This is a genomic window from Pseudomonas sp. NyZ480 (assembly GCF_029537255.1).
Taxonomy (GTDB): domain Bacteria; phylum Pseudomonadota; class Gammaproteobacteria; order Pseudomonadales; family Pseudomonadaceae; genus Aquipseudomonas; species Aquipseudomonas taiwanensis.
Window position 1 is genome coordinate 4,903,973 of record NZ_CP120626.1, and the last position, 57,671, is coordinate 4,961,643.

The 57,671-nt window shown below is 59.9% G+C and carries 48 protein-coding genes, 6 tRNA genes and 3 rRNA genes (2 of these 57 running past the window's edge); 12 read left to right on the plus strand and 45 right to left on the minus strand.

Going from position 1 to position 57,671, the window contains the following annotated elements; all coding sequences use genetic code 11:
- The 26 genes from fusA to tyrS all read right to left on the minus strand — a co-directional run.
- Positions 1–959, minus strand: the 5' end (the start) of a protein-coding gene (fusA, locus tag P3R38_RS22555; protein WP_023382633.1) for an elongation factor G. The gene continues 1,186 nt to the left of window position 1, outside the view; only the first 959 of its 2,145 coding nucleotides appear in the window; the start codon lies at positions 957–959; the stop codon falls past the left edge of the window.
- 30 nt (positions 960–989) lie between these two features.
- Positions 990–1,460: a 30S ribosomal protein S7 gene (gene rpsG / locus P3R38_RS22560; RefSeq protein ID WP_003246741.1), complete on the minus strand. Its 471-nt coding sequence runs from the start codon at positions 1,458–1,460 to the stop codon at positions 990–992.
- 106 nt (positions 1,461–1,566) lie between these two features.
- Positions 1,567–1,938, minus strand: coding sequence for a 30S ribosomal protein S12 (rpsL, locus tag P3R38_RS22565; protein ID WP_003186084.1), 372 nt, complete (start codon positions 1,936–1,938; stop codon positions 1,567–1,569).
- A 211-nt stretch (positions 1,939–2,149) separates the two neighbouring features.
- A complete protein-coding gene (rpoC, locus tag P3R38_RS22570) occupies positions 2,150–6,349 on the minus strand; it encodes a DNA-directed RNA polymerase subunit beta' (protein WP_023382634.1) in 4,200 nt (1,399 codons plus the stop codon).
- Positions 6,350–6,412: 63 nt separating this feature from the next.
- On the minus strand, positions 6,413–10,486 hold the full coding sequence (rpoB, locus tag P3R38_RS22575; protein WP_023382635.1) for a DNA-directed RNA polymerase subunit beta: 4,074 nt from the start codon (positions 10,484–10,486) through the stop codon (positions 6,413–6,415).
- Complete coding sequence (locus P3R38_RS22580; RefSeq protein WP_023382636.1) at positions 10,486–10,656, minus strand: hypothetical protein; 171 nt, start codon at positions 10,654–10,656, stop codon at positions 10,486–10,488. Before P3R38_RS22580 ends, rpoB begins: the two co-directional genes overlap by 1 nt.
- A gap of 49 nt (positions 10,657–10,705) precedes the next feature.
- A complete protein-coding gene (rplL, locus tag P3R38_RS22585) occupies positions 10,706–11,074 on the minus strand; it encodes a 50S ribosomal protein L7/L12 (protein WP_011531883.1) in 369 nt (122 codons plus the stop codon).
- A 78-nt stretch (positions 11,075–11,152) separates the two neighbouring features.
- Positions 11,153–11,653, minus strand: a complete 501-nt coding sequence (gene rplJ, locus P3R38_RS22590) for a 50S ribosomal protein L10 (RefSeq protein ID WP_003257082.1) — start codon at positions 11,651–11,653, stop codon at positions 11,153–11,155.
- A gap of 199 nt (positions 11,654–11,852) precedes the next feature.
- Positions 11,853–12,548: a 50S ribosomal protein L1 gene (gene rplA, locus P3R38_RS22595; RefSeq protein WP_023382637.1), complete on the minus strand. Its 696-nt coding sequence runs from the start codon at positions 12,546–12,548 to the stop codon at positions 11,853–11,855.
- Positions 12,548–12,979, minus strand: coding sequence for a 50S ribosomal protein L11 (gene rplK / locus P3R38_RS22600; protein WP_023382638.1), 432 nt, complete (start codon positions 12,977–12,979; stop codon positions 12,548–12,550). The genes rplA and rplK overlap by 1 nt, the downstream gene beginning before the upstream one ends.
- Before the next feature lie 119 nt (positions 12,980–13,098).
- Positions 13,099–13,632 (minus strand): transcription termination/antitermination protein NusG, encoded by a 534-nt coding sequence (gene nusG / locus P3R38_RS22605; RefSeq protein WP_088851707.1) that lies wholly within the window; start codon positions 13,630–13,632, stop codon positions 13,099–13,101.
- Between the two features lie 9 nt (positions 13,633–13,641).
- Complete coding sequence (secE, locus tag P3R38_RS22610) at positions 13,642–14,010, minus strand: preprotein translocase subunit SecE (protein ID WP_008089117.1); 369 nt, start codon at positions 14,008–14,010, stop codon at positions 13,642–13,644.
- Between the two features lie 44 nt (positions 14,011–14,054).
- A tRNA-Trp gene (locus P3R38_RS22615) sits at positions 14,055–14,130 on the minus strand.
- A gap of 54 nt (positions 14,131–14,184) precedes the next feature.
- On the minus strand, positions 14,185–15,378 hold the full coding sequence (tuf, locus tag P3R38_RS22620; protein WP_023382632.1) for an elongation factor Tu: 1,194 nt from the start codon (positions 15,376–15,378) through the stop codon (positions 14,185–14,187).
- A gap of 80 nt (positions 15,379–15,458) precedes the next feature.
- Positions 15,459–15,534 (minus strand) — tRNA-Thr (locus P3R38_RS22625).
- 28 nt (positions 15,535–15,562) lie between these two features.
- Positions 15,563–15,636: transfer RNA gene (locus tag P3R38_RS22630), tRNA-Gly, on the minus strand.
- Positions 15,637–15,660: 24 nt separating this feature from the next.
- A tRNA-Tyr gene (locus P3R38_RS22635) sits at positions 15,661–15,744 on the minus strand.
- 152 nt (positions 15,745–15,896) lie between these two features.
- Positions 15,897–16,322, minus strand: a complete 426-nt coding sequence (locus P3R38_RS22640) for a hypothetical protein (protein WP_277686626.1) — start codon at positions 16,320–16,322, stop codon at positions 15,897–15,899.
- Positions 16,323–16,329: 7 nt separating this feature from the next.
- Positions 16,330–17,079 carry a pantothenate kinase gene (locus tag P3R38_RS22645; protein ID WP_023382640.1) on the minus strand — a complete coding sequence of 250 codons (750 nt, stop codon included), beginning with the start codon at positions 17,077–17,079 and terminating at the stop codon, positions 16,330–16,332.
- On the minus strand, positions 17,069–18,028 hold the full coding sequence (birA, locus tag P3R38_RS22650) for a bifunctional biotin--[acetyl-CoA-carboxylase] ligase/biotin operon repressor BirA (protein WP_023382641.1): 960 nt from the start codon (positions 18,026–18,028) through the stop codon (positions 17,069–17,071). The genes P3R38_RS22645 and birA overlap by 11 nt, the downstream gene beginning before the upstream one ends.
- Positions 18,029–18,247: 219 nt before the next feature.
- Positions 18,248–18,363 (minus strand): 5S ribosomal RNA (rrf, locus tag P3R38_RS22655).
- A 130-nt stretch (positions 18,364–18,493) separates the two neighbouring features.
- A 23S ribosomal RNA gene (locus P3R38_RS22660) occupies positions 18,494–21,385 on the minus strand.
- A 233-nt stretch (positions 21,386–21,618) separates the two neighbouring features.
- Positions 21,619–21,694: transfer RNA gene (locus P3R38_RS22665), tRNA-Ala, on the minus strand.
- 6 nt (positions 21,695–21,700) lie between these two features.
- Positions 21,701–21,777, minus strand: a tRNA-Ile gene (locus tag P3R38_RS22670).
- A gap of 77 nt (positions 21,778–21,854) precedes the next feature.
- Positions 21,855–23,391 (minus strand): 16S ribosomal RNA (locus P3R38_RS22675).
- The 16S, 23S and 5S rRNA genes sit together here with 2 tRNA genes alongside, the layout of an rRNA operon.
- A 614-nt stretch (positions 23,392–24,005) precedes the next feature.
- A complete protein-coding gene (tyrS, locus tag P3R38_RS22680) occupies positions 24,006–25,205 on the minus strand; it encodes a tyrosine--tRNA ligase (RefSeq protein WP_023382642.1) in 1,200 nt (399 codons plus the stop codon).
- Between the two features lie 215 nt (positions 25,206–25,420).
- Between tyrS and P3R38_RS22685 the strand changes: the two genes are divergently transcribed.
- Positions 25,421–26,842 carry a peptidoglycan DD-metalloendopeptidase family protein gene (locus P3R38_RS22685; protein ID WP_023382643.1) on the plus strand — a complete coding sequence of 474 codons (1,422 nt, stop codon included), beginning with the start codon at positions 25,421–25,423 and terminating at the stop codon, positions 26,840–26,842.
- Between the two features lie 4 nt (positions 26,843–26,846).
- A complete protein-coding gene (locus P3R38_RS22690; RefSeq protein ID WP_104881179.1) occupies positions 26,847–27,938 on the plus strand; it encodes an anhydro-N-acetylmuramic acid kinase in 1,092 nt (363 codons plus the stop codon).
- Positions 27,939–27,995: 57 nt separating this feature from the next.
- Here P3R38_RS22690 and erpA read toward each other — a convergent pair whose 3' ends face one another.
- On the minus strand, positions 27,996–28,346 hold the full coding sequence (gene erpA, locus P3R38_RS22695) for an iron-sulfur cluster insertion protein ErpA (protein WP_023382645.1): 351 nt from the start codon (positions 28,344–28,346) through the stop codon (positions 27,996–27,998).
- A 145-nt stretch (positions 28,347–28,491) separates the two neighbouring features.
- Entirely contained in the window at positions 28,492–29,526 is a 1,035-nt protein-coding gene (gene argC / locus P3R38_RS22700) for an N-acetyl-gamma-glutamyl-phosphate reductase (RefSeq protein WP_023382646.1), read from the minus strand.
- Between the two features lie 142 nt (positions 29,527–29,668).
- Between argC and hemJ the strand changes: the two genes are divergently transcribed.
- From hemJ to P3R38_RS22730, 6 genes are all read left to right on the plus strand, one after another.
- A complete protein-coding gene (gene hemJ, locus P3R38_RS22705; RefSeq protein ID WP_023382647.1) occupies positions 29,669–30,094 on the plus strand; it encodes a protoporphyrinogen oxidase HemJ in 426 nt (141 codons plus the stop codon).
- A 27-nt stretch (positions 30,095–30,121) separates the two neighbouring features.
- Positions 30,122–31,078 (plus strand): nitronate monooxygenase family protein, encoded by a 957-nt coding sequence (locus P3R38_RS22710; RefSeq protein WP_023382648.1) that lies wholly within the window; start codon positions 30,122–30,124, stop codon positions 31,076–31,078.
- A 67-nt stretch (positions 31,079–31,145) separates the two neighbouring features.
- Positions 31,146–31,928, plus strand: a complete 783-nt coding sequence (locus tag P3R38_RS22715; protein WP_027907295.1) for an SDR family oxidoreductase — start codon at positions 31,146–31,148, stop codon at positions 31,926–31,928.
- Between the two features lie 64 nt (positions 31,929–31,992).
- Positions 31,993–32,331 (plus strand): histidine triad nucleotide-binding protein, encoded by a 339-nt coding sequence (locus P3R38_RS22720; RefSeq protein WP_104881176.1) that lies wholly within the window; start codon positions 31,993–31,995, stop codon positions 32,329–32,331.
- Positions 32,332–32,396: 65 nt separating this feature from the next.
- Complete coding sequence (gene coq7 / locus P3R38_RS22725) at positions 32,397–33,044, plus strand: 2-polyprenyl-3-methyl-6-methoxy-1,4-benzoquinone monooxygenase (protein ID WP_104881175.1); 648 nt, start codon at positions 32,397–32,399, stop codon at positions 33,042–33,044.
- Positions 33,045–33,054: 10 nt separating this feature from the next.
- A complete protein-coding gene (locus tag P3R38_RS22730; RefSeq protein ID WP_277686627.1) occupies positions 33,055–34,095 on the plus strand; it encodes a DUF2157 domain-containing protein in 1,041 nt (346 codons plus the stop codon).
- A gap of 80 nt (positions 34,096–34,175) precedes the next feature.
- Here the strand turns inward: P3R38_RS22730 and P3R38_RS22735 are convergent, their stop codons facing one another.
- Complete coding sequence (locus tag P3R38_RS22735) at positions 34,176–34,598, minus strand: OsmC family protein (protein ID WP_004376171.1); 423 nt, start codon at positions 34,596–34,598, stop codon at positions 34,176–34,178.
- A gap of 189 nt (positions 34,599–34,787) precedes the next feature.
- Between P3R38_RS22735 and crp the strand changes: the two genes are divergently transcribed.
- Positions 34,788–35,432, plus strand: coding sequence for a cAMP-activated global transcriptional regulator CRP (crp, locus tag P3R38_RS22740; protein ID WP_023382653.1), 645 nt, complete (start codon positions 34,788–34,790; stop codon positions 35,430–35,432).
- Here crp and P3R38_RS22745 read toward each other — a convergent pair.
- The 4 genes from P3R38_RS22745 to P3R38_RS22760 all read right to left on the minus strand — a co-directional run bounded on the left by P3R38_RS22745 (position 35,429) and on the right by P3R38_RS22760 (position 38,684).
- Positions 35,429–36,133 carry a lipoate--protein ligase family protein gene (locus P3R38_RS22745; protein ID WP_027907297.1) on the minus strand — a complete coding sequence of 235 codons (705 nt, stop codon included), beginning with the start codon at positions 36,131–36,133 and terminating at the stop codon, positions 35,429–35,431. The two genes, crp and P3R38_RS22745, sit on opposite strands and share 4 nt — an antisense overlap.
- A 68-nt stretch (positions 36,134–36,201) precedes the next feature.
- Positions 36,202–37,035 carry an indole-3-glycerol phosphate synthase TrpC gene (gene trpC, locus P3R38_RS22750; protein WP_023382655.1) on the minus strand — a complete coding sequence of 278 codons (834 nt, stop codon included), beginning with the start codon at positions 37,033–37,035 and terminating at the stop codon, positions 36,202–36,204.
- Positions 37,032–38,081 (minus strand): anthranilate phosphoribosyltransferase, encoded by a 1,050-nt coding sequence (trpD, locus tag P3R38_RS22755; protein ID WP_023382656.1) that lies wholly within the window; start codon positions 38,079–38,081, stop codon positions 37,032–37,034. The genes trpC and trpD overlap by 4 nt, the downstream gene beginning before the upstream one ends.
- 9 nt (positions 38,082–38,090) lie before the next feature.
- Positions 38,091–38,684, minus strand: coding sequence for an aminodeoxychorismate/anthranilate synthase component II (locus tag P3R38_RS22760; RefSeq protein ID WP_027907298.1), 594 nt, complete (start codon positions 38,682–38,684; stop codon positions 38,091–38,093).
- A gap of 381 nt (positions 38,685–39,065) precedes the next feature.
- Here P3R38_RS22760 and estP point away from each other — a divergent pair, with 381 nt between their 5' ends.
- Positions 39,066–40,955 carry an esterase EstP gene (gene estP, locus P3R38_RS22765; protein WP_277686628.1) on the plus strand — a complete coding sequence of 630 codons (1,890 nt, stop codon included), beginning with the start codon at positions 39,066–39,068 and terminating at the stop codon, positions 40,953–40,955.
- Between the two features lie 99 nt (positions 40,956–41,054).
- On the opposite strand, the gene trpE is transcribed toward estP, so the two are convergent.
- From trpE to P3R38_RS22810, 9 genes are all read right to left on the minus strand, one after another.
- Entirely contained in the window at positions 41,055–42,536 is a 1,482-nt protein-coding gene (gene trpE, locus P3R38_RS22770; RefSeq protein ID WP_023382659.1) for an anthranilate synthase component I, read from the minus strand.
- Between the two features lie 70 nt (positions 42,537–42,606).
- On the minus strand, positions 42,607–43,425 hold the full coding sequence (locus P3R38_RS22775; protein WP_104883191.1) for a phosphoglycolate phosphatase: 819 nt from the start codon (positions 43,423–43,425) through the stop codon (positions 42,607–42,609).
- Entirely contained in the window at positions 43,422–44,096 is a 675-nt protein-coding gene (gene rpe, locus P3R38_RS22780) for a ribulose-phosphate 3-epimerase (RefSeq protein WP_023382661.1), read from the minus strand. Before rpe ends, P3R38_RS22775 begins: the two co-directional genes overlap by 4 nt.
- Positions 44,097–44,228: 132 nt before the next feature.
- Positions 44,229–45,056, minus strand: coding sequence for an ABC transporter permease (locus tag P3R38_RS22785; RefSeq protein WP_023382662.1), 828 nt, complete (start codon positions 45,054–45,056; stop codon positions 44,229–44,231).
- An 11-nt stretch (positions 45,057–45,067) separates the two neighbouring features.
- On the minus strand, positions 45,068–46,315 hold the full coding sequence (locus tag P3R38_RS22790) for an ABC transporter permease (RefSeq protein ID WP_023382663.1): 1,248 nt from the start codon (positions 46,313–46,315) through the stop codon (positions 45,068–45,070).
- Positions 46,316–46,453: 138 nt separating this feature from the next.
- Positions 46,454–47,488, minus strand: a complete 1,035-nt coding sequence (locus tag P3R38_RS22795) for an ABC transporter substrate-binding protein (protein WP_023382664.1) — start codon at positions 47,486–47,488, stop codon at positions 46,454–46,456.
- 40 nt (positions 47,489–47,528) lie between these two features.
- Entirely contained in the window at positions 47,529–48,653 is a 1,125-nt protein-coding gene (locus P3R38_RS22800; RefSeq protein WP_023382665.1) for an ABC transporter ATP-binding protein, read from the minus strand.
- 306 nt (positions 48,654–48,959) lie between these two features.
- A complete protein-coding gene (locus P3R38_RS22805) occupies positions 48,960–49,592 on the minus strand; it encodes a response regulator transcription factor (RefSeq protein WP_177325270.1) in 633 nt (210 codons plus the stop codon).
- Between the two features lie 7 nt (positions 49,593–49,599).
- Positions 49,600–51,987, minus strand: coding sequence for a sensor histidine kinase (locus P3R38_RS22810; RefSeq protein ID WP_202675671.1), 2,388 nt, complete (start codon positions 51,985–51,987; stop codon positions 49,600–49,602).
- A 95-nt stretch (positions 51,988–52,082) separates the two neighbouring features.
- Between P3R38_RS22810 and P3R38_RS22815 the strand changes: the two genes are divergently transcribed.
- The gene (locus tag P3R38_RS22815) at positions 52,083–53,081 is read left to right on the plus strand and encodes an alpha/beta hydrolase family protein (protein ID WP_023382668.1); all 999 of its coding nucleotides are present in this window, start codon (positions 52,083–52,085) and stop codon (positions 53,079–53,081) included.
- A 63-nt stretch (positions 53,082–53,144) separates the two neighbouring features.
- Here P3R38_RS22815 and P3R38_RS22820 read toward each other — a convergent pair whose 3' ends face one another.
- The 3 genes from P3R38_RS22820 to P3R38_RS22830 are packed head-to-tail and all read right to left on the minus strand — an operon-like array spanning position 53,145 to position 55,586.
- On the minus strand, positions 53,145–53,909 hold the full coding sequence (locus tag P3R38_RS22820; RefSeq protein ID WP_023382669.1) for a TerB family tellurite resistance protein: 765 nt from the start codon (positions 53,907–53,909) through the stop codon (positions 53,145–53,147).
- Position 53,910: 1 nt separating this feature from the next.
- Positions 53,911–54,582 carry an N-acetylmuramate alpha-1-phosphate uridylyltransferase MurU gene (murU, locus tag P3R38_RS22825; RefSeq protein WP_027907301.1) on the minus strand — a complete coding sequence of 224 codons (672 nt, stop codon included), beginning with the start codon at positions 54,580–54,582 and terminating at the stop codon, positions 53,911–53,913.
- Complete coding sequence (locus P3R38_RS22830) at positions 54,579–55,586, minus strand: phosphotransferase (RefSeq protein ID WP_023382671.1); 1,008 nt, start codon at positions 55,584–55,586, stop codon at positions 54,579–54,581. The genes murU and P3R38_RS22830 overlap by 4 nt, the downstream gene beginning before the upstream one ends.
- 130 nt (positions 55,587–55,716) lie before the next feature.
- On the opposite strand from P3R38_RS22830, the gene P3R38_RS22835 reads away from it, so the two are divergent.
- Positions 55,717–57,671 carry the 5' portion of an LPS-assembly protein LptD gene (locus P3R38_RS22835; RefSeq protein WP_277686629.1) on the plus strand. The gene runs 850 nt beyond the window's last position, so 1,955 of the gene's 2,805 nt are visible here — the first part of the coding sequence; it begins with the start codon at positions 55,717–55,719; the stop codon falls past the right edge of the window.

A 57,671-nucleotide genomic window follows, 5' to 3' on the forward strand; every position in this document is an offset into this window, starting at 1 on the left:
TCAGCGTGACGCTCGTCATGACGAACAGCCGGGTCGTCTTTGGCCAGGTCGGCGTCGTCCGGGTTGATACCCTGGATAGCAGGGATCTCGGTCGGAGCCGGCAGGAAGTCGATAACGGCGTCGAGAACCAGGGGAACACCCTTGTTCTTGAACGAAGAACCGCAGACCGCAGGCACGATCTCGCTCGCCAGAGTACGGGCGCGCAGACCAGCCTTGATCTCTTCGACGGACAGGTCACCTTCTTCGAGGTACTTGTTCATCAGCTCTTCGTTGGCTTCAGCAGCGGACTCGACCATGTTGGCGCGCCACTCTTCAGCCAGCTCCAGCATATCGGCAGGAATCTCTTCCTCGCGATAGGTGGTGCCCTTGTCGTCTTCGTTCCAGTAGATGGCTTTCATCTTGATCAGGTCAACCTGACCCTGGAAGTTGTCTTCAGCACCGATAGCCAGCTGGATTGGAACCGGGGTGTGACCCAGGCGGTTCTTGATCTGGCCGACAACGCGCAGGAAGTTGGCACCAGCACGGTCCATCTTGTTCACGTAGACAACACGTGGAACGCCGTACTTGTTGGCCTGACGCCATACGGTTTCGGACTGCGGCTCAACGCCGGAGGTACCGCAGAACACGACGACCGCGCCGTCGAGTACGCGCAGCGAACGCTCTACTTCAATGGTGAAGTCTACGTGGCCGGGGGTATCGATGACGTTTACGCGGTAGTTGTCGTACTGACCACGGGAGCCTTTCCAGAAAGTGGTAACAGCAGCGGAGGTAATGGTGATACCGCGCTCCTGCTCCTGAACCATCCAGTCGGTGGTCGCGGCGCCATCATGCACCTCGCCCATCTTGTGGCTCAGGCCTGTGTAGAACAGGATCCGCTCGGTAGTGGTAGTCTTGCCCGCGTCAACGTGCGCGCAGATACCGATGTTACGGTAGCGGTTAATTGCTGTAGTACGAGCCATAAAGCCCTCGCAAAAAGATTGATGCTTGAATTAGAAGCGGTAGTGCGAGAACGCCTTGTTGGCTTCAGCCATACGGTGCACGTCTTCACGCTTCTTGACTGCAGCACCCTTGCCTTCAGCAGCATCCAGCAGCTCGCCAGCCAGGCGCAGAGCCATCGACTTCTCGCCGCGCTTGCGGGCGTAGTCTACGAGCCAGCGCATTGCCAGAGCGTTACGACGGGACGGACGAACTTCAACCGGAACCTGGTAAGTGGCACCGCCGACACGGCGGGACTTTACTTCGACCAGCGGAGCGATGGCGTCGAGAGCTTTCTCGAAGATTTCCAGGGGATCGCTGTTCTTGCGTGCTTTGACGGTATCCAGAGCACCGTAAACGATGCGCTCGGCTACGGCCTTCTTGCCGCTTTCCATCACGTGGTTCATGAACTTGGCGAGGATCTGGGATCCGTACTTCGGATCGTCCAGGATCTCACGTTTTGCTGCTACACGACGTCTTGGCATGATAAGCCCTCAAACGGTCTTCAGGTTAGCCCGGGACGTGGGTCTTCGACCCCTGCCCGACCTTACTCTTATCGACTCAAAAAATTGGATGTCTGCAAACGGCCGATTACTTCGGACGCTTGGTACCGTACTTCGAACGACCCTGGTTACGGCCTTTGACGCCCGAAGTATCCAGAGAGCCGCGAACGGTGTGGTAACGAACACCTGGCAAGTCTTTTACACGGCCGCCACGGATCAGGACGACGCTGTGCTCTTGCAGGTTGTGGCCTTCACCACCGATGTACGAGGAAACCTCGAAACCGTTGGTCAGACGCACACGGCATACTTTACGCAGTGCCGAGTTAGGTTTTTTCGGCGTGGTGGTGTACACGCGGGTGCACACGCCACGACGTTGCGGGCAGTTCTGCAGCGCAGGAACGTCGGATTTCTCGACGATACGCTTACGCGGCTGACGTACCAGCTGGTTGATAGTTGCCATCTACTAGCTCCACTGATTGTCTTGCGACGCTATTGTCTTGCAAGAAAAGCCAAAAATTGGCGAGACGGAGCCTCACCAAATTTAAGGGTACAAAAGTCTAAAGAGGATCTTGCACCCAGTCAAGACGAGGCCCCGGCCCTCCCCGCCCGGTCATCGGTAACAAATCCTGTCACCGATGACCTTCAGGAACTGCCGGGGCCCTGCCCTGTACTTAGTTACCGCTGGAGTTCAGCGCTTCGGTCAGTGCGGCTTCCACCTCACTGGCGCTTACACGCAGCGGCTTGTCGGCATCACGGCGACGCTTACGCTCGCTGTGGTACGCCAGACCGGTACCAGCCGGGATCAGACGACCCACGACCACGTTCTCTTTCAGGCCGCGCAGGTAATCGCGCTTGCCGGTTACCGCCGCTTCGGTCAGTACGCGGGTAGTTTCCTGGAAGGAAGCCGCGGAGATGAACGACTCGGTCGACAGCGACGCCTTGGTGATACCCAGCAGCACGCGGGTGAACTTCGAGATGAACTTGTCCTCGCTGGCGAGACGCTCGTTCTCGACCAGTACCTGGGTCAGTTCCATCTGGTCGCCCTTGATGAAGCTGGAATCGCCCGACTCGGAGATCTCGACCTTGCGCAGCATCTGACGCAGGATGGTCTCGATGTGCTTGTCGTTGATCTTCACGCCCTGCAGACGGTAAACGTCCTGAATCTCGTTGACGATGTACTTCGCCAGCGCGCTCACACCCAGCAGACGCAGGATGTCGTGCGGATCGCTCGGACCGTCGGAGATAACTTCGCCGCGGTTTACCTGTTCGCCTTCGAAGACGTTCAGGTGGCGCCACTTCGGAATCAGCTCTTCGTACGGCTCGCTACCGTCGGTCGGGGTAATGACCAGACGACGCTTGCCCTTGGTCTCTTTACCGAAGGCGATGGTGCCGCTGACTTCTGCCAGAATCGAGGCTTCTTTCGGACGGCGCGCTTCGAACAGGTCGGCAACGCGCGGCAGACCACCGGTGATGTCACGGGTCTTGGACGTTTCTTGCGGGATACGCGCGATAACGTCACCAACACCGATCTGGGCGCCGTCAGCCACACCAACCAAGGCGTTGGCCGGCAGGAAGTACTGAGCAGGTACGTCGGTACCTGGCAGGTACAGATCCTTGCCAGAGGCGTCGACCATCTTGATGGCCGGACGGATTTCCTTGCCTGCGGCAGGGCGATCCTTGACGTCCATGACTTCGATGTTGGTCAGGCCGGTCAATTCGTCAGTCTGACGCTTGATGGTGATGCCTTCCTCCATGCCTACGAAGGTCACGGTACCTTTCAGCTCGGTGACGATCGGGTGGGTGTGCGGGTCCCACTTGGCGACGATGGCGCCAGCTTCGACCTTGTCACCTTCCTTGACCGAAATCACAGCACCGTAAGGCAGCTTGTAGCGCTCACGCTCACGACCGAACTCGTCGGCAATGGCCAGCTCGCCGGAACGCGATACCGCGACCAGGTTGCCATCGGCACGCTCAACCTGCTTCAGGTTGTGCAGACGCACCATACCGCCGTTCTTCACCTGTACGCTGTCGGCAGCCGAAGTACGGCTTGCAGCACCACCGATGTGGAACGTACGCATGGTCAGCTGGGTACCCGGCTCACCGATCGACTGAGCGGCGATAACGCCGACAGCTTCACCGATGTTGACCAGGTGACCACGCGCCAGGTCGCGACCGTAGCACTTGGCACAGATGCCGTAGCGGGTTTCACAGTTGATCGGCGAACGAACGACGACTTCGTCGATGCTGTTCAGCTCGATGAACTCGACCCACTTCTCGTCGACCAGGGTACCGGCCGGAACGATGACGTCCTCGGTGCCTGGCTTGAACACGTCACGGGCAATCACACGACCCAATACGCGCTCGCCCAGCGGCTCTACAACGTCGCCGCCTTCGATGTGCGGAGTCATCAGCAGGCCCTGGTCGGTGCCGCAGTCGATCTCGGTCACAACCAGATCCTGGGCAACGTCTACCAGACGACGAGTCAGGTAACCGGAGTTCGCGGTCTTCAGTGCAGTATCCGCCAGACCCTTACGAGCACCGTGGGTCGAGATGAAGTACTGCAGAACGCTCAGACCTTCACGGAAGTTCGCGGTGATCGGCGTCTCGATGATGGAGCCGTCCGGTTTGGCCATCAGACCACGCATACCGGCCAGCTGACGGATCTGGGCGGCCGAACCACGCGCACCGGAGTCTGCCATCATGTACATCGAGTTGAAGGACTCTTGCTCGACTTCCTTGCCCTCGCGGTCGATGACCTTCTCTTTCGAGAGGTTGGCCATCATCGCCTTGGACACTTCGTCGTTCGCCTTCGACCACAAGTCGATGACCTTGTTGTACTTCTCGCCCTGGGTTACCAGGCCGGACGCGTACTGGCTCTCGATCTCCTTCACTTCGTCGGTAGCGGTACCGATGATGCGGGCTTTCTCGTCCGGGATAACGAAGTCGTTAACACCGATGGAAACGCCGGAGATGGTCGAGTAGGCGAAACCGGTGTACATCAGTTGGTCAGCGAAGATCACGGTCTCTTTCAGACCAACCACGCGATAGCACTGGTTGATCAGCTTGGAGATCGCCTTTTTCTTCATCGGCTGGTTGACCACGTCGTACGGCAGACCTGCCGGTACAACCTGGAACAGCAGCGCACGGCCGACAGTGGTGTCGACGATGCGGGTGTTCTTGACCACCGAGCCATCACGCTCTTTCACGGTTTCGTTGATACGAACCTTGATTTTCGCGTGCAGGGCAGCTTCGCCGGCGCGGAATACGCGGTCGACTTCCTGCAGGTCAGCGAACACGCGACCTTCGCCCTTGGCGTTGATGGCTTCACGGGTCATGTAGTACAGACCCAGTACAACGTCCTGCGACGGAACGATGATCGGCTCACCGTTGGCTGGCGACAGGATGTTGTTGGTCGACATCATCAGTGCGCGCGCTTCGAGCTGGGCTTCCAGGGTCAGCGGCACGTGAACGGCCATCTGGTCACCGTCGAAGTCGGCGTTGTACGCGGCGCAGACCAGCGGGTGCAGCTGGATAGCCTTACCTTCGATCAGAACCGGTTCGAAGGCCTGGATACCCAGACGGTGCAGGGTCGGTGCGCGGTTGAGCAGGACGGGGTGTTCGCGAATCACTTCGGCGAGAACGTCCCACACCTCTGGCAGTTCGCGCTCGACCATCTTCTTGGCAGCCTTGATGGTGGTCGCCAGACCACGCATTTCCAGCTTGCCGAAAATGAACGGTTTGAACAGCTCCAGAGCCATCTTCTTCGGCAGACCGCACTGGTGCAGACGCAGGGTCGGACCTACGGTAATTACCGAACGGCCAGAGTAGTCCACACGCTTACCGAGCAGGTTCTGACGGAAGCGACCTTGCTTACCTTTGATCATGTCGGCCAGCGACTTCAGCGGACGCTTGTTCGAGCCAGTGATGGCGCGACCGCGACGGCCGTTGTCCAGCAGGGCGTCGACCGCTTCCTGCAGCATGCGCTTCTCGTTGCGCACGATGATGTCCGGCGCCGACAGATCGAGCAGGCGCTTCAGACGGTTGTTACGGTTGATCACCCGACGATACAGGTCGTTCAGGTCGGAGGTCGCGAAGCGGCCGCCATCCAGCGGAACCAGCGGGCGCAGGTCCGGCGGCAGCACTGGCAGGACGGTCAAGACCATCCACTCAGGCAGGTTGCCCGAACCCTGGAAAGCTTCCATCAGCTTCAGGCGCTTGGACAGCTTCTTGATCTTGGTTTCCGAGTTGGTCTGCGGAATCTCTTCGCGCAGGCGGCCGATCTCGTGCTCCAGGTCGATAGCGTGCAGCAGTTCGCGGACAGCCTCGGCACCCATGCGGGCATCGAAGTCATCGCCGAACTCTTCCAGCGCTTCGAAATACTGCTCGTCGTTCAGCAGCTGGCCTTTTTCAAGGGTGGTCATGCCTGGGTCGATAACGACATAGCTCTCGAAGTAGAGAACACGCTCGATATCACGCAGGGTCATGTCCATCAGCAGGCCGATCCGGGACGGCAGCGACTTCAGGAACCAGATGTGGGCAACCGGCGAAGCCAGTTCGATGTGGGCCATGCGCTCACGACGAACCTTGGCCAGGGCGACTTCAACGCCGCACTTCTCGCAGATGACACCGCGGTGCTTCAGGCGCTTGTACTTACCGCACAGGCACTCGTAGTCCTTGACTGGGCCAAAGATCTTGGCGCAGAACAGGCCGTCACGCTCAGGCTTGAACGTACGGTAGTTGATGGTTTCCGGCTTCTTAACTTCACCGAACGACCACGAACGGATCATTTCAGGCGACGCCAGACCGATGCGGATGGCGTCGAACTCTTCGACTTGACCCTGGTTTTTCAGCAAATTCAGTAGGTCTTTCAAGGCCTTTCCTCCTGGCGGAGCAGGGAGCGGGCATTAGCTGCCCACTCCCCTTCGCGTCACGTGTTATTCGGTTTCCAGATCGATATCGATACCGAGCGAACGGATCTCTTTGATCAACACGTTGAAGGACTCGGGCATGCCCGGCTCCATACGGTGATCGCCATCCACGATGTTCTTGTACATCTTGGTACGGCCGTTCACGTCGTCCGACTTCACTGTGAGCATTTCTTGCAGGGTGTATGCCGCGCCGTATGCTTCCAGCGCCCACACTTCCATCTCCCCGAAACGCTGACCACCGAACTGCGCCTTACCACCCAGCGGCTGCTGGGTAACCAGGCTGTACGAACCAGTGGAACGCGCGTGCATCTTGTCGTCCACCAAGTGGTTCAGCTTGAGCATGTACATGTAACCAACGGTCACTGGACGCTCGAACTTGTTGCCGGTACGGCCATCGAACAGCACCATCTGGCCGCTCTCTGGCAGGTCGGCCAGTTTCAGCATGGCCTTGATCTCATGCTCCTTGGCACCGTCGAAGACTGGAGTGGCCATGGGCACGCCCTTCTTCAGGTTGTTCGCCAGGGTAAGGATCTCTTCGTCAGAGAACTCGTCCAGGTTTTCCTGACGACCGCCAATCTCGTTGTAGATCTCGGTCAGGAAGGTACGCAGTTCAGCGGCCTTGCGCTGTTCTTCGATCATGCGGTCGATCTTCTCGCCCAGACCTTTGGCCGCGAGGCCCAGGTGGGTTTCAAGGATCTGACCGACGTTCATACGCGAAGGTACGCCCAGCGGGTTCAGTACGACGTCGACCGGAGTACCGTTGGCGTCGTGCGGCATGTCTTCGACCGGCATGATCACCGAGACAACACCCTTGTTACCGTGACGACCGGCCATCTTGTCACCCGGCTGGATGCGACGGCGGATTGCCAGGTAGACCTTGACGATCTTCAGAACGCCCGGAGCCAGGTCATCGCCCTGCTGCAGCTTGCGCTTCTTGTCTTCGAACTTGTCGTCCAGCAGACGACGGCGATCGACGATGTACTGCTGAGCTTTTTCCAGCTGCTCGTTCAGTGCATCTTCAGCCATGCGCAGCTTGAACCACTGCCCATGCTCCAGACCGTCCAGCACTTCGTCAGTGATCACGGTGCCTTTCTTCAGGCCCGCGCCACCGTCGACCACCTGGCCGTTCAGGGCAGCACGCAGACGCTCGAAGGTTGCGCCTTCGACGATGCGGAACTCTTCGTTGAGGTCCTTGCGGATCTCGTCCAGTTGCATCTTCTCGATGGCCAGGGCACGGCTGTCGCGCTCTACGCCATCACGGGTGAAGACCTGAACGTCGATGACGGTACCCTTGGTGCCGGTCGGCACGCGCAGGGAGGTGTCTTTGACGTCGCTGGCTTTCTCACCGAAGATCGCGCGCAGCAGCTTCTCTTCCGGAGTCAGCTGGGTCTCGCCTTTCGGAGTGACCTTGCCGACCAGGATGTCACCAGCGCCGACTTCGGCACCGACGTAGACAATACCGGCTTCGTCCAGTTTGTTCAGGGCGGCTTCACCGACGTTCGGGATGTCCGCGGTGATTTCCTCTGGGCCAAGCTTGGTGTCACGCGCCACACAGGTCAGTTCCTGGATGTGGATGGTGGTGAAACGGTCTTCCTGAACAACACGCTCGGACAGGCAGATGGAGTCTTCGAAGTTGAAGCCGTTCCACGCCATGAACGCGATGCGCATGTTCTGACCCAGTGCCAGTTCACCCATGTCGGTGGACGGGCCGTCGGCCATGATGTCACCACGCGCAACCACATCACCCTTGCTGACCAGCGGACGCTGGTTGATGCAGGTGTTCTGGTTGGAACGGGTGTATTTGGTCAGGTTGTAGATATCCACACCTGCTTCGCCGGTTTCGACTTCGTCGTCGGCTACGCGAACGACGATACGGCTGGCGTCGACCGAGTCGATCACACCACCACGGCGAGCTACCACGCAGACACCGGAGTCACGGGCGACGTTGCGCTCCATGCCGGTACCTACCAGCGGCTTGTCGGCACGCAGGGTCGGTACAGCCTGACGCTGCATGTTCGAACCCATCAGTGCACGGTTGGCGTCGTCGTGCTCGAGGAACGGAATCAGCGAGGCAGCGACGGAAACAACCTGCTTCGGCGAAACGTCCATCAGGGTGACGTCTTCCGGCGCCTTGACGGTGAATTCGTTCAGGTGACGGACCGCTACAAGCTCGTCGATCAGCTGCTTCTTCTCGTTCATTGCGGCCGAAGCCTGTGCAATGACGTGATCCGCTTCTTCGATCGCCGACAGGAACACGATGTCATCGCTGACCACGCCTTCCTTCACCACGCGGTACGGGCTTTCCAGGAAACCGTACTGGTTGGTGCGGGCATAGGCTGCCAGGGAGTTGATCAGACCGATGTTCGGACCTTCAGGAGTCTCGATCGGGCACACACGGCCGTAGTGGGTCGGGTGTACGTCACGGACTTCGAAGCCAGCGCGCTCACGGGTCAGACCGCCTGGGCCGAGTGCAGAGACACGACGCTTGTGGGTGATCTCGGAGAGCGGGTTGTTCTGGTCCATGAACTGCGACAGCTGGCTGGAACCGAAGAACTCTTTCACCGCCGCCGCTACCGGCTTGGCGTTGATCAGGTCTTGCGGCATCAGGCCTTCGCTTTCAGCCATCGACAGACGTTCCTTGACCGCGCGCTCCACGCGCACCAGGCCAACACGGAACTGGTTCTCGGCCATCTCGCCGACGCAGCGAACGCGACGGTTACCCAGGTGGTCGATGTCGTCGACGATGCCTTTGCCGTTACGGATGTCGACCAGGGTCTTGAGGACCTCGACGATGTCTTCCTTGCTCAGCACGCCCGAACCTTCGATCTCGGTGCGACCGATACGACGGTTGAACTTCATGCGGCCTACGGCGGACAGGTCGTAACGCTCGGCGCTGAAGAACAGGTTGTTGAACAGGGTCTCGGCAGCATCCTTGGTTGGCGGCTCGCCTGGGCGCATCATGCGGTAGATCTCCACCAGAGCTTCCAGCTGGTTGCTGGTGGTGTCGATCTTCAGGGTGTCGGAGATGAACGGACCGCAGTCGATGTCGTTGGTATACAGCGTTTCGATGCGGACGACCTGAGCCTTGGCGATCTTGATCATCAGCTCGGTGGTCAGCTCGGTGTTGCACTCGGCGAGGATTTCACCGGTTGCCGGGTGCACGATGGCCTTGGCGGTAGTACGGCCCAGGACATATTCCAGCGGTACGTCCAGCTGGTTGACCCCAGCCTTCTCGAGCTGGTTGATGTGGCGCGCAGTGATACGACGGCCCTGCTCGACGATGACCTTGCCGCTACCGTCGTGGATATCCATCACCGCGACTTCACCACGCAGACGCTGCGGTACCAGTTCCAGGCTCAGCTTCTCGCCGGATACGTGGAATACGTTGGTGGTGTAGAAGGTGTTCAGAACCTCTTCGGTGCTGTAACCCAGGGCGCGCAGCAGTACCGAGGCCGGCAGTTTGCGGCGACGGTCGATACGGACGAACACGCAGTCTTTCGGGTCGAACTCGAAGTCCAGCCACGAACCACGGTAAGGGATGATGCGAGCGGAGTACAGCAGCTTGCCGGAGCTGTGCGTCTTGCCACGGTCGTGGTCGAAGAACACACCAGGCGAACGGTGCAGCTGGGAAACGATCACACGCTCGGTACCGTTGATAACGAAGGTACCGTTCTCAGTCATCAGGGGGATTTCACCCATGTAGACTTCTTGCTCTTTGATGTCCTTGATCGCTTTGTTCGACGATTCCTTGTCGAAGATGATCAGGCGCACCTTGACCCGCAGTGGGACCGCGAAGGTCACGCCACGCAGGACACATTCCTTCACATCGAAGGCTGGTTCGCCCAGGCGATAGCCTACGTACTCCAGGGCAGCATTGCCGGAGTAGCTGATGATCGGGAATACCGATTTGAAGGCCGCGTGCAGGCCGACGTCGCGGAACTGATCCTTGGATGCTCCCGCTTGCAGGAATTCGCGATACGAATCCAGCTGGATGGCCAGGAGGTAAGGCACATCCATGACGTCCGGCAACTTGCTAAAGTCCTTGCGGATACGTTTTTTCTCAGTGTATGAGTAAGCCATCAGCGTTCCCCAGCTTGGTCACCTGCTTGTTTGGCTTCTCCCGGCGGGAGCAGCCAGAAAATCGTGCAAACCTCTTGGTTTGCGCCACCCACATGGGTGTCTTGCAGCCAGTTATCGGGGCCGACCTGATCGGCCACCAATAACGGAAAAAGGCCGGTGGCATAAGCCACCAGCCATCAGCCTTCGCTCAACGCTCCGGCTGGAGTCGCAAGGTCGAGATTACTTCAGCTCGACTTTAGCGCCAGCTTCTTCCAGCTTCTTCTTCGCGTCTTCAGCGGCTTCTTTCGAAACGCCTTCAGCGATAACCTGAGGAGCGCCGTCGACTTTCTCTTTGGCTTCTTTCAGGCCCAGACCGGTCAGTTCACGAACGGCCTTGATCACGTTTACTTTCTTGTCGCCAGCTTCGGTCAGAACGACGTTGAACTCGGTCTGCTCTTCAGCAGCAGCGGCAGCAACAGCTGGGCCAGCGGCAACAGCGGCAGCAGCGGTAACGCCGAAGGTTTCTTCCATCGCTTTGATCAGTTCAACAATTTCCAGAACAGTTTTCTGGCCGATCGCTTCGATGATTTGTTCGTTAGTCAGAGACATGACTTAAATCCTGTATTGGGGTGACAGCCTACGCAGCCATCAAATTAAACGTATGATTTTGAAAGAGTTGCGCGTGCCTTAGGCAGCAGCAGCTTCTTTCTGGTCGCGCAGAGCTGCCAGGGTACGAGCCAGCTTGCTGGTTGCACCTTGGATTACGCTCATCAGCTGTGCGATAGCCTCGTCGCGAGTTGGCAGGGTTGCCAGCACGTCGATCTGGTTAGCGGCAAGGAACTTGCCGTCAAACGCAGCTGCCTTGATCTCGAACTTGTCCTGACCCTTGGCGAACTCTTTGAACAGACGAGCAGCAGCGCCCGGGTGTTCGTTGGAGAAAGCAATCAGGGTCGGGCCTTTGAACGCGTCGTTGAGGATCGAGAATTCGGTGCCTTCAACAGCGCGCTTGAGCAGGGTGTTACGTACGACACGTACGTAAACGCCAGCTTCGCGGGCCTCTTTACGGAGTCCGGTCATTGCGCCTACAGTCACACCACGGGCATCAGCCACGACAGCGGACAGAGCGACTTTGGCAGCCTCGTTGACTTCAGCGACGATGGCCTTCTTGTCTTCGAGTTTAATTGCCACGGGTTTACTCCTGGTTTTTACCGTTTCATCTGGCCGAAGCCGGATGTCGTTTTGGTGTCTGATTCGGTAACGAATCGGGAGCACCATCTGCGTAGGCTTGTGGTTTAAGGCTTGCGCCGCCTACGGTCTTGGATAGCCCCCGCCAGGCAGGGACCCCAATTTTTTGCTGGTGGCGCGACGAATCGCGCCACCATCGGTCTTACGCGTTCAGCGAGCTCTGGTCGATGACCAGGCCTGGGCCCATGGTGGTGCTCAGGGTAACGCGCTTGACGTAGATACCTTTCGAAGAAGCAGGCTTGATACGCTTCAGATCAGCGATCAGTGCCTCAACGTTTTCCTTCAGCTTGCCAGCTTCGAAGCCGACCTTGCCAACGGAGGTGTGGATGATACCGTTTTTGTCGGTACGGTAGCGAACCTGACCAGCTTTGGCGTTTTTGACAGCCGAAGCGACGTCTGGCGTCACGGTACCAACTTTCGGGTTAGGCATCAGGCCGCGCGGACCCAGAACCTGACCCAGCTGACCTACAACGCGCATTGCATCAGGCGATGCGATGACGACGTCATAGTTCAGGTCGCCGCCTTTCATTTCGGCAGCCAGATCGTCCATACCTACGCGGTCAGCGCCAGCAGCCAGAGCGGCTTCAGCAGCAGGACCCTGGGTGAAGACGGCAACACGTACGGTCTTGCCAGTGCCGTGTGGCAGCACGGTAGCGCTACGAACGACCTGGTCGGATTTACGCGGGTCAACGCCGAGGTTGACGGCAACGTCGAAGGACTCGCTGAACTTCACGGTGGACAGTTCGGCCAGCAGCACTGCTGCTTCTTCGAAGTTGTAAACTTTGCCAGCTTCGACTTTCGAAGCAATGGCCTTTTGGCGCTTGGTCAGCTTAGCCATTACACACCCTCCACGTTCAGACCCATGCTGCGGGCAGAGCCAGCGATGGTGCGTACAGCTGCGTCCAGGTCAGCAGCGGTCAGATCAGCCTGCTTGGTCTTGGCGATCTCTTCCAGCTGAGCACGGTTGACGGTACCAACCTTGACAGTGTTCGGACGAGCCGAACCGCTGGTCAGGCCAGCAGCCTTCTTCAGCAGAACCGAAGCAGGGGTGCTCTTGGTTTCGAAAGTGAAGCTACGGTCACTGTAAACAGTGATGATCACTGGAGTCGGCAGACCTGGCTCTTGACCCTGAGTACGGGCGTTGAAGGCCTTGCAGAATTCCATGATGTTCACACCGTGTTGACCCAGTGCTGGACCAACGGGTGGGCTTGGGTTGGCCTGGCCGGCCTTAACTTGCAGCTTGATGTAAGCCTGAATCTTCTTAGCCATGAGCTACTCCAATATCGGGTACGAACGCCAGATGGCTCCCCGGATGACTTGCGTTTTATCCCAGTGACGACAAAACCCCGCAGCACACAGGGCTGCGGGGTATGGGATGCGTTGTCCGCCTAGACCTTTTCGACCTGGCTGAACTCGAGCTCCACCGGAGTAGAGCGACCGAAAATGAGCACCGCCACCTGGAGGCGACTCTTTTCGTAGTTAACCTCTTCGACGCTACCATTGAAGTCAGCAAACGGACCATCAATGACTCGAACCACTTCACCCGGCTCGAAGAGCGTCTTCGGCTTCGGCTTATCACTACCGTCAGCCACGCGACGCAGGATAGCTTCAGCTTCTTTATCAGTGATCGGCGCAGGCTTATCTGCGGTACCACCGATAAAGCCCATCACACGAGGGGTGTCCTTGACCAAGTGCCAAGTCCCTTCGTTCATCTCCATCTGGACCAGAACGTAGCCAGGGAAGAATTTGCGCTCACTTTTGCGCTTCTGGCCGTTGCGCATCTCAACGACTTCTTCGGTCGGGACCAGGATCTCGCCGAATTCGCCTTCCATGCCAGCCAGCTTGACGCGCTCGATCAGCGACCGCATCACATGCTTCTCGTAACCCGAGTAAGCATGCACAACATACCAACGCTTAGCCACGGGACACCTTTAGCCAACGATCAAGGAGACCGCCCAGCCGAGCAGGGAATCAAGACCCCACAGCAGCAGTGCCATAACCAACACGACAGCCACGACAATCAGAGTGGTCTGGGTGGTTTCCTGGCGGGTCGGCCACACGACTTTACGAATCTCGGTACGAGCTTCCTTCGCCAGCGCAAAGAACGACTTACCCTTCGCAGTCTGCAGAGCAACGAAGCCTGCGACAGCAGCCAGGGCGAGAAGTGCAAGGACGCGATACAGGATTGGAGAGGCGGAGTAATACTGATTACCCACAACGCCAACGACTACCAAAGCCACTACAGCCAGCCACTTGAACAGATCAAAACGCGATTCTTGGGCTTCAGTCTTGGGCGTCATCGGGGAGGATCCTGTGAGAAGAAAGCCAATCACACCGAGGTGAATGGCAGGTCAGGAGGGAATCGAACCCCCAACCTACGGTTTTGGAGACCGTCGCTCTGCCAATTGAGCTACTGACCTATAACGCTGTATCAGGCCGGCCATTATACCGGCCCGATCAAGTAAATCAACTACTTATTCAATAATTTTTGCTACGACGCCGGCGCCGACGGTACGACCGCCTTCACGGATAGCGAAGCGCAGACCGTCTTCCATTGCGATGGTCTTGATCAGGGTGACAGTCATCTGAATGTTGTCACCTGGCATTACCATTTCAACGCCTTCCGGCAGTTCGCAGTTACCGGTCACGTCAGTGGTACGGAAGTAGAACTGAGGACGGTAGCCTTTGAAGAACGGAGTGTGACGACCGCCTTCTTCCTTCGACAGAACGTAGACTTCTGCGGTGAACTTGGTGTGCGGCTTGACCGAACCTGGCTTGACCAGAACCTGGCCACGCTCAACGTCGTCACGCTTGGTACCACGCAGCAGAACGCCGCAGTTCTCGCCAGCACGACCTTCGTCCAGCAGCTTGCGGAACATCTCGACACCGGTGCAGGTGGTGGTCGAAGTTTCACGCAGACCAACGATTTCCAGCGGGTCTTGAACGCGAACGATACCACGCTCGATACGACCGGTAACAACGGTACCACGACCCGAGATCGAGAATACGTCTTCGATCGGCATCAGGAACGGCTGGTCAACGGCACGAACTGGCTCAGGAATGTAGGCATCCAGAGTTTCTACCAGCTTCTTGACAGCGGTAGTGCCCATTTCGTTGTCGTCTTTGCCTTCCAGCGCCATACGAGCCGAACCGATGATGATCGGAGTGTCGTCGCCTGGGAAGTCGTAGGTGGACAGCAGGTCGCGAACTTCCATCTCGACCAGTTCCAGCAGCTCAGCGTCGTCTACCAGGTCAGCCTTGTTCAGGAAGACCACGATGTACGGAACGCCAACCTGACGGGACAGCAGGATGTGCTCACGGGTTTGTGGCATCGGACCATCGGCGGCCGAGCAAACCAGGATCGCGCCGTCCATCTGGGCAGCACCGGTGATCATGTTCTTCACGTAGTCAGCGTGACCTGGGCAGTCAACGTGAGCGTAGTGACGAATGTTCGAGTTGTACTCGACGTGAGCGGTGTTGATGGTGATACCGCGCGCTTTTTCTTCCGGAGCCGAGTCGATCTTGTCGAACTCAACGACTGCCGAACCGAAAACTTCGGAGCAGACGCGAGTCAGAGCTGCGGTCAGAGTGGTTTTACCATGGTCAACGTGGCCGATAGTGCCAACGTTCACGTGTGGTAGGGAACGATCAAACTTTTCCTTAGCCATCGATACAATCCTCCGCAGAAGAAAATAGTCACACCGCTGATAAAACAAAGGCAGATATTTTCATATCTGCCTTGTTTATATGGAGCTCTTGAGCGGACTTGAACCGCTGACCTCACCCTTACCAAGGGTGTGCTCTACCAACTGAGCTACAAGAGCGAAACACTTTGTGCAAAACCAGCAAACTTGGAGCGGGTAGCGGGAATCGAACCCGCATCATCAGCTTGGAAGGCTGAGGTTCTACCACTAAACTATACCCGCGGAGCTTGCAGCTCTCGCTAAAACTGGTGGAGGGAGAAGGATTCGAACCTTCGAAGCTCTCGCAACGGATTTACAGTCCGTCCCCTTTGACCGCTCGGGAATCCCTCCAGATGTGGCCGGCATTCTATTTGTCTGCCGTCCTAGTGTCAAGCGTTTTTTCAAATTTTTTCAATCAAATCCGAAACTTAGCTGCTTTGACACTGCTTCCAGTTCCGCCACCTTGGTGGTGTTCCCTGTGAAGCGGGCGCCATTCTATCAAGCTATTCGCCAGTTGCAATACCCTGGCAGAAAATAATTTTATGTTTTAAGTCTTTGAAATCGTTGGAAAGTGTCGAGAGGACCACAGGGTCCAGCAAACGCTCGCTTTGCGGACTGACCTTGAGCCAACGACCCTCCGCGCCAGCCAGCTGCCCAGACACCGGCACGGTGCTGATATCAAGACTCAACAGACGCTGGCGCAGCTCATCAAGCTCCTCTTGAGTCGCCAGGCCTCCCACCACAAGACACTCATCTCGCCGCTTGGCCGGTGCATTGATCCCCGCCTCCCGCAGTAGACGGATCTCTTGCTGATTTCCCTTGTACAGCGACAGGGGGGCGACTTCCTTGACCTTCAGCGGGGCTTCCTGCTGGTGCCATACGTAATAGACGACGTTAAGCACCACCAACAACAGAAACAACCAACGCATAGGCACCTCAATCCAATGGGCAGGCCATGGCCAGACCGACGAACACCAGGTCAGGCACGACTCGCGCCTGAGGCACGGCATCTCTTACCAGCGGGGCATCCCCGCCTGTGAGAAATACCGCGAAATCATCCCCCCACAAACTACGCGCCTGCTCGAGCTGGGTGCGCGCAAAACCCTGGAGCATGAGCACGCAACCGCGCTCGACCGCTTCAACGGTGGAGCGCCCTGGCGCCAGACTGGTCAGCGCCCGCTCTGCCGATGCATCGTCGTATCGAATGCGACGGGTATGGGTGCGCAGTTGACTGCGCATCAGTGGCATACCGGGGCAGATGTAGCCGCCAAGATGCTCACCATCAGCAGCGACGAAGTCGGCTTTCGCTGCGGTACCAAGGTCGATGACCAAGCAGGCCCCCTTGGCCAGGTGAAAAGCACCCAGTGCAGCCAGCCAGCGATCCATGCCCAAGCGCTGGTAATCTTCGTAGCCATTACGCACACCGGACATTTCCTGCGCTGGCTGGGCGACCTGCACTTCAACCGAAAACGCCTGGGCAAGAAGGACGCAAAGCGCTTCAGTTTCGTCCTCACTGCGCACACTGACCATGCGACAGCCAGACAAATGAGCAGATGCCAACGCCGCCACTTGCTCAACCAGGGCCTGGTCGGAGTCGACGATGCCACCCCCTACGATAGTGGCGTCAGTCGTGTGTATGACCCGCCACTTTATGAAACTGTTTCCGCAATCGAGCTCAAGAATCATCACGCAACCTCAAACTGAGCTCTCCGCCACTGAAGCTCTTTTCCACACCATCGACTTCAAGGCGCAAACCGCCCTGCCCGTCCACGCCTAACACCACGCCATCGATCCGGGTGGTGCCAGCAATCAACGATACATTATGCCCTTGCCATAGATGTGCCTGCTCCCACTCTTCCTGGAATGCTGCAAAACCGTATCGACGGTGGCGCGACAACTCATGCTGTAGTTGCTGGGTAAGGGCCGACACCAGGCGATTTCGGTCAATACTTGCACCAAGCTCCCGCCGCATCGAGGTCCAGGCCTGGTCAACCTGTTCGTTGACCTGCATGTTCACATTGATACCAACTCCAAGCACTACGTGGCAGACATCAGCGGGATCGCCGACCAACTCAAGCAGGATGCCAGTAATCTTCTGCCCCCTGACCAGCACGTCATTAGGCCATTTCAGCCCCACCTCTTTCACGCCGAATGCCTGCAGTGTCCGCATGACCGCCAAGCCGACGACCAGACTCAACCCTTCAAGTTGCCGCATCCCACCATCGATACGCAGCACCAGGCTGTAGTAAAGGTTTTCGGCAAACGGACTTACCCACTGGCGCCCACGCCGCCCTCGGCCAGCACTTTGGCGCTCAGCGAGCACCACGAAGGGGGCAACCTGGCCCTGTGTGGCGAGCCTCAAGCCTTCGGCATTGGTGGAGTCGATGGTGTCATGGATGAATACCGGCCATTGTTCCCCCTGGGAAAACTCGGCGATCGCTTGCTCCTCGAGCAGCGCCAAGGGCGCGGCGAGTTGATAGCCGCGTCCACGAACCTTGTGGATAGTGAGGTTCAGTTCACTTTCGAGGTGCTGTAGCTGTTTCCAGACGGCACTACGACTCACCCCGAGGGCTGCACCCAAGGCTTCTCCGGAATGGAACCGGCCATCCTTGAGGAGATTCAACAACTTCAGCATGCCAGTCTCGACTTGGAATAAGGCTGGCATGATAGCTATGGGTAATGGGCTTGCATAGGAAAAGGGCCCCGATATAGCGGCCATACGCTAATGAATGGGGCATGAAGGGGGCTGCGCGGCTGATACGCTAAGACGAACTGCGGCCCATGGCACGGCTAGCCTGCGCCAGAAAGACAAAACCCCTACCTGCTCGCGCAGATAGGGGTTTTGCGAAATGAATCTTGACGATGACCTACTCTCACATGGGGAAACCCCACACTACCATCGGCGATGCATCGTTTCACTGCTGAGTTCGGGATGGGATCAGGTGGTTCCAATGCTCTATGGTCGTCAAGAAATTCTGTTGCCAGAATGTCGTTTAAACACTCTTGGCCAATTCGGATATGTGAATTTGTGGTTTTGCGAACTTTCGGTCGTTTCGTCTTCACCACCGCAATCTGCGTCAGCAAATTGCTTGGGTGTTATATGGTCAAGCCTCACGGGCAATTAGTATTGGTTAGCTCAACGCCTCACAGCGCTTACACACCCAACCTATCAACGTCGTAGTCTTCGACGGCCCTTTAGGGAACTCAAGGTTCCAGTGAGATCTCATCTTGAGGCAAGTTTCCCGCTTAGATGCTTTCAGCGGTTATCTCTTCCGAACATAGCTACCCGGCAATGCCACTGGCGTGACAACCGGAACACCAGAGGTTCGTCCACTCCGGTCCTCTCGTACTAGGAGCAGCCCCTCTCAAATCTCAAACGTCCACGGCAGATAGGGACCGAACTGTCTCACGACGTTCTAAACCCAGCTCGCGTACCACTTTAAATGGCGAACAGCCATACCCTTGGGACCGGCTTCAGCCCCAGGATGTGATGAGCCGACATCGAGGTGCCAAACACCGCCGTCGATATGAACTCTTGGGCGGTATCAGCCTGTTATCCCCGGAGTACCTTTTATCCGTTGAGCGATGGCCCTTCCATACAGAACCACCGGATCACTAAGACCTACTTTCGTACCTGCTCGACGTGTTTGTCTCGCAGTCAAGCGCGCTTTTGCCTTTATACTCTGCGACCGATTTCCGACCGGTCTGAGCGCACCTTCGTACTCCTCCGTTACTCTTTGGGAGGAGACCGCCCCAGTCAAACTACCCACCATACACTGTCCTCGATCCGGATAACGGACCTGAGTTAGAACCTCAAAGTTGCCAGGGTGGTATTTCAAGAATGGCTCCATGAGAACTGGCGTCCCCACTTCAAAGCCTCCCACCTATCCTACACAAGCAAATTCAAAGTCCAGTGCAAAGCTATAGTAAAGGTTCACGGGGTCTTTCCGTCTAGCCGCGGATACACTGCATCTTCACAGCGATTTCAATTTCACTGAGTCTCGGGTGGAGACAGCGCCGCCATCGTTACGCCATTCGTGCAGGTCGGAACTTACCCGACAAGGAATTTCGCTACCTTAGGACCGTTATAGTTACGGCCGCCGTTTACCGGGGCTTCGATCAAGAGCTTCGCTTGCGCTAACCCCATCAATTAACCTTCCGGCACCGGGCAGGCGTCACACCCTATACGTCCACTTTCGTGTTTGCAGAGTGCTGTGTTTTTAATAAACAGTCGCAGCGGCCTGGTATCTTCGACCGACATGGGCTTACGGAGCAAGTCCTTCACCCTCGTCGGCGCACCTTCTCCCGAAGTTACGGTGCCATTTTGCCTAGTTCCTTCACCCGAGTTCTCTCAAGCGCCTTGGTATTCTCTACCCGACCACCTGTGTCGGTTTGGGGTACGGTTCCCAGTTATCTGAAGCTTAGGAGCTTTTCTTGGAAGCATGGCATCAACCACTTCGTCGCCTAAAGGCAACTCGTCATCAGCTCTCGGCCTTAAGATCCCGGATTTGCCTAAGATCTCAGCCTACCACCTTAAACTTGGACAACCAACGCCAAGCTGGCCTAGCCTTCTCCGTCCCTCCATCGCAATAACTGGAAGTACAGGAATATTAACCTGTTTTCCATCGACTACGCTTTTCAGCCTCGCCTTAGGGACCGACTAACCCTGCGTCGATTAACGTTGCGCAGGAAACCTTGGTCTTTCGGCGTGGGAGTTTTTCACTCCCATTGTCGTTACTCATGTCAGCATTCGCACTTCTGATACCTCCAGCAAGCTTCTCAACTCACCTTCACAGGCTTACAGAACGCTCCTCTACCGCGTCATCAAAGATGACACCCGTAGCTTCGGTGCATGGTTTGAGCCCCGTTACATCTTCCGCGCAGGCCGACTCGACTAGTGAGCTATTACGCTTTCTTTAAAGGATGGCTGCTTCTAAGCCAACCTCCTAGCTGTCTAAGCCTTCCCACATCGTTTCCCACTTAACCATGACTTTGGGACCTTAGCTGACGGTCTGGGTTGTTTCCCTTTTCACGACGGACGTTAGCACCCGCCGTGTGTCTCCCATGCTCGGCACTTCCAGGTATTCGGAGTTTGCATCGGTTTGGTAAGTCGGGATGACCCCCTAGCCGAAACAGTGCTCTACCCCCTGGAGTGATACATGAGGCGCTACCTAAATAGCTTTCGAGGAGAACCAGCTATCTCCGAGCTTGATTAGCCTTTCACTCCGATCCACAGGTCATCCGCTAACTTTTCAACGGTAGTCGGTTCGGTCCTCCAGTCAGTGTTACCTAACCTTCAACCTGCCCATGGATAGATCGCCCGGTTTCGGGTCTATACCCAGCGACTAAACGCCCTATTAAGACTCGCTTTCGCTACGCCTCCCCTATTCGGTTAAGCTTGCCACTGAATATAAGTCGCTGACCCATTATACAAAAGGTACGCAGTCACCTAACAAAGTAGGCTCCCACTGCTTGTACGCATACGGTTTCAGGTTCTATTTCACTCCCCTCTCCGGGGTTCTTTTCGCCTTTCCCTCACGGTACTGGTTCACTATCGGTCAGTCAGTAGTATTTAGCCTTGGAGGATGGTCCCCCCATGTTCAGACAAAGTTTCTCGTGCTCCGTCCTACTCGATTTCATTGATAAGAGATTTTCGTGTACGGGGCTATCACCCACTATGGCCGCACTTTCCAGAGCGTTCCACTAATCTCAAATCAACTTAAGGGCTGGTCCCCGTTCGCTCGCCACTACTAAGGGAATCTCGGTTGATTTCTTTTCCTCAGGGTACTTAGATGTTTCAGTTCCCCTGGTTCGCCTCTTGTACCTATGTATTCAGTACAAGATAACCAGCTTATGCTGGCTGGGTTCCCCCATTCAGAGATCTCTGGATCACAGTCTGTTTGCCGACTCCCCAAAGCTTATCGCAGGCTACCACGTCTTTCATCGCCTCTGACTGCCAAGGCATCCACCGTATGCGCTTCTTCACTTGACCATATAACCCCAAGCAATCTGGTTATACTGTGAAGACGACATTCGCCGAAAATTCGCATGTTGCTCAATTAAGAGCAGAACTCACAAATTTTACCTTAGCCTGACATCACACCAGTGAAAGTGCGTGTCAGTCTATCTATCACATATCCGAATTTTTAAAGAACGATCTGACAAAAGTCAGAAATCAACATTCGATCTGAATGTTCATTTCTAAGTTCTGATCAAGTAAGCGAGTGGTGGAGCCAAGCGGGATCGAACCGCTGACCTCCTGCGTGCAAGGCAGGCGCTCTCCCAGCTGAGCTATGGCCCCGCATATTGGTAGGTCTGGGCAGATTTGAACTGCCGACCTCACCCTTATCAGGGGTGCGCTCTAACCAACTGAGCTACAGACCTATATAGGGTCTTGATCGTCTTCGACAATGAATCAAGCAATTCGTGTGGGAGCTCATCAGTAGGCTGATGTCGTCGATTAAGGAGGTGATCCAGCCGCAGGTTCCCCTACGGCTACCTTGTTACGACTTCACCCCAGTCATGAATCACACCGTGGTAACCGTCCTCCCGAAGGTTAGACTAGCTACTTCTGGTGCAACCCACTCCCATGGTGTGACGGGCGGTGTGTACAAGGCCCGGGAACGTATTCACCGCGACATTCTGATTCGCGATTACTAGCGATTCCGACTTCACGCAGTCGAGTTGCAGACTGCGATCCGGACTACGATCGGTTTTGTGAGATTAGCTCCACCTCGCGGCTTGGCAACCCTCTGTACCGACCATTGTAGCACGTGTGTAGCCCAGGCCGTAAGGGCCATGATGACTTGACGTCATCCCCACCTTCCTCCGGTTTGTCACCGGCAGTCTCCTTAGAGTGCCCACCATAACGTGCTGGTAACTAAGGACAAGGGTTGCGCTCGTTACGGGACTTAACCCAACATCTCACGACACGAGCTGACGACAGCCATGCAGCACCTGTGTCAGAGTTCCCGAAGGCACCAATCCATCTCTGGAAAGTTCTCTGCATGTCAAGGCCTGGTAAGGTTCTTCGCGTTGCTTCGAATTAAACCACATGCTCCACCGCTTGTGCGGGCCCCCGTCAATTCATTTGAGTTTTAACCTTGCGGCCGTACTCCCCAGGCGGTCAACTTAATGCGTTAGCTGCGCCACTAAAATCTCAAGGATTCCAACGGCTAGTTGACATCGTTTACGGCGTGGACTACCAGGGTATCTAATCCTGTTTGCTCCCCACGCTTTCGCACCTCAGTGTCAGTATCAGTCCAGGTGGTCGCCTTCGCCACTGGTGTTCCTTCCTATATCTACGCATTTCACCGCTACACAGGAAATTCCACCACCCTCTACCGTACTCTAGCTCGCCAGTTTTGGATGCAGTTCCCAGGTTGAGCCCGGGGCTTTCACATCCAACTTAACGAACCACCTACGCGCGCTTTACGCCCAGTAATTCCGATTAACGCTTGCACCCTCTGTATTACCGCGGCTGCTGGCACAGAGTTAGCCGGTGCTTATTCTGTCGGTAACGTCAAAACAGCAAGGTATTAGCTTACTGCCCTTCCTCCCAACTTAAAGTGCTTTACAATCCGAAGACCTTCTTCACACACGCGGCATGGCTGGATCAGGCTTTCGCCCATTGTCCAATATTCCCCACTGCTGCCTCCCGTAGGAGTCTGGACCGTGTCTCAGTTCCAGTGTGACTGATCATCCTCTCAGACCAGTTACGGATCGTCGCCTTGGTGAGCCATTACCTCACCAACTAGCTAATCCGACCTAGGCTCATCTGATAGCGCAAGGCCCGAGGGTCCCCTGCTTTCTCCCGTAGGACGTATGCGGTATTAGCGTTCCTTTCGAAACGTTGTCCCCCACTACCAGGCAGATTCCTAGGCATTACTCACCCGTCCGCCGCTGAATCAAGGAGCAAGCTCCCGTCATCCGCTCGACTTGCATGTGTTAGGCCTGCCGCCAGCGTTCAATCTGAGCCATGATCAAACTCTTCAGTTCAATACTGCTTGGGTTTTTAAGAAACCCTAAACTTGGCTCAGCAATCTCAAATGACTATGTGATTTCTCGCATGGTCACTTGTGATGCTGATAATCTTTGTGACTATCAGTCCGTACTCACAAGCACCCACACGAATTGCTTGATTCGATTTGTTAAAGAGCGTTTGGCTAAGAGCGTTTCGCCTCAACCGAGGCGCGCATTCTACGCTTTCCTCATTTGCTGTCAAGCGTTTATTTTGAAGTTTTTTGCGAGAAACTCGTTTAGCTTCAAACACTTGACTCGCTGCGATCTCTCGTAGCGGGAGGCGAATAATACAGCGTTTTAAAACGCTGTCAACCACCTCTTTCAGCGCTTCCGATTGCTTTCTAAACGCTCAACTTGTTGATTAACAAGGAGTTTTTCGTTTCGACTGCGTCGGAAGTGGGGCGCATTATAAGGGGATTCGAGAAGTGGTCAACCCCTAAATTCCATTAAACAGAAATAATTGTGAAACGGGGCCGCACGCCGTTGGCCGTTCGGTATTGAGGCGGTCGGCCGTTAGGGACGCCGCCATAAAAAAGCGGGGAGGCCTGTTGCCCCCCCCGCTTCTATATAGCTGCAACACCTGCAAGCGATCACTCAGCCTTGAGGGTAACCCGCGCAAATGCCTTCTTGCCGGCCTGGCACACATGAGTCGCGCCAATTGCAAACATGAAATCTCGCTCAACCACCGCGCCATCGACCTTCACTGCTCCGGCACCGAGCAGATCCCGCGCCTGAGCCGAGTTCTTGACCAGACCAGCCCGGTTCAGCACCGCGGCAATCGGCAGGTCTTCAGTTGCACTCACCTCGACCTCCGGTAGATCTTCCGGCAGCTCACCTTCCTTCATGCGGTTACCCGCCGCACGGTGAGCATTGGCAGCCGCCTCTTCACCATGGAAACGCGCAACGATTTCTTCCGCCAGCTTGATCTTGATGTCCCGCGGGTTCGCACCATTGGCAACATCAGTCCGGAACTGATCGATTTCTTCCATCGAACGGAAGCTCAGCAGCTCGAAGTAACGCCACATCAACGTATCCGGAATCGATACCAGCTTGCTGTACATCACACCCGGCGCTTCCTGGATGCCCACGTAGTTGCCCAGCGACTTGGACATCTTCTTCACGCCATCGAGCCCTTCGAGCAACGGCATGGTCACGATGTTCTGCGCTTCCTGGCCATAGGCCCGCTGCAGCTCACGCCCCATCAGCAGGTTGAACTTCTGGTCGGTACCACCCAGCTCGACGTCAGCCCTCAACGCCACGGAGTCATAGCCCTGCACCAGTGGGTAGAGGAACTCGTGGATGGCAATCGGCTGGTTGGTGGTGTAGCGCTTGTCGAAGTCGTCGCGCTCGAGCATGCGCGCAACGGTGTACTGCGAGGCCAGGCGAATGAAGTCTGCCGGCGTCAGCTTGTCCATCCAGGTGGAGTTGAATGCGACTTCGGTCTTGGCCGGGTCGAGGATCTTGAACACCTGCTGCTTGTAGGTCTCAGCGTTTTCCAGTACTTGCTCGCGCGTCAGCGGTGGACGAGTCGCGCTCTTGCCGCTCGGATCGCCGATCATCCCGGTGAAATCACCGATCAGGAAGATGACCTGGTGCCCAAGGTCCTGGAACTGGCGCAGCTTGTTGATCAGCACCGTGTGCCCCAAATGCAGGTCCGGGGCAGTCGGATCGAAGCCTGCCTTGATACGCAGAGGCTGGCCGCGCTTGAGCTTCTCCACCAGTTCCGACTCGACCAACACTTCTTCCGCACCGCGCTTGATAAGCGCCAGCTGCTCTTCAACCGACTTCATAGACAGACCCGCAAGGCTCAGATTCAAGGGGAGCCAACCATACAAGATCGGCCATCAAATACAAGTTTCGCAAAGGAATGTGACCCGGGTGAAGCCTTCCGGCGTCTATGCGCCCTTGCGCGAAAATGGATTTGGTTATATTTTATACAGTTATTTCATCTTCATCATGTCATTCATCTTTTCCATATTCATTTTTCTTCAAAGCCACCTTACCTATGACCAACAAAACGCCTAAAGCGCCTCCGCTTTATCCGAAAAGCCATCTGTTGGCCGCCAGCGGCATTGCCGCCCTGCTCAGCCTGGCCTTGCTGGTGTTCCCCTCCAGTGAGGTCGAAGCCAAGAAGACCACGCTCTCCCTCGAACTGGAGAGCCCTGCCGAGCAATTGAAGGACGAAACCAGCAGCGCACCGCTGGTCCAGTCCGAAGGCGATCAAGGCTCCCCCTTCGCCCAGATCGAAAACGCCGAGCCGAGCACCGAACAGACAGCCTCCCAGCAAGCCCCGGAGGGCCAGCCGGAAACCGCAGCCAAGGACCCTGCCCACCGCGAAGTCACCGTGGCCCGTGGCGATACCCTGTCCACCCTGTTCGCCAAGGTCGGCCTGCCGGCGAACGCGGTCCATGACCTGCTGGCCAGCAACAAGCAAGCCAAGCAGTTCACGCAACTCAAGCATGGCCAGGTCCTGCAGTTCGAACTGGACAAGGATGGCCAACTGGCCAGCCTGCACAGCAAGGTCAGCAACCTGGAAACCATTCGCCTGAGCAAGACCGCCAAGGGCTATACCTTCGACCGCGAGATCAGTAAACCGATCGTGCGCACCGCCTACGCCCATGGCGTGATCAAGAGCTCGCTCTCTGCTTCCGCCCAGCGCGCCGGCCTGTCCCACAGCATGACCATGGACATGGCGCGAGTACTTGGCTACGACATCGACTTCGCCCAGGACATCCGTCCAGGTGACGAATTCGACGTGGTCTACGAACAGAAGGTCATGGATGGCAAGGTCATCGGCACCGGCAACATCCTGTCCGCTCGCTTCACCAACCGCGGCAAGACCTACACCGCCGTGCGCTACACCAACAAGCAGGGCAATACCAGCTACTACACCGCCGACGGCAACAGCCTGCGCAAGGCGTTCATCCGTACCCCAGTTGACTTCGCCCGCATCAGCTCGCGCTTTTCCGCCGGGCGCAAGCACCCGATCCTGAACAAGATCCGTGCGCACAAAGGCGTCGACTACGCAGCCCCTCGCGGCACGCCGATCAAGGCTGCCGGAGACGGTCGCATCGAGCTGGCCGGGCGTCGTGGCGGTTACGGCAACACCGTGATCATCGCCCACGGCAACCGCTACAAAACCCTCTACGGCCATATGCAAGGCTTCGCCAAGGGCATCAAGACCGGCAGCCAGGTCAAACAGGGCCAGATCATCGGCTACATCGGTACCACCGGCCTGTCGACCGGACCGCACCTGCATTACGAGTTCCAGGTCAATGGCGTGCACGTCGACCCATTGAGCCAGAAAGTGCCAATGGCTGACCCGATCGCCAAAGCCGAGCGCCAGCGCTTCCTGCAGCAAAGCCAACCCCTGATCGCACGCATGGATCAGGAAAAGGCCACGCTGCTCGCAGCCAACAAGCGCTGAGCCCATGGCGCTTTATCTGGGGGTAATGTCCGGCACCAGTCTCGATGGCCTGGACATCGCCCTGATCGAACAACGCGAGCAGCCCCGCCTGCTCGCTACCCACTACCTTCCGATGCCCTCAGACCTGCGCCAGGAGCTGCTGAGCCTCTGTGCCAGCGGCCCTGACGAGATCGCACGCGCTGCCCTCGCAGAAAACCGCTGGGCCAGCCTCGCCGCACAGGGCATCCGTCATGTACTGGCCCAGCAAGGGCTCGAGGCTGCTGCAATCCGCGCCATCGGCAGCCACGGCCAGACCATTCGCCATGAACCCTCTCGTGGCTTCACGGTACAAATCGGCAACCCAGCCCTACTCGCCGAACTGACCGGTATCAGCGTGGTAGGTGACTTTCGCCGTCGTGACGTCGCTGCCGGCGGTCAAGGCGCCCCGCTGGTGCCTGCATTCCATGAAACCTTGTTCGGCCACCTCGGCCAGCGCTTGGCAGTGCTCAACGTGGGCGGTTTCAGCAACCTCAGCCTGATCGAGGTCGACAGCCCGGTGCACGGTTTCGACTGTGGCCCAGGCAACGTGTTGATGGACGCCTGGATCGAGCGCAAGCGCGGGCCTTCCTATGATGCCGATGGCGCTTGGGCTGCGAGCGGACAGGTGCAGGTTGACCTGCTCAGCGCACTGCTCAGCGATCCGTTCTTCGCCGGCAGCGGCCCGAAAAGCACTGGCCGTGAGGTGTTCAACCTGCAGTGGCTCGATGGCCACCTGACTCGCCTGCCCCAGTACCGCGATGAAGATGTGCAAGCCACGCTACTGGAACTGACCTGCCGCAGCATCATCGAGTCGCTTCGCAATGCCCAACAGAGCACCGAAGCCCTGCTGGTTTGCGGCGGTGGGGCCCACAACAGAGCACTGATGGCGCGACTGGCTACCTTGCTGCCCGGCGCCAAGGTCAGCAGCACAGCCGCCCATGGTGTGGACCCGGACTGGGTCGAAGCGATGGCCTTCGCCTGGCTCGCCCATTGTTGCCTGGAGGGTATTCCTGCCAACCGCCCCAGCGTCACGGCGGCACAAGGGCTGCGCATATTGGGTGCGATCTACCCGGCTTAGTCCACTGCAGAAAGCAAAACGCCGCGCAATTGCGCGGCGTTTTCGTATGACCGAAGCTCAGATCGAGAACGAGGAGCCACAGCCACAAGTGGTAGTAGCGTTGGGGTTCTTGATCACGAAGCGCGAGCCTTCCAGGCCTTCCTGGTAGTCCACCTCGGCACCCGCCAGGTACTGGAAGCTCATTGGGTCGACGACCAGGGAAACGCCTTCGCGCTCGACGATGGTGTCATCCTCGGCCACATCTTCATCGAAGGTGAAACCGTACTGGAAGCCCGAGCAGCCGCCACCCGTCACGAATACACGCAACTTCAGGCGATCGTTGCCTTCCTCGGAAACCAGGGTCTTCACCTTTTGCGCAGCCCCGTGAGTGAACTCCAACGCGGTGGGGGTGAAGGTTTCGACGCTCATGTTGATTCTCCCGGCGCACTGCCGCCATAAAACTCGATGGTGCGCATTATCCGCTTCTCCGAGAAAATCGGTCAAGAATTGTGCTGCTTTAGTCGCGCCCAACAAAAAGGCCCGCACAAGGCGGGCCTCAGGAACGAGCTTGCGCTTACGGCAGCAGGCCGGCGTGGGACAGCCCCATGCGCTCGTCCAGGCCGAACAGGATGTTCAGGTTCTGGACAGCCTGGCCGGATGCGCCCTTGACCAGGTTGTCGATGACCGACAGCACCACCACCAGGTCGCCGCCCTGCGGACGGTGAACCGCAATACGGCAGACGTTGGCGCCTCGCACGCTGCGGGTTTCCGGGTGGCTGCCGGCCGGCATCACGTCGACGAACGGTTCATCGGCATAACGCTTCTCGAACAACGCTTGCAGGTCGACCGAGGTGTCGACGACGTTCGCGTACAGGGTTGCGTGAATGCCACGGATCATTGGCGTCAGGTGCGGCACGAAGGTCAGGCCGATGTCTTTCCCGGCCGCCAGGCGCAGGCCCTGGCTGATTTCCGGCAGGTGACGGTGCCCCTTGACCGCATAGGCCTTCATGCTCTCACCAGCCTCGCAGAACAGTGAGCCTACGGCAGCGCCACGGCCGGCACCGCTAACGCCCGATTTGCAGTCGGCGATCAATCGCGACGGATCGGCCAGCCCAGCTTCGAGCAGCGGCAGGAAGCCCAGTTGGGTAGCGGTCGGGTAGCAGCCCGGCACGGCAATCAGACGCGCCTGGCGAATCTTCTCACGGTTGACTTCAGGCAAGCCGTATACCGCATCCTTGAGCAGCTCGGGCGCACCATGCGGCTGGCCATACCACTTGCCCCATTCCACGGCATCCTGCAGGCGGAAGTCGGCGGACAGGTCGATCACCTTGGTGCCGGCAGCCAGCAACTCGCCGGCCAGGGCGTGTGCAACGCCATGGGGGGTGGCGAAGAACACGACGTCGCAGGCACCCAGCGTCTTGCTGTCCGGCACACTGAAGGACAGGCCATCGTAGTGGCCACGCAGGTTCGGATACATGTCGGCAACCGCCACGCCCGCCTCGGAGCGCGAAGTGATGACCGCCACCTCGGCCTGTGGATGCTGTGCCAGCAGACGCAACAGTTCGACGCCGGTGTAACCCGTGCCGCCGACGATACCGACCTTGATCATAACGCTTGCCCCTTATCAACGAGCCGACTGGAAAGCGCACGATGATAGGGGGGCACGCCGCCTGTAACAACTCTTGGGGTGCCCCTTTGGGCGCTTGAGCTCTACTATCTGACGACCGTGAAAACCTGAAGGAACTCCCTCCATGCTTTATCTATGGATCAAGGCACTGCACATCATCAGCGTGGTCTGCTGGTTTGCCGGCCTGTTCTACCTGCCAAGATTGTTCGTCTACCACGCCCAGAGCCAGGACAGCATCAGCCAGGAACGCTTCATCACCATGGAGCGCAAGCTGTATCGGGGCATCATGAACCCGGCGATGATCGCCACGTACGTGTTCGGCGCCTGGATGCTCTACCTCACTCCGGGCTGGCTCAGCCAAGGCTGGCTGCACGCCAAGCTCACCCTGGTGATCTTGCTGACCGGCTACCATCATATCTGCGGCGCCCAGCGCAAACGCTTCGCCAGCGGCAGCAATACCCGCAGCCATGTTTACTATCGCTGGTTCAACGAGGTCCCTGTGTTGTTCCTGTTGGGCATCGTGATTCTCGTGGTGGTCAAACCGTTCTGACGACAAACCTGCCCGCAGGAGCCCTCCATGCCTTTGCCTGCCTCGCTTGAGCAACGCCTGCGCCTCCCGGTGGTCGCAGCGCCGATGTTCCTGATCTCCAACCCGCGCCTGGTCCTGGCTTGCTGTGCCAATGGCGTGGTGGGTAGCTTCCCAGCCCTGAACCAGCGCGACAGTGCCGGATTCAAGCGCTGGCTCGAAGAGATCGAGCAGGCTTTGCAAGCAATGGCCGCGCCAGCGCCCTACGCCGTCAACCTTATCGTCCACCCTACCAACCCTCGCTTGCAGGCTGACCTGGCTTTGTGCGTCGAGCACCGAGTGCCGATCGTCATCACGAGTCTTGGTGCGGTGAAGGAGGTGGTGGATGCCGTGCACGGCTATGGCGGCGTGGTGTTCCATGACGTCACCACACGGCGCCATGCCGAAAAGGCCGCCGAGGCTGGCGTCGATGGCCTGATCGCGGTAGCCGCCGGGGCTGGCGGTCACGCCGGCACCTGGAGCCCCTTCGCGCTGGTCGCGGAGATCCGCCAATTCTTCGACAAGACCGTGCTGCTGGCAGGCTGCATCAATCATGGCCATCAGATCCTCGCCGCCCAGCTATTGGGGGCAGACCTTGCCTACATGGGCACCCGCTTCATCGCCACGGCCGAAAGCCAGGCGCAGCCACAGTACAAACAGATGCTGCTCGATGCCCGTGCCGCGGATATCGTGCACACCCCAGCGGTGTCCGGCATTCCTGCCAGCTTCCTGCGCCAAAGCCTGCAGCAGGCGGGGTACGACATGGCCACCCTCGAGCGCGGCCACGAACAAGGCAAGCTCAAGCCGATCGACGACGAAGCCAAGGCATGGAAGACGGTATGGTCTGCTGGCCAGGGCGTGGGTGATATTCAGGACGTGCCTGGTGCAGCGGCACTGATCGAGCGCCTGCACGGCGAGTACCGGGCGGCTCTGGACCACAGCTTGGCGCTGCGTGACAAGGCCCTGTAGCAAAAGGCAACACCTTGCCTGACCAAGCTGTACACTAGGCGCCCTCTTCAGCCCCCAGGAGCCTTGCATGACCCGTTACGCCATGATTACTGGTGCTTCCAGCGGCCTGGGCCTGGCCCTGGCGGAAGCCCTGGCGCGGCGCGGTCGCAATTTGATCCTGGTAGCGCGCCAGCGCGAGACCCTTGAGCCGGTCGCCATCGAGCTCACCCAGCGCTTCGGCGTCGAGGTGCTGTTCCGCGCCTGCGACCTCAGCCAACCCTTGCGACTGTCAGGTTTCGTATTAGAGCTTGAGGAAGGCGAGCGGCGCATCGACCTGCTGGTGAACTGCGCCGGGCTGCGCAGCTATGGGCCATTTCTCGCCCATGAATGGGCCGACGAGCAAGATCTGCTGGAGGTCAACATCCTGGCCATGAGTCGCTTGTGCCACGCGATTGGCAACCTGATGGCGGTGCAAGGTGGCGGGCAGATTCTCAACGTCGCGGGACTGGCCAGCGCGGCCCCCGGCCCTTGGATGGCGACTTATGCCGCCAGCAAGGCCTATGTACTGAGTTTTTCCGAGGCACTGCGCGAAGAGCTCAGGCGCACGGGCATCAAGGTCTCGGTACTCAATCCTGGTCCCGTGCGTTCGTCCAGGCGCCCCATCCCGAGGCTCGAAGGCAAATCCCGTTGCCTGACGCCCGAAGAAGTTGCGCTTTACACCGTACGAGCCCTCGACAAGAACCGCGCGCTGATCACCCCTGGCCGACGCAACCGCTGGCTGGCCTTCGTCCCACGCCTGCTGCCGCGCTGGCTGGTACGCAAGCTCGCAGGAGTGCTGCATCGGCGCTACTGCCCGATCGGCATGGAATAGCCACTGGGCGAGCGGCGCCCGGCTGAGTAAACTCGGCCCGGAACCTCACCATGGAGCAAGAGCTGTGGACGACTTATTCACCAGAATCATCAACCGGGAGATCCCGGCGAAGATCATCTATGAGGACGACCAGGTCCTGGCGTTCCACGATATCGCCCCCCAGGCGCCAGTGCATTTTCTGGTTATCCCGAAGAAACACATCCGCACCCTGAACGACCTGACCGAAGACGACAAGGGCCTGGCCGGCCACATCCTGTTCACCGCCCAGCGCCTGGCCAAGGAACTTGGCTGTGAAGACGGCTTCCGCGTGGTCATGAACTGCAACGAACTGGGTGGACAGACCGTCTACCACATCCACATGCATGTGCTTGGCCAACGCCAGATGCACTGGCCTCCGGGCTGATCCAGGGCAAGCGACCCTGATCCGATTGCGGTAAACTGTCGGGCACACTCTAGCGGAGGTGCCCGATGGCTACCGAACGTCACTACTCGCCGCTCGACCGCTTGTTGCTGCAGGCCGATACCGCCATGCGCACCTTGCTGCCTTTCAGCGGCCAACCTTCCCGACCCTCCCCGGCCATCGTCCAGCCAGATGTCGAACTGGATGAAAGCCAGGCTCGTCACGTCGCCGGCCTGATGCGGGTCAACCATACCGGTGAGGTGTGCGCCCAGGCGCTGTACCAGGGCCAGGCCCTGACGGCCAAGCTGCCGCAGGTACGCAAGGCCATGGAGCATGCCGCCGAGGAAGAAGTCGACCACCTGGCCTGGTGCGAACAGCGCATCCGCCAACTGGGCAGCCACCCGAGCGTGCTCAACCCATTGTTCTATGGCATGTCGTTCGGCATTGGCGCACTCGCCGGCCTGGTCAGCGACAAGGTCAGCCTGGGCTTCGTGGCTGCCACCGAGCATCAGGTGTGCAAGCATCTGGACGAGCATCTGGAACAGATCCCGCAAGAGGACGAGAAATCGCGCGCCATTCTCGAACAGATGCGCGTCGACGAAGAGCAACATGCCGAATCGGCCCTCGAAGCCGGTGGTTACCGTTTCCCCGCACCTGTGCGCTTTGGCATGAGCCTGCTGGCCAAAGTCATGACCAAGAGCACCTATCGCATCTAGGGCCAATACCATGACGGACCGCATCGACGCCAAGGACCTGGCGCGCGCCGTGCAAGCCGGCATCCTCCAGCCGGGCCAGGACCAGGCCCTGCTGGCATTCCTGCAACAGCCTCCGGTCCCACGCGGCACGCTGCAACTGGCCCACGTGGCGTTCTATTTCGGCGCCCTGCTGATCATGGGTGCCATGGGCTGGTTGCTGACCGAAGCCTGGATGCGTATTGGCGACGGCGCCCTGCTGGCCATCGCCATGCTGTACATCGTGCTAATGACCCTCTTCGCGCTCGGCCTGCAACGACGCCATCAACCCATCGCTGCCGGGGTGCTGGCCGCGGTCGCGGTAAGCATCGTGCCGCTGGCCGTCTTCGCCATCGAGCGTATGGCGGGGTGGTGGCCCATGGGCGACACGCAAACGGATTACCACCAGTACTACCGCTATGTGCAAGGCGGTTGGCTGTTGATGGAGGCCGCCACGGTGCTGGCAGGGCTGCTCATGCTGCGCCTGATCCCCTACCCGTTCATCGTCATGCCGATCGCCTTGGCCTTGTGGTTCATGTCGATGGACCTGAGCGAATGGTTCTACGGCTCGCCGTTGAGCTGGGAGCAACGCCGCACGGTATCACTGTGGTTTGGCCTTGGGCTGCTGCTGGCGGTGTTGATTCTGGACGGACGCACCCGCCAGGATTATGCCCACTGGGGTTATCTGGCCGGGCTGACGGCATTCTGGGGCGGGCTGACATTGCTGGACAGCGGGAGCGAACTGGGCAGGGCGATGTACTGTGTGATCAACCTTGGGCTGATGGGCATGGCGGTGCTGCTGCGCCGACCGGTCTTCATGGTGTTCGGCGCGCTTGGCGTGGCGGCATACCTGGGTTACTTGTCGTACGACGTGTTTGCCGAATCCCTGTTATTCCCGGTAGTACTGACCTTGATCGGGCTGGGAGTGATCGGCCTGGGTCTGGCGTATCAGAAACGGCGAGAACAACTGAGCCAGGCCGTCCGGGGGCGCTTGCCGCAATGGTTGCTGACTGCCCTGCCAGCACTGCGAAATTGACGACTGCCGGCAAGCCCGCCCTTACAGGCTTGCACCCTCCTTGCCGGCGATGGGCTGCAAAGCAGCCCAAAGGGTGAAAATCAACCCAGCTCTACGATCTCGTAACCGTGGGTGATCTCAACGCCTGCACGCTCCAGCATGATCGATGCCGAGCAGTATTTCTCCGCCGACAGTTCGACAGCCCGTTTTACCTGGGCCTCTTTCAGACCACGCCCCTTCACCACGAAGTTCATGTGGATCTTGGTGAACACTTTCGGGTCTTCACTGGCGCGCTCTGCCTCCAGGAACGCTTCGCAGCTTTCCACTGCCTGGCGCGACTTTTTCAGAATGCTCACTACGTCGAAGCTGCTGCAGCCACCGAGGCCCAGCAGGAGCATTTCCATCGGGCGCACGCCCAGATTGCGACCACCCGCTTCGGGCGGACCGTCCATCACCACGACATGGCCGCTCCCGGACTCGCCGAGGAACATCGCTTCACCGGCCCACTGGATGCGTGCCTTCATCTATCCGGACTCCTAAATATCGGAAAAGGGTGTCAGCTTAGACCTTGTGTGGCTGTCGGAAAAGATCAAGACGTGTCGCAATTGTGCCGAAACATCCCACAGTGTCTGATAAGCTGGCGCCAAATGACTGGCGTCAACCGTCAGGCATCCTAGAAAAAGCTCATACCTCACATCGAACAGGATTTCGTGATGGTTGCCTCAGCCCTACCCGCCAAGATCAAGAACATCGATAAACTGCTGGTCCACTGCCAACGCCGCCGTTATGTCGCCAAGAGCAACATCATTTGCGCGGGTGATCGGGCCGAGACGCTGTCGTTCATCATCAAAGGGTCGGTCACCATCCTGATCGAAGACGACGAAGGTCACGAGATGATCATCGCGTACCTCAACAGTGGCGACTTCTTTGGCGAGTTGGGCCTGTTCGAGCCCGTGGGTAGCGATCAGCAGCGCAGCGCCTGGGTTCGCGCCAAGACCGAATGCGAGGTGGCGGAGATCAGCTACGACAAGTTCCGCGAACTGTCGCGCCACGACCCGGACATCCTCTATGCCCTGGGCAGCCAGATGGCCCAACGCCTGCGCAACACCACGCGCAAGGTTGGCGACCTGGCCTTCTTCGATGTGACAGGCCGAGTGGCGCGCTGCCTGCTTGACCTGTGCAAGCAACCCGACGCCATGACCCATCCGGATGGCATGCAGATCAAGATCACCCGTCAGGAGATCGGTCGCATCGTCGGCTGTTCGCGGGAGATGGTCGGCCGCGTCCTGAAGGACCTCGAGGAACGCAGCCTGGTGCAGGTCAAGGGCAAGACCATGGTGGTCTACGGAACACGCTAGTCCCTGGGCAGTTTCGCCAGCTCATCAGCATAGGCTTGCGACAAGCGCTCGAACCAGGGCGCTTCGGGCACCACTTCATGCAGAGCGATATGGCTGTCGGCGCGGCAGCGCTGCTCCAGGTCGCAACATTCGTTGAAACGGTTGACGGCCGCGACCATCGACTCCCGCTCGTTGTCCAGCAGCAGGGCGCCATGGACCAGCACCACGGCCCGCTTGCCACCCAGTCCCTGGCGCCAGCGCTGAGCGGTGCCGACCAGTTTGCGGCCGTTGAGGTTGACGTTGAAACGCCCGTCGCAGAAAGCACCGTCGATTTCGCCCACCGAAGCCACGCCACCCCATTCGCGCAGCACATCGCACAAAGGCAGGCACAGTCGCTCGTAGGCATGCTCGATTCGCCCATGGTCGCCTTCGCTGCGCGGCGCGACGTAGACCAGCGCGACATTCACCGTCGCGTGGGACTGTGGCACCGGCTCACCACCGGTTTCCCGCAGCAGCACAGGCCATCCGGCAATCGCCAACTCGGCGCATGCAGCCTCGAAGTTTTCCAGCCGGCTCATGCGCCGTGGCATCACCAGGGCATGATCGGTGGGGCGCCAGAACAGCACGCCAGCGTCACGCTCGCCGCGGCAGACGGCCGCCAGCAGTTCCTGCTCGGCGTGCAGGCCTTGTTCGACAGTCAGTGCCAGGGGTTGATCGGTCATCCTTTCACCTTTGTTAGCAGCCATGGCAGGCCTACAAAAAAGCCGGCAATACGCCGGCTTCGTTTCGATCAGTCCAGTTGCTGAACAGTCTTCTTGACCTGATCAGGGAAGAACAACCGCTGCAGCTCCAACCCTGGTTGCTCGGCACGCATGAACGCCTCCCCCACCAGGAAGGTGTAGACCTCGTTGATTTCCATCAGCTCGACGTCAGCACGGTTGAGAATGCCGCTTTCGGTAATGGCCAGGCGATCACGTGGGATGCGCGGCAACAAGTCGAGGGTGGTCTCCAGGCTCACCTCGAAGGTGTGCAGGTTACGGTTGTTGACCCCCACCAACGGCGTATCGAGCGTCTTCAGTGCACGCTCCAGCTCGTCGCCGTCATGCACTTCGACCAGGACATCCAGGCCGACCTCCTTGGCCGTGGCGGCCAGCTCAGCCATCTTCACGTCGTCCAGCGCCGACACGATCAGCAGCACGCAGTCGGCGCCCAAGGCACGAGCCTCGACGATCTGGTACGGGTCGACCATGAAGTCCTTGCGGATCACCGGCAGCGAAACGGCGGCGCGAGCTTGCTGCAGGTATTCGTCGGCGCCTTGGAAGTAGTCCACATCGGTCAGCACCGACAGGCAGGTCGCCCCACCCTTTTCGTAGCTGACGGCAATGTCCGCCGGCACGAAGTCCTCGCGGATCACACCCTTGCTCGGCGAGGCCTTCTTGATTTCGGCAATGACCGCCGCCTGCTTGCGCTTGGCCTGCTCGATCAGGGCATTGGCAAAACCTCGGGGCGCATCGGCCGACTTGGCCAGACGCTCCAGTTCGGCAAAGCTTACGCGCGCGCTGCGCTCGGCCACTTCCTGGAATTTGCGGGCGATGATCCTTTCCAGCACCGTCGGCACACTCATGCTTCGTTCTCCACCTTGAATACCGCCGTAAAGGCACCCAGCTCCTGCAGCTTCTCCCAGGCCAGCCCGGTGTGCAGCACGTCATGGGCCAGTTCCACACCCGACTTGAGGCTCATTGCATGGTCTGCGGCATACAACGCCGCGCCCGCATTGAGCACGATCATTTCGGCGGCTTTCTGCCCGTTCTCAGTCTTGCGACGACCCAAGGCATCGCGTATCAGCGCCAACGAGGCCTCCGGGCCTTCGACAGCCAGGCCATGCAGGCTCTGGCTCTTCATGCCGAGGTCCTCCGGTTCGACCCAGTACTCGGTGATCTGGTCATTCTTCAGTTCGGCCACGAAGGTCGGCGCGGCCAGGCTGAACTCGTCCAGACCGTCCTTCGAATGCACCACCAGCACATGCTTGCTGCCCAGGCGTTGCAGCACTTCGGCCAACGGACGGCACAGGGCCTGGGTAAACACGCCGACCACCTGGTGTTTCACACCGGCCGGATTCGTAAGCGGGCCGAGCATATTGAACAGGGTACGCAGCCCCAGGTCACGGCGTGGGCCAGCCGCGAACTTCATTGCCTTGTGGTGGCTCTGAGCGAACATGAAGCCGATCCCCAGGCTGTCGATGCAACGGGCGACCTGGGTTGGATTCAGATCCAGGTAGACTCCGGCGGCCTCCAGCAGGTCCGCGCTGCCGCTCTTGCCGGAGACAGCACGGTTGCCGTGCTTGGCCACAGGGCACCCCGCCGCCGCGAGGACGAAGGAGGATGCGGTGGAAACGTTGAAGATGTTGGCGCCATCACCGCCGGTACCGACGATATCGACCACGCCATCGAGGCTTTGCAGCTCGACCTTGTCAGCCAGTTCGCGCATCACCGAGACCGCACCGACAATCTCGTCGATGCTCTCGCTCTTCATGCGCATGCCCATCAGGAAGGCGCCGATCTGCGCCTCGCTGCATTGGCCGGTCATGATCTGGCGCATGACATCGCGCATTTCTTCGGTGCTGAGGTCAAGGTGGCCGACGATACGGCTCAACGCGCTCTTGATATCCATGTTCGGTCCTTAGCGGCGGCCGCCGGTCTGCTTGAGGAAGTTGGCGAACAGCTCGTGGCCCTGCTCGGTCAGGATCGATTCAGGGTGGAACTGCACCCCTTCGATGTTAAGCGTCTTGTGGCGCAACCCCATGATCTCGTCGACCGCGCCATCTGCGTGGGCGGTCCAGGCGGTCACTTCCAGGCAGTCAGGCAAGGTTTCGCGCTTCACCACCAGGGAATGGTAGCGGGTCACGGTGAGCGGATTGTTCAGGCCGGCGAACACACCCAGGTCGCGGTGCAACACCGGGCTGGTCTTGCCATGCATCACCTGACGCGCCCGCACCACATCGCCGCCGAAGGCCTGGCCGATGGACTGGTGCCCCAGGCAGACGCCAAGGATTGGCAGCTTGCCGGCGAAATGCAGGATGGCCTCGATGGACACACCCGCTTCGCTCGGTGTGCATGGACCAGGCGAGACGACGATGCGTTCCGGATTGAGGGCTTCGATCTCGGCGATGGTCATTTCGTCGTTGCGAATGACCTTTACCTCGGCACCCAGCTCGCCAAGGTACTGAACAACGTTGTAAGTGAATGAGTCGTAATTGTCGATCATCAGTAACATCGGGATGAACCTCTTGAATCTACTGACTTTTGAATTCGAATCTTCCTACACGCCAGAACAAGCGCAAATGCAGCCGCATCGTGCGGTGGCGGGTGTTACAAAGAGGAAGACAAACGGGGGCGGGCCGGACTTGCCGGCAGGAGATAAAGTCAGGCGCGCCAACGCCAACGGGCGTGGGCCTTGATTACGCGCATCAAGAGTTTGCTGACGATCAACACAGGATAGGTCTCGCTCATACGTCCCGGCACAGTAGCTTACCGGGGCGCCTGGCGCAATATGCCCGTAAACACGGGGTAACGAATGGACTTGTGAGAAAAGACCTTTGCTTTGTTAAGGTCAATCGGGCTGTTCCGATAAAAACAATGAGAAGGATATCTACCCATGCAATGTTCGCATTTCCTGCGCTTCACCCTCTGTACGCTCGCGCTGGCCTGCAGCCAAGCCCTGGCAGCTCCTTCGCCATATTCCACCATGATCGTGTTCGGCGACAGCTTGAGCGATGCCGGCCAGTTTCCCGATCTACTGGGAGGCACTGATGGCATGCGCTTCACCAACCGTGACAGCGACGGCAACTTCGCCCCCGTCTCGCCGATGATCCTCGGAGGACAACTGGGGGTAGCGCCAGCAGACCTCAACCCTTCCACCTCCTTCGGAATTCGCCCGGATGGTAACAACTGGGCGGTTGGCGGCTACACGACCCAGCAAATACTGGATTCGATCACCGGCACCTCTCAATTGATCATTCCCCCTGGCAACCTGGGAGCGGGCACCGTGATTCGTCAGCGACCTGGCTACCTGGCCAATGGCCTGCGCGCAGACCCCAACGCGCTCTACTACCTGACCGGTGGCGGCAATGACTTCCTCCAAGGCCTGGTGAACACCCCCGCGGACGCGGCGGCAGCCGGCGCACGCCTGGCCGCCAGCGCCCAGGCGCTACAGCAAGGAGGGGCACGCTACATCATGGTCTGGCTACTGCCAGACCTCGGCCAGACCCCGAACTTCAGCGGATCGCCCTTGCAAGGCGCCCTGTCACAGCTGTCGAGCGTGTTCAACCAATCGCTGGTCGGCCAGCTCGGGCAGATCGACGCCGAGATCATCCCACTGAATGTTCCCGTGCTACTGCAGGAAGCCGTCACCGACCCGAGCCAATTCGGCCTGGCCACAGGACAGAACCTGATCGGCACCTGCTACAGCGGCAACAATTGCGTTGCAAACCCCGTGTATGGCGCCAACGGCACAGCGCCCGACCCAACCAAGCTTCTTTTCAACGACTCAGTCCATCCGACCATTGCGGGCCAGCTACTGATCGCCGACTACGCCTACTCGATTCTCTCCGCCCCATGGGAACTGACACTGCTGCCAGAAATGGCTCACTCCAGCCTCCGGGCACACCAGGACGAGCTGCGCAACCAGTGGCAGACGCCGTGGCAAGGCGTAGGGCAATGGCAACCGTTCGTTGCAACCGGTGCCCAGGATCTGGACTTCGACGAGCAAGGCAGCGCTGCCAGCGGTAACGGCCATGGCTATAGCCTGACGCTGGGCGGCAGCTACCGGCTGAATGACGCTTGGCGACTGGGGCTGGCGGGCGGTGTGTATCGGCAAAAGCTGGAAGCAGGTGCACAGGACTCCAATTACAAGCTCGACAGCTACCTGGCCACTGCCTTCGCCCAGTTCAGACAGGACCGCTGGTGGGCCGATACCGCCTTGAGCGCGGGGCACCTGGACTACCGCGACCTCAAGCGTACCTTTGCCCTGGGGGTGAACGACCGTAGCGAGAAAGCCGACACCGATGGCGAGGCCTGGGCAGTCACCGGCCGCCTGGGCTACAACCTGGCAGCAGCCAGCAGCACCTGGCAACTGTCACCCTTCCTCAGCGCCGACTATGCGCGGGTGAAGGTGGACGGCTACGACGAGAAGAGCGGACGTTCGACGGCGCTTGGCTTCGATGACCAGGAACGTACTTCACGACGCTTGGGGCTGGGGTTGTTGGGCAGTGTGCAGGTATCGCCGAGCACCCGGCTGTTCGCCGAGGTGGCGCGCGAGCATGAGTTTGAGGATGACCAGCAAGAGGTGACGATGCACCTGACCAGCTTGCCGGCGAACGAGTTCACACTGACCGGGTATACGCCGAACAGTAACCTCACCCGGGCCAGTGTGGGACTGACCCATGAGTTGACGGCCGGGGTGCATCTGCGAGGGAACTACACCTGGCGCAAGAGCGATGAGTTAACGCAACAAGGGATGAGCCTGGGGATCAGCGTCGACTTCTAGGACGGTGGGGGCCGCTTAGCGGCCCTTTTGCGACATCAGGCCGCTTCAACTGCTTGGAGACTGCGAAAGGGCTGCAAAGCAGCCCCAGATGCCGACGAACTACTTGGCAGAGGTCTGCTCAGCCAGCGCCACTGCCCGGAACATCGCCCGGCGCTTGTTGATGGTTTCTTCCCACTCCAGTGCCGGTACCGAGTCGGCAACGATGCCCCCGCCAGCCTGCACATGCAACTCGCCGTCCTTTATCACCGCCGTGCGAATGGCGATGGCTGTGTCCATATTGCCGTTCCAGGCAAAGTAGCCCACCGCCCCTCCGTACACACCCCGCTTGACCGGCTCGAGTTCGTCGATGATCTCCATCGCACGAATTTTCGGCGCCCCCGACAAGGTGCCCGCCGGCAGGATCGCCCGCAGCGCATCCATGGCGGTCAGGCCTTGGCGCAGTTGGCCAGTGACATTGGACACGATGTGCATCACGTTCGAGTAGCGTTCGATCACCATCTTCTCGGTCAGGCGAACGCTACCGGTCGAGGACACGCGCCCCACATCGTTGCGACCCAGGTCGATCAGCATCAGGTGCTCGGCGATCTCTTTCTCGTCCGACAGCAGGTCGTCTTCCAGCGCCCGGTCGGCTTCTTCGGTAGCGCCGCGCGGGCGAGTGCCGGCAATCGGGCGCACGGTGACCAGGTTGTCTTCTACCCGCACCAGCACTTCGGGCGAGCTGCCAACGACATGGAAGTCACCAAAGTTGAAGAAGTACATGTAGGGCGTCGGGTTGAAGCAACGCAGCGCACGGTAAAGGTCGATCGGCGCGGCCTTGAAGTCGATGGACATCCGCTGCGACGGCACCACCTGCATGCAGTCGCCCGCCAGGATGTATTCCTTGATCCGCCCAACCGCGTTCTCGTAGTCATCACGGGTATAGCTGGAGCGGAATTCCGGCTCGGCCGCCAGCGGGCCGCTCAAGTCCAGGCCACGGCGTGGCGTGATCGGTTGACGCAGGGTTTCCAGCAAACCCTGCAGGCGCGCCTGGCCCTGCTCGAAAGCCTGCTCCTCGGTCGGGTCGACCAGCACGATCGCATGCATCTTGCCCGCCAGGTTGTCGAACACCACCACGGCGTCGGACACCATCAGCAGAATGTCCGGCACGCCCAGCGGATCTGGGTTTGGGCAAGCGCCCAGACGCTTCTCGACATAGCGCACGCAGTCATAGCCGAAGTAACCGACCAGGCCGCCATTGAAGCGCGGCAGGCCAGGGATGTCGGCGACCTTGTAGCGGTCCTTGAAGGTTTCGACGAACGCCAGCGGGTCTTCCACATCGTGGTTTTCCACTTCGACGCCGTCTTGCAGGATGCTCACATGGTAGCCATGTACACGCATCACGGTGCGCGACGGCAGACCGATCATCGAGTAACGGCCCCACTTCTCGCCGCCCTGCACCGATTCGAGCAGGTAGGAATTGGGTTGGTCAGCCAGTTTCAGGTAGATCGACAGCGGCGTATCGAAGTCGGCCAGGGTTTCACAGGCCAAGGGGATGCGGTTGTAGCCGGCAGCGGCCAAGCGCAGGAATTCTTCGCGGGTCATGGGTAGCCTCGTGGCAAGCAGCAATGGGTTCGGGCAAGCGGACGGACCGGCAGGCGCCGGTGGGCAGAAGTCAGGCGCGCCAGCGCCAACGGGCCAGGGCCTTGATGACTTTCATCCAGAATTTGCCAGTAACCGCCACGGTGGACTCTCTGTCTTGTGAGGCTTGAAGGTCCGCCAACGTTATCCCAGTGGCCGGGTCTACGCAACCAGGCAGCAGGGCGCGCAGGTCGTCGACCACCAGATTGGGTGATTCGTCGTGAATCGGCCGACCGTGGTTGTAGCCATAGGTCAGGCCGACACACTTCACCCCTGCCGCCTTGGCCGCCAACACATCGCTGCGCGAGTCGCCGACGAACAATGACTGCTCGGGGGCAACGCCGGCCATTTTCATGACGAACAACAGCGCGGCTGGGTCTGGCTTCTTCTGGGGCAAGGTGTCGCCGCCGATGATCCAGCGGAAATATCGACCGATTTTCATCTGGTCCAGCAGAGGGCCGACGAAACGCTCGGGCTTGTTGGTGATCAACGCCATCTCCACGCCCTGCTTGCGCAGCCAGCGCAGGGTGTCCTTCACACCGGGGTAGATTTCCGTCAGCTCATGGCTTTGGGCATAGGCGTCCATGAACAGCGCCAGCCCTTGCTCGGCCAGTGCCTCATCCACACCCTCATGCTCGATATCGCCGGCCAGCGCACGGCGCACCAGGACCTGGGCACCATTGCCCACCCATTGGCGCACCGCATCGAGGCCAGCCGGCGGTCGCCCGAGTTCGAGCAGCATACGATCCACAGCGGCGGCCAGGTCGGGGACGGAGTCGATCAAGGTACCGTCCAGATCGAACATCACCAGCCTGGGCAGCGCCCCTGGGAACAGCTGCTCGAAGCCGCTCATGGGCGTGCCTGGGCCAGTTCGGCGCGCATCGTGGCGATGACTTGCTCATAGTCCGGGGCGTTGAAGATCGCCGAGCCGGCAACGAAGGTATCGGCACCAGCAGCGGCGATTTCACGGATGTTGTTGACGTTGACGCCACCGTCGATTTCCAGACGGATATCACGCCCACTGGCGTCGATCAGGGCACGGGCCTCGCGCAGTTTGTCGAGGGTGCCGGGGATGAACTTCTGCCCGCCGAAGCCTGGGTTGACGCTCATCAGCAGGACCATGTCGATCTTGTCCATCACGTACTTCAGGGCGTCCAGGCTGGTGGCCGGGTTGAACACCAGTCCAGCCTTGCAGCCGCCGTCCTTGATCAGTTGCAGCGAACGGTCGATGTGCTGGGAAGCTTCCGGGTGGAAGGTGATGTAGGTAGCGCCGGCCTCGATGAAATCGCCGATGATGCGGTCGACCGGGCTGACCATCAGGTGCACGTCGATCGGCGCGGTCACACCGTACTTGCGCAGCGCGCTGCAGACCATCGGGCCGATGGTCAGGTTGGGGACGTAGTGGTTGTCCATGACATCGAAGTGAACGATGTCGGCCCCAGCGGCCAATACCTTGTCGACGTCCTCGCCCAGACGGGCGAAATCGGCGGAAAGAATGGAGGGGGCAATAGCGTAGGGCTGCATGGCGCACCTGTTGGCAGAATCACGGTGGTGCGCATTGTAACTCAGGGAAACGGATCGGGGCTGATTAGCATCAACCTGTACCGACCTCTTAACAACTAACGCCGCGAAGAGGTCGGTACCGCCACCCCATGATCAGGCGGGTTGTTGAGTTCTGAGCTTCTCGCTACGCCCACGCAACCACTCCAGGGTCAGCAACAACACTACCGAGAAGGCAATCAGCAAGGTCGCCGCCGCGGCAATGGTCGGGCTCAGGTTCTCGCGGATCCCGCTGAACATCTGCCGCGGCAGGGTCGCCTGCTCGGGGCCCGCCAGGAACAGCGTCACCACCACCTCATCGAACGAGGTGGCGAACGCGAACAGCGCCCCCGAGATCACGCCCGGCGCAATCAGTGGCAGCGTCACACGACGGAACGTCAGCAGCGGCGAGGCGCCAAGGCTGGCTGCCGCCCGGACCAGGTTGTAATTGAAGCCCTGCAGGGTGGCCGATACCGTGATGATCACGAACGGCACACCCAGCACCGCATGCACCAGGATCAACGACACGAAGCTGTTGCCCATCCCCAGCGGTGCGAAGAACAGGTAACTGGCCACACCGATGATCACCACCGGCACCACCATCGGCGAAATCACCAGTGCCATCACCAGCGACTTGCCGGGGAAGTCGCCACGCGTCAGGCCGATGGATGCCAAGGTGCCGAACACCATGGCCAGCACGGTAGCCGCCGGGGCGACGATGATGCTGTTCTTCAGCGCGCGCATCCATTCGGCCGAGGCGAAGAAGTCGTGATACCACTGCAGCGAGAAGCCTTGCAGCGGGTAGACCAGGAAACTGCCGCTGTTGAACGACAACGGCACGATCACCAGCACCGGCAATACCAAAAACAGCAGGATCAGGCCGCAAAGAATGCGCAGGCTGTAGAACCAGACCCGCTCCACGGGCGACATGTAAGGGCTCAGCATGACAAGGCTCCTCAGCTCAGGCGCAGGCGGCTGGCGCCGACCAGCCAGCTATAGATCAGGTACAACAGCACGGTCGCTAGCAGCAACAGCCCGCCCAGTGCGGTGGCCATGCCCCAGTTGATGCTGGTGTTGGTATAGAAGGCCACGAAGTAGCTGACCATCTGGTCGTTCGGGCTGCCCAGCAGCGCCGGGGTGATGTAGTAGCCGATCGCCAGGATGAACACCAACAGGCAGCCGGCGCCCACACCCGCGTAGGTCTGCGGGAAGTACACACGCCAGAAGCTGGCGAACGGGTGACAACCCAGCGAGATCGCCGCGCGCATGTAGCTCGGCGAAATGCCCTTCATCACGCTGTACAACGGCAGGATCATGAACGGCAGCAGGATGTGAACCATCGAGATGTATACACCGGTACGGTTGAACACCAGCTCCAACGGCTCATCGATGATGCCCATCGCCATCAACGCGCTGTTGATCAGGCCGCCCGATTGCAGCAGTACGATCCACGCCGCTACCCGCACCAGGATCGAGGTCCAGAACGGCAGCAGCACCAGGATCATCAGCAGGTTGCTTTGCCGGGTCGGCAGGTTGGCCAGCAGGTAGGCCAGCGGGTAGGCCAGCACCAGGCAGATGGCGGTGATCACCACACCCATCCACAGGGTGCGGGCGAAAATATCCAGGTAGATGGCTTGATCGGGGGTGGCCTTGGCCAGTTCACCGAGGTCATCGATACGGTGATCGAGCGAAGCCAGCAGGTAGAACGAGGTGACCGAACTGGTGTTGCGACGGATCGCCTGCCAGTAGGCCGGGTCGCCCCAACGCTCGTCGAGGGCCTGCAAGGCATCTTTATAGGAAGCAGGCTCGGCCTTGAACGGCAGTGCCCGTGCAGTCTTGGCCAACAGGCTGCGGTAGCCGGCCAGCTCCATGTTCAGGCGCTTGGAGAGGTCGCCCAATGTCTGGTTCTTGCGCGATTCGGCCAGGTCCTGACTCAGCGCCTTATAGACGTCCTCGCCAGGCAGGCTCTTGCCGTCCCACTGGCTGATCACCTCGACCGTACGCGGCAGGCCGCCCACCACTTCCGGGTTGCCGACGCTCTTGTACAGCAGCGCCGCAATCGGCACCAGAAACACCAGCAGGAGAAACAGCGCCAGCGGCGCGATCAACGCCTGCGCCTTCCAGCGGTTGACCCGCTCGGCGTGCTTGAGGCGCTGCTTGAGACTTGGACCTGCGCCTTCGTTTAGGGGCACTGCAATGGCCATGGCGAACTCCGCGAAACAGAAAAACGGGGGGCGCTGTCGCCGCCGGGTAACGGCGACAGGTTGAGGCTGTGGTGCAGCCCATCGCCGGCAAGCCGGCTCCTACGGACCTGTAGGAGCCGCGCAGCGGCTCCAAGTCGATTACTTCTTCGCCGCCCAGGCGTTGAAGCGCTGCTCCAGCTGCTCGCTGTTGTCAGCCCAGAAGGCCACGTCGATCTGCACCTGGTTGGCAATGTTTTCAGGTGTGGTCGGCATGTCTTTCTTCACCGCATCGGCCAGCAGCGGTACCGCCTTGGAGTTGGCAGGGCCGTAGGCGATGTTCTCGGAGTAGGTTTTCTGCTGCTCGGGCTGGACGCTGAAGGCGATGAATTTCTTCGCCTCTTCGACGTTCTTGGCGCCCTTCGGAATGGCCCAGGCGTCGAAGTCGTAGATACCGCCGTTCCACACCACCTTCAGGTTGCTTTCCTTCTGCACCGCGGCGATACGGCCGTTGTAGGCCGAGCTCATGACCACGTCACCCGAAGCCAGGTACTGCGGCGGCTGGGCGCCGGCTTCCCACCACTGGATGCTTGGCTTGAGCTGGTCGAGTTTCTTGAAGGCACGGTCCACGCCCTCTTTGGTACCGAGCACCTGATAGACGTCCTTCGGCGCAACACCGTCGGCCATCAGCGCGAACTCGAGGGTGTACTTGGCGCCCTTGCGCAGGCCGCGCTTGCCTGGGAATTTCTTGGTGTCCCAGAAATCAGCCCAGCTGGTCGGCGCGGTCTTGAGTTTGTCGGCGTTGTAGGCCAGTACCGTGGACCACACGAAGAAACCGACACCGCAAGGCTGGATGGCACCCTTGACGTAGTCGCTTTCGTTGCCGAACAGCGCAGGGTCGAGCTCCTCGAACATCCCCTCGTCGCAGCCACGGGCCAGCTCTGGCGACTCCACCTCCACCAGGTTCCAGGACACGCTGTTGGTGTCGACCATGGCTTTGACCTTGGCCATTTCACCGTTGTACTCACCCGCAACGATCTTGCCGTTGCCAGCCTTTTCCCACGGCTCGTAGAACGCTTTGACCTGGGCCGCCTTGTTGGCACCACCGAACGACACCACGGTCAGGTCCGCCGCCATGGCCTGGCCGGCGGCGAACAGCCCCAGGGCCAGGGCGGTCAGTTTCAACTGCTTGCGCATTCTTATTCTCTCCACAGTACAGGGTTGGTGAAACACTCCATCAATGGGCTTCGGCAATCGGATCGAGCGCGCGGGCGTGCTCCACCTCCCAGCCCAGCGGTACCACATCGCCCACGGCCAGCGCCGGGTCGAGTTCGGCAATCGGCTGTTTGACGAAAAAGTCAGCCTTGCCGCAAACCTCAAGGCGCACACGCACGTGGTCGCCCAGATAGATGAATTCGGCCACCCGGCCAGAGAAGCGGTTGACACAGCGTTCGCTGTGGCCGTTCAGGCGCACGCGTTCAGGACGGATAGACAGCGTGACCGGCTCGCCGGCCTGGCCGACATTCACCGCCAGCGCCTCGACCCGCTCGCCACGCCCGAGCTGCACCTGGCAACGCTTGCCATCGCTGCCCAGTAACGTGCCGTTGATGCGGTTGTTTTCGCCGATGAAGTTGGCGACGAAGGTATTGCAGGGTTCTTCATACAGGGTGCGAGGGTCGGCGATCTGCTGGATCTCGCCCTGATGGAACACCGCTACCCGGTCAGACATGGTCAGCGCCTCGCCCTGATCGTGAGTCACGTAGACCACGGTCACACCCAGCCGCTGGTGGATGTGCTTGATTTCCATCTGCATGTGTTCGCGCAGCTGTTTGTCCAGCGCCCCGAGCGGTTCGTCCATCAATACCAACTGCGGTTCGAACACCAGTGCCCGGGCCAATGCCACGCGCTGCTGCTGGCCGCCGGACAACTGCCCGGGGTAGCGCTTGGCGAAGGCATCGAGCTGGACCATGTTCAGCACGCGCTTGACCCGCTCGCTGATGTCAGTCTTGCTCAGGTTGCGCACGGTCAGGGGGAAGGCCAGGTTCTCGGCCACGGTCATGTGCGGGAACAGCGCGTAGTTCTGGAACACCATGCCAATGTCGCGCTTGTGTGGCGGCACGTTGTTGATCGAGCGACCGGCCAGCTGGATCTCGCCTGCGGTAGGGGTTTCGAAGCCGGCCAGCATCATCAGGCTGGTGGTCTTGCCCGAACCGGAAGGGCCCAGCAGGGTCAGGAACTCACCCTTGCGGATGTCCAGGTTGAGGTCTTTGACGATCAGCGACTCGCCGTCGTAGCTCTTTTGCACACCACGGAAGCTGACCAGCGTCTCGCTGGTGGCCGCGTTCGAATTCGCCTCGCTCATGCCTGCACCTTCTTGTTGGATGACTGCGTGGATACAGACTAGACAAGGTGCAAGCCCCCGAAAATCGGGGGCACTGAGAGAATGCCATCATCCGGATGGAAGACTTCTTGTAGGGATTGCCCTACAAAGATGGCGGGATTGAGATAGCCCGAAGGCCAAATGCCACCGCTGTGTGGCAGCGAGTCCACCCGCGAAGACGCCAACCCAAGCGCTAAAAAACGGCTGGCCAGGCGCTTTTCGCCGGTAAAACCGCTCCTGCAGCGTGCACAGCCGTACCTCGGATCGTTGCTGTCGCAACCAGAACAGTCACAACAGCTTGTGCTCCATGGCGTACTTCACCAGCTCTGCCAGCGAGTTGACCTTGAGCTTCTGCATCAGCCGCGCTTTATGGGTACTGATGGTCTTGCTCGAAAGCGCCAGCTGCTGCGCGATGTCATTGACGTTGGCCCCCTGAGCCAGGCGCTCGAACACGGAAAACTCGCGCTCGGAGAGCAACGTGTGCAACGGCCGAGTCTCGGTCAGGCCTACCTCGAACACCATGCGGTCGGCCAGGGCCGGGTCGATGTAGCGCCCACCTCCAGCCACCCGGCGTATGGCAGTCAGCAGCAAGGCCGGGTCACTGTCCTTGGTGGCATAGCCCGCCGCACCGGCCTTGAGCGCGCGCGCCGCCATCTGGGCTTCGTCGTGCATCGACAGCATGAGAATCGCTGGGGCGTCGTTGAGCGCGCGTATCCGCGGGATGGCTTCCAGGCCATTCACACCGGGCATGGAGATATCCAGCAAGACCACCTCGCAGGGGGTATGGCGCAGGGTTTCCAGCAATTGCTCGCCGTTACTGGCCTCCCCCGCCACCTGCATGTCCTTGGCCAGGCCAATGAGCTGCTTGATGCCTTCACGGACAATGGTGTGGTCTTCGGCCACCAACACTCGAATCACGATCGTTCTCCTACTCCAACGGAATGGCCACGCTCAGGCTGGTGCCCTCGCCCGGTTCACTGTCCAGGGTCATGCTGCCACCAAGCATCAGCACCCGCTCGCGCACACCCACCAGACCGAACGAGGTCGGTCGGGCCTGGTCGCGACAAAAGCCCACGCCATCGTCACTGACCGTCATGCGCAACTGCCCTGCCTCGCGCACCAGTTCGATTTCCACGCTGTGCGCCTGGGCATGACGCATGACGTTGGTCAGGGCTTCCTGGAGGATGCGGAACAGCCCTGTGGCTTTGGCATCGCTCAATGCTGGCAGATTATCCGGCACTTGCACCAGGCAAGGTATCTGCGTGCGCGCTTCGAAGCGACGGGCCTGCCACTCGATGGCCGAGGCGATACCGGCATCGAGAATGGGCGGCCGCAAGGCAGTGGCGACATCACGCACCAACTGGAACAACTGGGCAATCAGGCGCTTCATGCTGGCAAGGCGCTCGTTCAGGCCGGGGTCCAGTTCGGCATAGGCCAGTTCGCACATCGACAACTCCAGCTTGAGCACGGTGAGCATCTGCCCCAGTTCGTCGTGCACTTCCCGGGCGATACGCGCCTTTTCTTCCTCACGCACGCTCTCCAGGTGCGCCGACAACTCACGCAGTTGCTCCTGGGACCGCGCCAGGGCCAGTTGGGCCTGCTTGCTCTGGGAAATGTCCCAGACGATGCCGTCCCAGACCACCCGACCACTGGCCAGGCGCCGGGCACTGGCCTTGATGTCGGCCCAACGCTCTTCGCCCTCACGGGTCAGGATGCGCCCTTGCCAGGACCAGTCCTGCCCTGAGGCGATGGCCAGGTCCTGCACCTGATGATAATTCGCCCGGTCTTCTGGATGGACCAGGTTACGCAAGCCCATTTGCGGATGCTGGATCTGCGCGGGCGTATAACCCACCAGCGCCTCGCTGCCCTCGCTGATGTAGGGAAACTCCAGGTCGCCCTCGGCAGGGTCCGGTTCCAGTCGGAACACCAGCCCTGGGACGTTGCCCGCGATACCCTTGAGCCGCGCATCGCTTTCACGCAGCGCCGCCAAGGCGCGATGGCGTTCGGTGACGTCAGCCAGGTACACGACCAAGTACTCGGCATCGCGAAAGCGCAGGAAACTCAGCGACAACTCGACCGGAATCAGGCTGCCGTCGGCATGCAGGCAACGCGTCTCGAACTGCCTGACGCCGCCATCGCCAGCACGCGCCGCCCGCCACAAGTCCAGCCAGCGGTCCATGTTCAGGCTCGGCTCGAAGTCGATCAGCGGACGGTCCAACAACTGTGCCTCGCCATACCCGAGCATGCGCTCGACAGCATGGTTGGCATAGCGGATGTGACTGTCCCAGTTAACCCACAGGATCCCCACCGTGCTTTGGTCGATGGCGAATTGGCTCAGGCGCAGGGCTTCTTCGCGGGTCTGGCGTTGCGCCAGGGTTTCGCGGGTGGCCAGGAGGCTGCGCTCGACCTGGCGCTGCTGGCGACGCTGCCAGGCCAAGGTAGCCAGGGCACACAGCAGCAACAGGCCCAACAGTAATGTCAGGTTCTGCCAGAAGCCGGCCGACTCGCTGAAGCGGGGATACTTGGGCTGCAGCCAGCGCTGGTGCAACTGCTCCAGCTCCTTGGCCGGCATGGCCTGCACGCCGCGTTCGAGCACATCGGCCAGCAGTGGCCAGTCGCGGCGCGAACCGATGCGCAGCAGTTGCGGAAGACCGATATCGCCGACCACCGCCAGCTCGCCGAACTCAGTTTCGCGAGACAGCCGACTGAGCTGGGCTTCATCCACCACTGCATAGCTGGCCTGGCCGCCGACCACCAATTGCAGCGCCTCGCGCTCGTTGGGCACCCCTTGCAGGTTAAGGTTGGTGTAGTTGCCACGCAGATAATCAGCCAGTGCGCTCGGCATGCGTACCGCTACACGCTCATGAGCCCCGAGCTTCTCCAGCTCGACAGCCACTGCGCCGGTACGTGTCCCTACCACCAGTTGCGGCACACGCATGTAGGGGTCGCTGAACAGCCACAAGCGCAGGCTTGCCGGCGTCTGGGTCAGGCCGGGGGCGAAATCCACCTCGCCGGCCTGCAGGGCATGCTCGAGACTGGACTGGTCGGGGAAGTTGCGCCAGGTCAGATCCAGGCGCAGCGCTTGCGCCAACCCGTTCACCAGTTCGACGTTGGCCCCATACAGTTGCTGCAGGCGCCGGTCGAACTGGGCATAGGGCGCCTGCAGCACAATGCCGACCCGCAGACTGCGATGGGCCTCGAGCCATTGCTGCTGGGCCGGTTCCAGTGCCACCGGCGCAGGCGCCTGTGACCCAGCAAAGGCGATCAAGGGCAGCCATAACCAGCCGATAACCAACAGGCGACGCACTCGCTTCATCTACACGCTCGTCTTGGCAAGGGCGGCCATGCAGCATGGCCGTCGCGGGCAAATACTATTAGGCTGCCGGGATCATTCTGGCCTTGGGTTGATTCATGTCCACACTTTATCGCACGACGCTGGCAATGTGCTGCCTGGCCTCGCTTCTACCGTTCGGCGCCATGGCAGCCGACGCCGAACAACCGCAGGCCGCAACCGAAACGCCGGCCACAGCCGCCTCGCGCGCCCCCTTGCTCGAACGCAGCCAGGAAGATGCCCTGGCCCTGGAGCGCCTGGTGCCCAAAGCCGAACAACGCACCTTGCAAGCGGGTGCGGACAGTTTTCTGGCCCTTTGGAAACCGGCTAACGACGGTGACCCACAAGGCGCGGTAATCATCGTACCCGGTGCCGGCGAAACGGCCGACTGGCCCAACGCGGTGGGGCCGCTACGGCGCAAGTTCCCGGATGTCGGCTGGCACAGCCTGAGCATTACCCTGCCAGACCTGCTCGCCGACAGCCCGTTGGCACGGGTCGAAGAAAAGCCGGCCACCCCCGCTGAACAAGCCAAGGGCGAAAGCGCACCGGCCAAGGCCACACCAGACGATGCCAATGCCAACGTCGCCCAGGCCACCGCAGCCGACGCCGACACCGCTGAAAGCACCAATGCCGAAGAGGCCGACCAGCAGGCCGATGTGGCTGACGCCGAGCGCATCTTCGCCCGCCTCGACGCTGCGGTGGCTTATGCACAGCAGCAAAATGCCCGCAGTATCGTACTGATCGGCCATGGCAGCGGGGCATATTGGGCGGCGCGCTACCTGAGTGAAAAACAACCACCCCAGGTGCAGAAGCTTGTAATGGTTACGCCGCAGACACCGGCGCGAGTCGAGCACAGCCTGGACAGCCTGGCACCGAGCCTGAAAGTACCGACCGCCGACCTTTATTACGCTACCCGAGCCGGCGACAGTCGGGCCGCCGCACAGCGTCTGCAGGCGAGCAAGCGGCAGAAGGACAGCCAGTACCGACAGTTGACGCTGACGGCGATTCCGGGCAACCAGGCAGCCGAACAGGAGCAACTGTTCCGACGGGTGCGCGGGTGGATCAGCCCACAGGAGTGATCAGCCCAGGCCATTCTGCCCTATCGCCGGCAAGCCGGCGCGGGGTCTTTGCAGGATTGGGCGTCAAAGCCCGCGGCGCTTGCGAATCAACGCATAGGCCAGGTGCAGCTCGCGAGTTCGCTCGGTCGCTTCACGCACCTGGGCCGGGCTGGCTCCGCTGCCTGCCAGTTTGTCCGGATGATGCCGGCTTACCAACCGACGGTACGCCTGCTTGACCTGCGCGCCTTCGGTGTCGGCCTCGACCCCCAATAGGCGCAGGGCCGCCGCATACGTCATGGCGCCACCCTGGACACTGGATTTACGCGGCTCGTACTCCAGCGACATCGCCTGTACCTGACGCCGGCTAAGCCCCAGCTTCTGGCCCCAGTCCAACAACAAGTCACGCTCGCGCTGACCGGCCTTGCCATCGGCCCAGACCATTCGCCAGCAGGCGCGCAACGTACCTTCCGCCGCATGCGGCTGCTCGCGAATACGGCGCAGGTGCCCCGCTAGCCGGTCTTTGCCGGACTTACCCCGGTTGAACGCAGCGATGGCGCGCAATCTGGCGGGTTCAGCCAAGTCCAAACGCACCATTTCTTGTCGCGCTTGCTGAATGTGCTGCTCCGCCACCCGGCCATCGCTCTTGGCCAGACGCCCAAGCAGAACGAACAACAACTCCTCATCACGCAAGGCCGGGCGGCCACCCAGGCGCTCGCGCATGTCCTCCCAACCTTGCAAACGCAGGCGCCGGTCCATGGCCTGGCCCAGCAAAGCCCCCAGCAAGGCACCGGGAATGCTGGCCACCGCAAACCCGGCCCCAGCCCCTATCACCGTGCTCGGCCACCACATGTCAGGTGCGCTCGAGGATCAGACGCTCGGCCTCGGCAAGGCGCTCGCGGGTGCCCACATCGACCCAATGGCCAGGGTGATGCTCACCACTGACCTTGCCCTGGCCCATGGCCTGGCGCAACAGCGGGGCGAGCTTGAACGCGCCCGGCTCGCAACCGTCGAACAGTGCCGGTGCCAGTACCGAGATGCCGCTGAAGGTCAGCGTTCCGGGCGCGTCGTCGCCATCGACCACCTGCTCGCCTACCAGGCGGAAGTCGCCGCGCCCGTGATGGCCAGGGTTGTCGACCAGCACCAGATGCGCCAGGCCCTGCAGCGGCGCTCGCAAGCGCGCGAAATCGTAATCGGTCCACACATCGCCGTTGACCAGCAGGAACGGCGCTTCGCCCAACAGCGGCAAGGCCTTGAAGATACCGCCCCCAGTCTCCAACGGCTCGCCCTCGGGCGAATAACGGATACTCAGGCCAAATTGACGGCCATCACCCAAATGGTTTTCGATTTGCTGGCCGAGCCAGGCGTGATTGATCACCACCTCGGTGAAGCCGGCGGTCGCCAGGGCGCGCAGGTGGTACTCGATCAGAGGCTGGCCGGCGACCGGCAACAGGGGCTTTGGCGTATGCAAGGTCAGCGGACGCATCCGCTCACCCTTGCCAGCCGCCAGGATCATTGCCTTCATGCACGCGCTCCGGCTTTCAGTTCGGCGATCAGCTCACCCAGTTCCGCCAATTCGGGCCGGCGACCAATCACTTCCTCTATATAGGCGAAGAAACGCGGAACGTCGGCCAGGTAGCGTGGTTTCCCGTCACGATGGCAAATCCGCGCGAAGATACCGATCACCTTGAGGTGGCGCTGCACGCCCATCAGGTCACTGGCGCGCTGGAACGCCTCGAACGAATCCTGCACCGCAATACCCGCGGCCCGCGCTTTCTCCCAGTAGTCGCGCAGCCAGCCCTCTACCCGGGCCTGCGGCCAGCTGAGGAAGGCATCCTTGAACAGACAGGTGATGTCATAGGTCACCGGACCGTAGACCGCGTCCTGGAAATCCAGCACACCAGGGTTCGGCTCGCTCTGCATCAGGTTGCGTGGCATGAAGTCGCGGTGCACCAGCACCTTTGGCTGGGCCAGGGCACTGTCGATCAGCATCTGGCTGACGCGCTTCCAGGTAGCCTGTTGGGTTTCATTGAAGGCAAGCCCCAGCTCACGCCCCACGTACCACTGCGGGAACAGTTCGACTTCACGGCGCAGCAAGGCATCGTCATAGCTCGGCAGCGGTGCATCCATTGGTAGGCGCTGGAAGGCCAGCAACGCGTCGATGGCGTCGTGGAACAAGCTGTCGGCGTTATCGGCGTCGATGACGTCCAGGTACGTCTGACGGCCCAGATCGCCCAGCAGCAGGAAGCCACGCTCCAGGTCTTCGGCGTGAATCACCGGCACATGGACATTGGCGCTGGCCAGCAAGTGGTCGATGGCAACGAAGGGCCGGCAATTTTCCTGCGGCGGTGGCGCATCCATGATCACGAAGCTCTGGCCCGCGCCCTGCCAGCGGAAGTAGCGGCGGAAGCTGGCGTCGCTGCTGGCGGCGGTCAGGCTGCCCTCAGCGGCGTTGATATGGAAAAGTTGTTCGAGCTGCTCGGCGAGCCAGACAGTCAGTTGTTGCAGGCGTACATCGTGATCAGGCATTACAAGGGTCTCCGACGGCCCTAGCCGTCAAGCGGGTCATGCTTTATTATCCAGCATCTTTTTCAGACCATCGAGAGGCGTGCGGCCCCACACGCGGGCAGATGGCACGCAGGAAGCCCGGACTAATAAGATGGCATTGAAATCCCCCGCGTTTCGTAGAAAGTTTCCGTTGCTGGTGACCGGCGGTCTGCTGGCCCTGCAACCTCTGGCCACGTCGTACGTGGTGGCAGCCGAGCAGTTTGACTGCCAAGTGTCCGCCTCCGGTGGTTGGGACTGCAAGCCCAAAACCCCTGTCAGCAACCTTCCGCCGCGCCCGGTGCACGAAGGTGCTGCCGTCAGTTCCGGTACCGAGGCCGAAGCCGCCGATGCCGGCGACAAGCCTGTGCTGGTCACCGAGAGCAAGGGCCGCGGCCTGAAGTCGCGTAGCGAAGACTACAGTCACCTGGACTGGGTTCCGCGCGAAAAGCTCACCGCAGCCCAGCTGGCCGAAACCGGCCCGTATTGCGGTGGCGCCTATATCGAACCGACCCGTCCTGGCATGGCCGACACCACGCCCAAGGACGAGTCGCCGACCTACATCAACGCCAAGGTCTCCAAGTACCAGCAGGAGCAGCAGATCGCGACGCTCGCCGGTGATGTGGTCATGCGCCAGGGCAGCATGCAGGTCGAAGCCGACGAAGCCAACCTGTATCAGGCCGAGAACCGTGGCGAGCTCAAGGGCAACGTCAAGATTCGCGACAATGGCTCGTTGGTGGTTGGCGACGAAGCCCAGATCCAGCTCGACACCGGCGAGGCCCAGGTCGATAACGCCGAATACGTGATGCACAAGTCGCATATCCGCGGCAACGCCCTGTACGCCAAGCGTGGCGAAAACGCCATCATCCGCCTCAAGGATGGTACGTACACCACGTGCGAACCGGGCAGCAATGCCTGGCAGCTGAAGGGCAACAACATCACCCTGAACCCGGCCACCGGCTTCGGTACCGCGACCAACGTCACCCTGCGGGTCAAGGATTTCCCGGTGTTCTACACACCGTACATCTACTTCCCGATCGACGACCGTCGCCAGTCCGGCTTCCTGCCGCCGTCGTTCAGCTCGACCAGTGACAGCGGCTTCACGCTGGTCACGCCGTACTACTTCAACCTGGCCCCGAACTACGACGCCACGTTGTACCCACGCTACATGACCAAGCGTGGCCTGCTGATGGAAGGTGAGTTCCGCTACCTGACCAAGTCCAGCGAAGGCCAGTTCGGCGGTGCGTACCTGAACGACAAGAACGACGATCGCAAGGACCAGACTGATTACAAGGATCAGCGCTGGATGATCAACTGGCAGCACAAAGGTGGCCTGGACGAGCGCCTGATGACTGAGGTTGATTACACCGACATCAGCGATCCGTTCTACTTCCAGGACCTGGAAACCGACCAGATCGGTGTTGAAAGCCGTGACGTGGTGAACCAGCAGGGGGCACTGACCTACCGTGGCGACACCTACCGCGCGCGCCTGAATGTGCATGCCTACGAGATGGCGACCATCTCCCGGATCACGCCGTATGATCGTCTGCCGCAGATCACCTTCGACGGCAAGTTGCCGTACAACCCGGGTGGCCTGGATTTCACTTACAAGACCGAGGCGGTTCGCTTCGATCGTGATCTGAAAACCGGTCCGGTGTTCAATGAAGATGGCGTGCTCGATACCACTGCTGGCGCAGATGGCCGCAGGCTCGACGAGAACATCTTCGGCCTGGCTCGTGCCAACGGCACCCGTCTGAACCTGGCGCCTGCCGTCAGCTTGCCGATGGAAGCCAGCTATGGCTTCTTCAAGCCGACGCTGAAGTACGTCTATACCCATTACGACCTGGACCTGGACAGCAAGGGCAAGACCGACCTGGCCAACGCCAGCGCCGCTACTCGTGACCTGCGCGGCGACTTCTCCAGCAGCCAGGAACGTAGCGTTCCGGTATTCAGTGTCGACAGCGGCCTGTACTTCGACCGCGACACCCAGTACTTCAGCAAGAACTACCGCCAGACCCTCGAACCGCGTCTGTTCTACCTCTACGTGCCGTATGAGGACCAGAAAGACAT

Bases quoted from the DNA above. Each gene is read 5' to 3' on its own strand.
- P3R38_RS22640 (WP_277686626.1), bottom strand. From the start codon at position 16,322: ATGCGTTGGTTGTTTCTGTTGTTGGTGGTGCTTAACGTCGTCTATTAC.
- rplK (WP_023382638.1), bottom strand. From the start codon at position 12,979: ATGGCTAAGAAGATTCAGGCTTACATCAAGCTGCAAGTTAAGGCCGGC.
- P3R38_RS22715 (WP_027907295.1), top strand. From the start codon at position 31,146: ATGACCCGTTACGCCATGATTACTGGTGCTTCCAGCGGCCTGGGCCTG.
- trpE (WP_023382659.1), bottom strand. From the start codon at position 42,536: ATGACCCGCGAAGAATTCCTGCGCTTGGCCGCTGCCGGCTACAACCGC.
- P3R38_RS22710 (WP_023382648.1), top strand. From the start codon at position 30,122: ATGCCTTTGCCTGCCTCGCTTGAGCAACGCCTGCGCCTCCCGGTGGTC.
- argC (WP_023382646.1), bottom strand. From the start codon at position 29,526: ATGATCAAGGTCGGTATCGTCGGCGGCACGGGTTACACCGGCGTCGAA.
- trpC (WP_023382655.1), bottom strand. From the start codon at position 37,035: ATGAGTGTGCCGACGGTGCTGGAAAGGATCATCGCCCGCAAATTCCAG.
- rpsL (WP_003186084.1), bottom strand. From the start codon at position 1,938: ATGGCAACTATCAACCAGCTGGTACGTCAGCCGCGTAAGCGTATCGTC.
- P3R38_RS22690 (WP_104881179.1), top strand. From the start codon at position 26,847: ATGGCGCTTTATCTGGGGGTAATGTCCGGCACCAGTCTCGATGGCCTG.
- P3R38_RS22645 (WP_023382640.1), bottom strand. From the start codon at position 17,079: ATGATTCTTGAGCTCGATTGCGGAAACAGTTTCATAAAGTGGCGGGTC.
- P3R38_RS22820 (WP_023382669.1), bottom strand. From the start codon at position 53,909: ATGTGGTGGCCGAGCACGGTGATAGGGGCTGGGGCCGGGTTTGCGGTG.
- hemJ (WP_023382647.1), top strand. From the start codon at position 29,669: ATGCTTTATCTATGGATCAAGGCACTGCACATCATCAGCGTGGTCTGC.
- rpsG (WP_003246741.1), bottom strand. From the start codon at position 1,460: ATGCCAAGACGTCGTGTAGCAGCAAAACGTGAGATCCTGGACGATCCG.
- P3R38_RS22685 (WP_023382643.1), top strand. From the start codon at position 25,421: ATGACCAACAAAACGCCTAAAGCGCCTCCGCTTTATCCGAAAAGCCAT.
- murU (WP_027907301.1), bottom strand. From the start codon at position 54,582: ATGAAGGCAATGATCCTGGCGGCTGGCAAGGGTGAGCGGATGCGTCCG.
- P3R38_RS22800 (WP_023382665.1), bottom strand. From the start codon at position 48,653: ATGAGCGAGGCGAATTCGAACGCGGCCACCAGCGAGACGCTGGTCAGC.
- secE (WP_008089117.1), bottom strand. From the start codon at position 14,010: ATGACGCCCAAGACTGAAGCCCAAGAATCGCGTTTTGATCTGTTCAAG.
- rpoB (WP_023382635.1), bottom strand. From the start codon at position 10,486: ATGGCTTACTCATACACTGAGAAAAAACGTATCCGCAAGGACTTTAGC.
- P3R38_RS22815 (WP_023382668.1), top strand. From the start codon at position 52,083: ATGTCCACACTTTATCGCACGACGCTGGCAATGTGCTGCCTGGCCTCG.
- P3R38_RS22785 (WP_023382662.1), bottom strand. From the start codon at position 45,056: ATGCTGAGCCCTTACATGTCGCCCGTGGAGCGGGTCTGGTTCTACAGC.
- rplL (WP_011531883.1), bottom strand. From the start codon at position 11,074: ATGTCTCTGACTAACGAACAAATCATCGAAGCGATCGGCCAGAAAACT.
- P3R38_RS22735 (WP_004376171.1), bottom strand. From the start codon at position 34,598: ATGAAGGCACGCATCCAGTGGGCCGGTGAAGCGATGTTCCTCGGCGAG.
- P3R38_RS22790 (WP_023382663.1), bottom strand. From the start codon at position 46,315: ATGGCCATTGCAGTGCCCCTAAACGAAGGCGCAGGTCCAAGTCTCAAG.
- P3R38_RS22730 (WP_277686627.1), top strand. From the start codon at position 33,055: ATGACGGACCGCATCGACGCCAAGGACCTGGCGCGCGCCGTGCAAGCC.
- P3R38_RS22745 (WP_027907297.1), bottom strand. From the start codon at position 36,133: ATGACCGATCAACCCCTGGCACTGACTGTCGAACAAGGCCTGCACGCC.
- P3R38_RS22775 (WP_104883191.1), bottom strand. From the start codon at position 43,425: ATGAGCGGCTTCGAGCAGCTGTTCCCAGGGGCGCTGCCCAGGCTGGTG.
- P3R38_RS22830 (WP_023382671.1), bottom strand. From the start codon at position 55,586: ATGCCTGATCACGATGTACGCCTGCAACAACTGACTGTCTGGCTCGCC.
- P3R38_RS22810 (WP_202675671.1), bottom strand. From the start codon at position 51,987: ATGAAGCGAGTGCGTCGCCTGTTGGTTATCGGCTGGTTATGGCTGCCC.
- rplA (WP_023382637.1), bottom strand. From the start codon at position 12,548: ATGGCTAAGCTGACCAAGCGCCAAAAGGCCATTGCTTCGAAAGTCGAA.
- trpD (WP_023382656.1), bottom strand. From the start codon at position 38,081: ATGGATATCAAGAGCGCGTTGAGCCGTATCGTCGGCCACCTTGACCTC.
- crp (WP_023382653.1), top strand. From the start codon at position 34,788: ATGGTTGCCTCAGCCCTACCCGCCAAGATCAAGAACATCGATAAACTG.
- erpA (WP_023382645.1), bottom strand. From the start codon at position 28,346: ATGAGCGTCGAAACCTTCACCCCCACCGCGTTGGAGTTCACTCACGGG.
- estP (WP_277686628.1), top strand. From the start codon at position 39,066: ATGCAATGTTCGCATTTCCTGCGCTTCACCCTCTGTACGCTCGCGCTG.
- P3R38_RS22795 (WP_023382664.1), bottom strand. From the start codon at position 47,488: ATGCGCAAGCAGTTGAAACTGACCGCCCTGGCCCTGGGGCTGTTCGCC.
- tyrS (WP_023382642.1), bottom strand. From the start codon at position 25,205: ATGAAGTCGGTTGAAGAGCAGCTGGCGCTTATCAAGCGCGGTGCGGAA.
- rpe (WP_023382661.1), bottom strand. From the start codon at position 44,096: ATGCAGCCCTACGCTATTGCCCCCTCCATTCTTTCCGCCGATTTCGCC.
- P3R38_RS22760 (WP_027907298.1), bottom strand. From the start codon at position 38,684: ATGTTACTGATGATCGACAATTACGACTCATTCACTTACAACGTTGTT.
- tuf (WP_023382632.1), bottom strand. From the start codon at position 15,378: ATGGCTAAGGAAAAGTTTGATCGTTCCCTACCACACGTGAACGTTGGC.
- birA (WP_023382641.1), bottom strand. From the start codon at position 18,028: ATGCTGAAGTTGTTGAATCTCCTCAAGGATGGCCGGTTCCATTCCGGA.
- coq7 (WP_104881175.1), top strand. From the start codon at position 32,397: ATGGCTACCGAACGTCACTACTCGCCGCTCGACCGCTTGTTGCTGCAG.